Here is a 57,671-nt window from a genome sequence, read left to right as displayed (position 1 = left end):
CTATCTGGCACATCCTGATGTGCCGCCGTCGTTCAACGCGATGGATGTAAAACAAGCACAGACGCTCCCCTTCTGTGGGGAGACAGCTACCTTCCGCGTCATCGGCAACTCACACGCCGTTACTGCCGACTCGCTCGGGTTCCATGAAATTTGCTCGTGCAAACCCATCTCCGAACAGGATGCCGAGGTAATTCCGCTCGAACAGGGCTGTACGGACTCACTTGCGAGTCCACACGGTGTGTCTAGCATGGCAATGACTCTCCCACTATCGGAATTTGACCCGGAAGCGGACTACGACCTTTGCTACGAGTTCGGGCCACGTGCCTATACGGCGATCACGACCGACGACAGGACGTTCGAGACGTACCACACCTACCCAGAGCACGACTTGCTGGTGGTTACCACCACAAGCATCGCGCAGTACTGGGCCCCGACTAGCATCTAACGGACCGATTCACACCATGAGCGAGTACACAGGCGACGTGACTCTCAACGGCGGCATAGAGACACCGGTTCGGATGTCCGGACTGGAAGACATGTATGTACAGCCCGACTCGATTGACGGCGATCTCGACTTGCGGAACGTCGAGTACGTCTTCACCGGCGTGCCAATCACACCGGCTGCTGACGTGGCTGACCCGGTGACTGATATCACCGGTACGCTGGAGGATGGCTACACGGAACCGGATGGCGTCCATGGTGACCTCGCGGTTGGCACAGCCGAAGACGTGTTCATCGCCCACGGCGCTGTCGATGGGGCACTCTCAGCGCGTGGCCCCGAACAGGTCTTTGACGCCGGCACAAGCGATGCGCCGTCTCGTGACCCCGCAACCTACGACGTCACGGTAAGTGGCTGGCAACAACAGCGAGAGGTAACGGATCCCAACACTGGGGTCGTTCTCTCAGGCTGTCAGTCCACCGTTAACGTGACAGGCGCGACAGGCAGTGTCAGCTGCTATCTCATTGGGACGAACAACGAACTCATTGTTCGCGGCGATGCCGCTGTCGAGGTCCATATTGTCGGTCGGGACAATCGAGTCGACCTGGGTCCCTACATCGACGTCGACACGGCCGTCGAAACCGGGTTCGACAATACGATCGACGTGCAGCCGTTTCCGGCCGACGATCTCATTGAGACGACCGAAGACGAAGCGTACAGCGCGGTCACGTTCGGCCGCGCGAAGGTGACCTATCAGTCGGTTGCCGAAGATGAGGACTGGTGTCGAGGGTGTGGTGAAGCCGCTGATGCGATCATCGAACGCCAACAAAAGGAGGCGTTCTTCATACTGGGGACACCAATCATTACGTACGAAGAAGGAGGCGGCAGCTACGAGTGCGAACACTGCGCACACTCCGCCCCGGATACGTCGCTCACTCCGGAGGAACGGCGTGAGATTTTTTGAACGACTATGCTCCAAATAAACAATCACGCTACTGAATAGCTACCCCAATGCCCAGTTCACTCTCCCCTAGCGACGTATGAGCTCAGTCCCCGACGCCGAGACATGTTCGTATCGCTTTGACCCGTCAAACGAGACAGACGCGTATATCGAGACAACATGGGAGTGCCCACACGAGTCTCACGCAGAGAGCGACAACTGCATCTTCCATATGTCGCGTGCCGAGCGCCGGTCACTCGATGTGACCGACGACGATATCGTGCAGACACTCCGTGAGAACCTCACCTCTCAAGACCCGCGAAGTAACGAGTACGTCGGGGCCGACCTTCCCACAATGTCGCTCACATATCAGCAAATCGACGGGGCGACAAACCATCTGCTCAACTTCCAACATGCCGATATTGCGGCACTAGACATCACCCACGGCCACATTGCGCAAGGAATCAATCTCCGGGAGGCGACCATTGGCAGTCTCAAGCTCGACGATGCCATCCTATCGGGTATTCTTGAGGCGACAGCAGTCACGGTCACCGACGAATTCTCGGCGAATGAGACGACGTTCCACGAAGATGTCCGCTTTTCTCAGGCACACTTTCACGGTCGTGTCGACTGCGATGAAGCGATCTTTGATGAGGATACGAGCTTCCGAGACGCATCATTTACCGGGGAGACCTCATTTCGGAACATCACCGCACGTGGCTCCAGCCACGAGTTAGACGATCATATCTCCTTTGCTGGCGCTCACTTCGAGTCAGCCGCATTGTTCAATCGCGCAGCGGTTGAGTGTGCGACGTTTGCCGACACGCAATTCGACGATGATGCGACGTTTACCCACGCGATATTCGGTGATGACACCACATTCGCGACTACAGAGTTCCGCCGGTCAGCAACGTTCAATGAGGCCACGTTCAACGAAGACGCTACGTTTACCGACGTTACTGTCGATGGACGTGCCAACTTCCGGGGAACCGAGTTCAATGGCGGCGCCCGTACCGTTGAAGATGATATCGCATTCGACAATGCGCATTTCCGTGGGGATGCTGATTTCAAGCTAGCCCGGTTCCGGTACGCTGATTTCAGCGAAACCACCTTCGATGGGCGGCTCAACCTCGACCGTGCGGAGTTCGAAGCCCGGGTCGACTGCCATGATATGCACGTGCTCGGCGACCTCTGTCTCGACCGGGCGGTGTTCAGCGATCCTGTACATGCCCACGACGCCACCTTCGAGGGCTCTGTTAGTGCCTTCGAAACGGAGTTTTACGCCGACGCGGATTTCGTGAACGCGACCTTTGGTGGGCCTGCGACCTTCGATGAAGTGCGGTTTCACGAGGACGTGAGCTTCAAGAGAGCGACGTTCAAGTCCGAAGCCAGCTTCGTGGGTGCGCTCTTCGAGGGGGAAGCAAAATCGCTCGAAGATAACGCTACATTCGAGGAGGCGGTCTTCGAGACCAACGCTACGTTTCGGGAGGCTACGTTCACGAACCTGTCTCTATGGGATACTAGATTCGCGGTCGAGGTTGATTTCACCGGCGCGACCGTTACTGGTGAGGTGCATATCCGTCTCCACGCGCTTGACGATGATATCTATATGAATTTCGTCAGCGCGAGTATTAGTGGCGGCCAAATCGTCGAACCCGGCGATTCCAATATTCCATTCGACTTCACCGAGGCCACAGTCGGAAACGTCCAGTTGGGAAGCGAGAACGGGTCCGGTGAACTGCTTGATCAGTTTCGGTTCTGCCGTACTGACTTCGACCATTTCGACTTCTCGGATCACCACTCGTACTTAGAGCGGAACGACTGGGTTCTACACGAGTTCAGCGGGAACAACGCGACTGGCGATTTCAGCGTGGAAATGACTCCCGACGTGATTGAAGAGACCTACCGGAAAGCAATGACGAGTGCCAACGACGTCGGCGATACGCCCGCGAGTCGCGAGTTCGAATACAAGCGGTTCCACTACAACCGGCGAAAAAATCTCAGTCTCATCAGAGACGAATACTCGCTGGACGCAACGACGAAGGCAAAGAAGGGGGCTAGTGTCGTCCTGAACCGTGTGATGCAGTTTACTTGTGGCTACGGGAATCGACTCCCGCGGATTGCTGCGCTTACGTTTCTTCTTCCACTCGTATACGGCATTTTGTATGTCCTCGGAGGCCCCTTGGAGACTGGGGCAGGCGTTGTCTGGAATGCCGAGGACCAGCTGGCAGTAATAGGAAATGGCATCTACTACTCATACATTTCCTTTTCTACCATCGGCTACGGCGGAATCGGTCCTATCGGGTGGGGAGCGAAGCTCCTCGCGGCGAGTCAGGGGATGCTCAATGGACTCCTGTTCACGCTGCTCACGTTTACCCTGTTCAAGCGGGTGCTTGGTGGGAGTTAGCCACGCCAGAAAGGTAGTTGAACGCGTCCACCGAGCACTGAAGCTACCGAAAACCGACCCCGCCAAGGTACAATCCGTTAATTGATACTAAACAACATATTTGATCCAGCACTGCCATCATCAAACCACTACTGCTCACGCGTGCATACACACCACCGCTTCCGGTGAAAAACCACCAGACTACAGTAGTATTTACACTCGAAACACGGTGTGGTGAACCTGGGATGTGACCATGCTCAGCGCAGGAATGGCCCTACACTTCGAGTGCCTCCATCGGCTCAACCTCGAAGGTCAGCAGATGCGACCGGAGTTGGGCGTAGGCCCCGTCACCGTCAGTCGTGACACAGTACCGATTTGGCCTTGCCTGACGAGGATTGCCGTCGTTCTCTTGCCACGCCGCCAGCGTGAACTCAAGCGCCTCCAACTCGCTGTCAGCACCCTCAAAGACGGCCGCGACCGACGGCGTCCCGTGGTTGTCAGCGACGTAGGCAACCTCAACACCGTCGTGGTTGGCGTCAAGTTTCGTCCACCCATCGAGTTTGTCTGGCGGGTCCTCAGCGAACTGCTCGATTTCGCGTTGGGTCAGTTCGGCTTCTGCGGCGTCGCGCCATGCTTGCTTGATGTCCTCGGCTTGGGACCGCTCGATCTCCTGAAGGACGTCGCTGTCGATACAGTCGGCGGCCCACGCAAGCACGGTCTTGGCCTTCTTGTGCTTCTGCTCGGGTTCGCCGTTTAGCTGCCCGAAGTTCATCTCTTGGGGAAACATCAAGAGGACATAAGAGCGCCAGTAGCCGGGGCTAGCATCACATTCCTCGTCGGCATTGGGAGCCCACGACTCCATCGAGGTCCGGACTTCCTCGTGGTGTCCGAAGCCGGTTCGGACGCCGCCGGCACGCAGGACTCGCTCCGCAAGGTCGATGGTTCGCTCGCGCTCGTCAGCGGGCGCTTCATCGGGGCGCTCAACGTCGGCGTAGAATGGCAAGCCGACTTTGCTGATGATCGTCTCTTTGTAGTTTGAGGTAAGCAGCGGTTCATCAACGAAGATCGGGTCAAACGGTGGTTCGGCTGTCGGCAACATACTGGAAAGCCTCCAGCCATGGAGGCGACACAAAATCGCCCTGCGGCAGAGTCCGATCTAGAGGTACTGGTCGGCGGTGTCGCCGTGGTTCGCTTCCAGGGCTTCCCAGTCCGCCATCGCGTCGTACTCTGGTCGAACCTCGCCGTCCGAGAGCATATCGTCGACGAAGGCTTGGACTTGTTCGTCGACGGGCGCGCCCTGCAGGTCGCGCTCCCGAGCCATAAACTGGATACCACAGAACGAGCGTCCGTCTGCTGCAAGTTGCCAGAGCAGGAGCTTTCGGTTCTGGTAGGTTGCGAGTTCGGTCAGCAATGCATCGTCTGGTGGATTGGACATTGTGTGGAACCTCCGACTGTGAGGGTTGCACAAAACGGACATAGTGGGCAATATCTCAATCGCCTACATGATGTATTAGAACAAACAGGAGGCCTGAGTTCAGTTAGATAAACAGATGTCTCATGTGGTACAGGATAGCTGACCTGAATAATTTCAGCTGCGATGTTATGTTTAATCTGTCCCTTTTCATGAGAGCCTCCAGATGAGACTTCCAACGCAAACACCTACACAGGCGGCGTAATTCAACTCTGATAGTGCCTGTCTTGCTGTATCGGTCGTGGAGAAGTGGGACCCCCCGGTTTTCACGAGAGTTAATATGGACCAGTTAACCGGAATTTTGTTCCCCACCCCCCACATTTCACGAGAGTTCAAGAATAGCAGCGCAGCTCCTAACTCATGAAATGTGGGGTGTAGTATGAACAGAGCAGGTCATCAATTGTGTAGTAACTCAGAGAAAGCACGGAGTCCAGACAGTGAGTGGAGAGGGATTGATGGTCTCTCAGTGAATCAAATGAAGAGCAACGCGACCGTAGATTCCTATGGATATAGGCTACTAGCGATGGATGTCGTTTGTTAGCGACAATCCATGAGAAGTTGATGTCTCCTTACTCATGCAGGTTGATCTCTCCCCCTCCCCCCATATTTCATGAGAGTTGCTGTAGGGGAGGGGAGGGAAGAAATAATGTCTGACGTTTCTTGCTGGGACCTCACTAGAGAATTAAACTGAACCTAACGTATTACGGATCCTGTTCTAATCTATCTGTATTAAATCTTCTTCTCATTCAGAGTTTCATTTTGCCCTCTCTTCCCCTCCTCTCTAACGATACTCTCGTGAAATCTGGGGGGAGGGGGTTAGTGCAAAACGTCCCAACTCATGTGAAAACCGACGCATATGTCTCATGAAGCAGTGGGGGCATCTCATGAAACAAATGAGTCCCATGAAGCGGTGGTTTTATTTCACATAGATTGTATCTATCGGGTATACGATGGGACTCGAACCGTTCTCTCCTGACTCCACTATCTTCCGAGACGAATCGGTCCTACGGGACGGGTATCAACCTGACCGCCTTATTGAGCGCGACACAGAACTTGAGCAGTACCAGAGTGCGCTCAAACCTGTGATTAACGGTGCGCCGCCGAAAAACCTATTTCTATATGGCCAGACTGGAGTCGGGAAGACACTATCTTCGAGGATGGTCGTTGAACGACTGATCGAGGATCAGCAAAATATCGACGGTGTCGATGTTCAAGTAATTGAGCTAAATTGCAAATCGCTGAACAGCAGTTATCAGGTGGCTGCAAACCTCATTAATCAATTTCGTCCGCCAACCGAGCAAATCAAACCGACCGGGTATCCGAGCGGGATGATCTACAATATGTTGTTCGATGAGCTGGAAGCACTCGATGCAACACATTGCTTGATCGTACTTGACGAAATTGATGCCATTGGGAATGATGATGACATCCTGTATAAGCTTCCACGGGCGAACGATAACGAGAACGTTGAAGATACACTGGTTGGGGTAATCGGTATCTCGAATGACTTCACGTTCCGCGATAACCTCTCAGCGCGTGTGAAGGACAGTCTCGCTGACGAAGAGATCCATTTTCCACCGTATGATGCGAACGAACTCGGGAACATCTTGAAACAGCGTGCTGGTGAGGCGTTTCACGGTACTTCGGCTCAGCGACTTGATGATGGCAGTTATGAGTTACAGTCTGATATTTTGGAGGGCGATGTGGTTCCGTTGTGTGCAGCGTTTGCCGCACAAGACTCTGGAAGTGCCCGACAGGCGCTGAAGCGATTGTATAAGGCTGGAGATCTGGCACGAGATGAGGAGTCCGACGTCATCACCGGAGCGCATGTGAGACAGGCAGACGAGATTGTTGAGCGCGATAAAGTGCGCGACGAATTAACTCGCTTGCCAACACAGAGTAAACTGACTCTCTACTCCCTATTACTGTTGGAGCGGGAGGATGAAACGCCGTCCAAGCGTAACCGAATTTATGAGCGGTATGTAATGGCTGCAAAGCGTATCGATGCGGATGTGCGGACTGACAGAACGATTCATGACCGGTTGTCACAGTTGACGCTGAAAGGATTCCTGGACGTAGATGAACAGAATAAGGGCCCCAAAGGGGGCTCATACTATGAGTACGAATTTTCGATTCGCGCGGATTTGGCACAGGAAGTACTTCAAGAGGACGAGCGGTTAGCGGAGTTGTTTGCTACAGACGAGACATCGACGACGTTAGACTCGTTCTGATTCTGTCGTGATCCGGATTAACCAACAACAAGATCGGCTACAATTGGTTGTTGGCTAATACTTATCTATACTCTATAGCTTGATAGCCAGCAACTTTACTTACCGGGGGTTAGACAGACAACTCCGATTTCGGAGCCGAGACACTCTGATTAGTTTGATGATCACGATCAGTTTTTTGTAGTGAACGGCTAGTTACAACCTTATTCTGCCGCGAGATACTGCGGATTCCGTCCATTCCGTCAATTAATGCTTGGTGATCACATTAGTACACAAAATGTAGATTATGCAAATTTTTCGAATTATGTATATTTCGGTGATTATGGCAAAATAAGGATTGTAGCAACAATCTACATAATATACAAAATGTAGATTGTGTGGATGGCGTACGCAATCTGTCTGACGCAGAATTAACATGGATGAACTTCATTAGTATCGTATGAGTCGAGCAAAACCTACATTATCAACGAAACGCACACAACGTTTAATATTCGCACAATGTGAATTATCTGCAAAATGTACAAAATTCATTTGTTACGGGAGTGCTGACCTATGAGTGCCGACGAGTTTGAGGGGCTCCCTGGAGCAGCTGTCTCGTTGCTAAAGGGCGGCGTAGGAAAATCCACGATCGCACTCAACATCGCTGATAGACTCGCTGCTCGCGGCCATGAGACGGTACTCATAGATCTGGATAAGGACGGGCACATGACGACCCAGCTTGGGTACGATGATGCCTACGATCGAGATATTAACCTCGGTGACGCCCTCATCAATGGTGAGGACCCCGAGGACCTCCTTATTGAGACGGATTTCGGCGTTCACCTGCTCCCGTCGAGCAACGATCTCGAGAATGTGGAGACGAGGCTGAAGGACGAACGATTTGCAGATGTGAAGCTTCGGCGGAACGTCGTTGATCCGCTCATTCAAAACGGATACGACTACGTGATAATTGATGCGGCAGGTGGCCGAGGGAAACTTTCTGACAACGCTCTCATCGCAGTCCAACGTGTCATAGTCCCGCTGATCCCACGTGCTGGCTCGATTAACGGTCTCAATAAGATGATTGAACGTCAAATTTCTCCAATCCGGCAGAATATCGGGTTAGACATCCTCGCAGTTACCCCAAATATAATTCGAGAAACAATGGGGCAACACAACGAGCATCGGACCCTCGTTGAAAATCTCAATCGAGAGTTCGGTGCGTTCGTCCCTGAGTACGCTCGTATCGACCCAGAGATATTCGATACTCTTGATGATTCTGATCAGACCGTTGAGAGTATTCCAAAGCCTGGAATCCGGGAACGGACTGCGATTTCCCGCGCGTTCAAGCAAGGAATGCCCGTCTCAGAGTTCGACGAAGACTGTGACCAGATCCCGAATTTCGACCACTTGGCGGACCTCGTGGAGGAACACAGCCATGCCTAATGAGGACGACCGTTTCGGAGACGTCGCCGAACAGCTCAAACAAACGGAGGAAGAGACGGCGCCAGACGACGAACGTACTGACACGGAGGATGAACCGCAACCGGATGAGGAGATAGCTACTGAGGACACAGAGTCGGAGATTGAGTCCGCACCTGATCAAGATAAGGAGGATATGGACGAATCCACCGGCGGGCCGGCTTTCTCCTTTGACGAGACCGATATGCACGGCTTCTATGTCCGAGAGGAGACGTGGAATGGCGTCACCCGAATGCGATCCTCGGTGACTGCCGTATGCTCAATGTTTGATGTCCCCGAGTTCGAGGGACGAGAGTTTCAAGATGCGTGTCTCCGGGTGATTGCGGACCACGGTGACGAGGTCGCCCTCCAGATCCTCCGAGAGCGTGGTATCGAAGCTGATGAGGAACGTGTTCAGGAAGTTGTGGAGATGCTGAGCGAGCAGGCCGCGAACGACTAAACTCGGATTTGTCTGATTCGCTTCACGATCTGGGTTTCGCACATAATGTACATTATGTAGATATCTCTGATCCCAATCCGCTTGCAGTCTTGCGATTATTCGCGGAACTGGGTCCAGGCGGCGGTTGCGTGTAGTCCAAAATAACGATCCCAATGCGTGGGAGTCCACGGAGAACTGAACGAGCATACGGCCGTGACCGTCAGTGTCTATGCGTGGTCTGAGTTGCGTGTGGGCCATCGCGCCAGTCGATGGTCCACACAGCTACGACTCGTGCGAAGGCATTCGAACCGCTCCACGAGAAATCAGGGAAACACGCCCGTATGGTCTGGGGACTGCAGACCGAAGCGTGACCCAGAAACCAATGTCCTGACGGGCCTTTGTCTCGCAACCCACTGGTTCGGTCACGACCAATACAACGATGTCGAAATCGTTCTCACGTGGCTGCCGATCACGATCGGTAGCACACAAAACCATGATACGAACCCCGCTGGGACGCTAGTACTACTGATTTCGAGCTTGTGGCCCGGCTTCACTTAATGGGCTCTACCACAACTGGAACCACGAAACCGCGCTCTGCCAGTCCTCGACGCCGAGCCATCACTACTCGACGCGCTCGGCGTCGATTCTCGTCCTGATTAATCAACGCTGTACAACGCCTGCCACGAACGATTTACTGAGCAGTTCGCAGACGGAAAGACGGCACCGGGGGGAACCGCATTCGGTCGTGCTTGGCGCGACCGATTCCCTGAGCGATTCAAGATGTTCATTCAGACGTCCGCCGAGCGCATTCTCAGGGTTGCCCACGAGCTGGGCAACCCGCTCGGCTGTGGGCGCTCGAACCAGAGGACAAGAGCTATGTCTCTATCCGATCCGAGCAGCGTTACATCGAAAAAAAGGCAAAGCAGGTAACGCGGCGCTGTGTGAGTACGTGTTTCCGGCGATGGACCTCGACCGACCAGCTGAAGGAGCGCGGTACCACGTCAAGACGAGCGAGCGGGCACTCGCGTACGTGCATCGACATTCCTCCCATCGCCAGGCATGATCTCAGACTCGGACCACCGGAGTAATCACCTGAGTCGTGGCGGGCTTGTCAAACGGTCCAGCGGCAGCGCTGGCCCGCCTGGGCGGATTTCCGACAGTCGTCGACTCCAGTTGTCACGTCACAGCTGACAGACTCATCACGCGCTAATTTTGCTTCATTCTCAATCCATTACAACCGCTAAAACGGCTGAATTCCCACGCATCAGACGTCTATCTTGGTCTCCTAGCAGGCAAAAATTATGTTGCTTATCAAAGGTCAGAATTTGAGCGTAATAGTTGAGACCAGTCGTCGCAATGCATATCGTATTCTGACGTAGTTCATAAATAGTATGAAGTCGTAGTCTAGGAGAGAACGATGGCACGAATTACCGGTTCTTACCCAGATGACCTTGACCTCCTCATTGAGGGTGCTGTCGAGGCTGGTGTGTTTGGTGGCAAGAGCGATGCGTTGCGCGAGTTCGTGCGTGAATACTTCGAGGACCACGAGAACGAACGGATTGCAGCTGCGGTCGCCCTCTACGAACGCGAGCGGATCACACTCGGTGATGCTGCAAGACTCGCTGCTGTGGACCGCTGGACGATGCGTGACATCCTCCGTGAGCACGGTGTTGAACTTCGCCTCGGACTCGTTGACGAAGACGACGCAGCCTACGAGGTAGAGGCAGCACGCGAACTCGAATTCGATGATGAGGACTCGTCTGATGAGGAGCCACGTGCTAAATGACAGGTAACGATCTCCCAGCGAACCCGAGCGTCTTGAACACGACTGTCCTCTCGAATTTTGCGTACATCGATCAGCTGTGGATAGTAGCTGACCTTTCTGGAATCTGTACGGTACCAGTCGTTCGTGAGGAGCTCGAACACGGCGTTGCTAACCACCCATATCTTCAGGAAGCACTCGATGCGCTTGACGACGAAATCCCAGTTGCGGCGATTTCGGATACTGTCGCAAACAGAGAAGCCGTTGTTGGGGAGCATCTCGATCCTGGGGAAGCACAGGCGTTCGCCCTTGCCGACGCACACGACGGTCGACTGCTGACAGACGACGGAGATGCTCGGTCGTTTGCGAAAGATCAGGGCGTGACCGTTGTGGGGTCGGTTGGCGTTCTGTTGGCTGCAATCGATGCTGGGAGGATCGACGAAGCCACTGCTGACGAGTGGCTGTCGAAGTGGATCGATGAGATCGGCTACTACGTCCCGTATCGAACGATTTCGGAGTATCGATGACAGGCTTGTTCGAAGTTCAAAACGCCTGATTAGAAATTATCGAAGATCTGCTTAACTCTGCCGAGAACCTCGTTCACGTCGATAACGTGCTGATGGACCGGGAGTTCGACAGCCAGCACATTCTGGAGATGCTCAGCCAGCGTGGACTGTCGTATGTCGTGCCGAAGCGGATGCAAACCAGCGAGAAAGCGCAGGCCAAACGGTTGCTCCAGCGGGGTCAAGACCGATACGAGACTGATAGGAAACTACATCTCGGGAAGAATGAGTGGCACGAGACAACACTACTCTATCGGCGAAAGGAAGATTCTGAGCATGGCGACCACCGTCAGTACTCAGTGTTTATAACGAATACCAGCAGTGCTTTTCTCACCGAGTATAGGTATCGGTGGGAGATAGAAAGCGGCTACAGGTCGATTAAACGGCTCATGGCCGCGACGACATCGAAAGACTTCGGACTCCGGTTCTTTTATTTCGCGTTTGCGTGCCTGCTGTACTCGATTTGGCGAGCAGTGGATCTACTCGCGCAGGTCGAATTGACCGGTGAATACGAACACTCGGCAATTGTGACAGCCGACAACACGCTGACGTTGCTGAAGAAGGAGACAGGAATCGGGTAGCAGGGTGCTTGGTTCGGGTTAGCGCGGTGTTTGAGTGGCTACACTGCTGGAAGTCTCGAAAATTTGCCCATTTGATTGGCAACGTACCAAGAATAGCCATCTGGAGAGTAATTTGAGGCAGCTCTCGCGGACTGAATCGGCTAAAAACACGCATCACAGTCCCGCTAGACCCCCTGTAGTCTCAACTCCCCCATTCAGGCGCAGAAGTTGAGACTGGTCGTCTCAATACATAAGATTGGATTCGACGGTTGGACGCCAATCGTTTTCCCCGCTACCCTTCGATTGAATTGTATCGATTGCCGAGTACGTCGCTCCGGCTGTGTATACAGATACAACGTATGCCCCTCGCTCAACTCCTCGAACAATACGTTAGTCTGGGTATCTTCGTCCTCGCGGCAGGCCTGAGTGTACTCAGCTTCCTCGCATGGCGGCGGGAACGTGATCGTCGTATGTGGATCGTTACGCTCGGGTACGGGATGTTTGCCGTCTACGGGCTCATCGTGTTTCTCGAGTATCCGTTGCTTCCGTATTTCCCGTACACCACGCTCGAACTGCTTGAACACGGGAGTGCGATTCTGATCCTTGGTGGCCTCCTGGCGTTCTTCGTCGCTTTGACGCGGGACTGAGCAATGTCGGATCCGGATCTCGAACTGGCCTCTCGGCGGGAAATCTACCAGCGGATAGCCGACACGCCGGGCGTTCACTTTCGTGCGCTCCTCGACGAGCTCAAGTACGCACAGGGGACACTCCAGTACCAGCTCAGGTGGCTCGCCGACAAAGGCCTGATCGACGTCTCGGACGACGGCAAGTACACGCGGTACTATCCGGCTGCCGAGTTCGACGAAGCCGATCGGACAGTGATGAACGCGTTGCGCCGGGAATACAGTCGCCGCATCCTCGCACATCTTCTCACTGACAGCCCGCTTTCGACGACTGAACTGAGCGAACGCCTCGACAAGGCGCAATCGACGGTCTCGTGGCATCTATCAAAGCTCGCCGAGGCCGACCTCGTCACGAAAGAACGCGACGGCCGAAGTGTGGTCTACGAGGTCAGCGATCCCGATCGCGTCAAGTACCTCTACACGGTTCACCGGCGCTCGTTCACGGACAAAGTCGTCGACCGTATCCTCGGCCTCTGGGACAGCTACTAATCCGGGATCGCGTTCGATGGAATCCCTCGAAGCACCAACAGACGCAACAGGAGCACGTACACGAGAAACGCCACTGAGGGCCCCAGCAGAGGACGGATGAGTCCCGTCAGGTCAGTCCCGATCGCTGCAGCATGGATTGTCCCGAACGCGAACCCAGCATATGCAAATGAGTGGACGACGCGTGGCCCCCACGGTCGCTGGAAGCGTTTCGCGTCAGTAAAGCCTAGAACTGCGACGACAAGCATGAGCAGTGCCCCCGCACCCACGGCGACGCCGCCGAGGAAGTACGGCATCGAGTATGCCGGCGCTGGAACCTGTCCGGTGACGACGAACCACGCATCAAGCACACCGAGTCCTGCGTGTAGCAACGTGACGATCATCGCGAACACGGATAATTCAATATGGATTCGTTGAGCGGCCTCGTGGAGCATTCCAAATGACTCCGTGTTGTAGAGAATGCCCGTGAGAACAGCCAGATACAACGCCGGATATGTCACGAGTGCGGCACCTCGGTCGAGGAGCCAAACGAGTTGTGACATTACGATGCCCCCGTCGTTTCGACGACATCAGGACAGCCGTCCGCGTCCTGGAACCCGTTTTTCGTTTCCGGTCGTGTCGGACACGTATCCGCGGAGTCGTTGATACTATCGCCGTCGTAATCAGCTGGGGCCTGTCTCGTTGAAACGGTCTGGTCGACAAGGTCGCTTTGTTTTTGTTCGGTCGCTTGGGCGGCACGCACGTCTCCGATCTGCCAAAGAGCAGGGACAGCCACCACTAAGACGACGATTGCTACGATGGTGGTTCGTTGCTTATGTGTCCAAGACATGTGTCTCAAACCCTTCTGTTGGATGAAAGACGCCGTCGTGGATGATGAGTGCCTCCAGACCCTCCCATTCTGATGCTAATTCGCGTGCCTCAGCAAGTGGGAGTGCTGCGATGGTTGTCGCCAAGGCGTCGGCTTCCATACAGTCCCGGCGCACCACGACAGTGACCAATTCATGACGAGAGCCGAGGGATTCAGTGGTTGGATCGTAGACGTGGTCAGTCCCGTTTCGCGATCGTCGGTAGCCGCCGGACGTTGCGACGTACCAGTCCGTGTCGAGGATCTTCAGCGGTGTGTCGTCGCCGTACGGACTCTCGATGGCAACCGGGCCTGTCGGTGGAGACATATCCCCGCCACCACTAACGAACCCACGTCGACCAACACCGCCGAGTGCCTCGCTTGCCCGGTCAACGATGTACCCTTTGGCGAGGCCATTGAGATCGAGTTTGATGTCGGTAGTGACGTGGGGCCCGCTGGTCCGGACAGTTCCGGTATCGAATCCGTCTGGTGGTGTTTCGCTGTCACCACGCAGGAATGTTTTGAGCTCGTGTTCGAGGCGGCCTTGATAAATATCGAACACCCCGTCGGTCCGGTCGTTGTATTCGAGCCCACGCCGGACGATACGCGCGATGTGTTCGTTCGCGATTTCCCCTTCACGGTTGAGTTGACTGACGGCACTCATCTCATCGAAGGCGTTCAGCTGTGCTTCGAGTGATTCAGCCGTTTCTTGGGCCGCGGTTGCCGCAGTCTCGGCCCGAATGCCTGTCGCCTGAATCCGAAACGTCGTGTCACAACAGCTGAACGCGCGGTGGGTGTCCCCGAACCGTTCGCACACTGATGCGAGCGATCTCGTCATCTCGGTCACTCGTCCTCTTCGTGTTCGTCGTGTTCCTCTTCGTATTCCTCCTCCTCTTCGTGGTCGTCGTTTTCTTCGTACTCCTCGTGTTCCTTGTCTTCGTAGCTGGACTGGGTCTGGACTGCTGGCGTGAAGTCCTGATTCGGCGTCGGCGCATCCGCAGCGACCTGTTGCGATGCGTCCGACGCCGTCGAATCGGGTGAGTCGGTTTGGTCGCCAGCCTGCGCGAGGCCGCCACCGGGCAGAGTAAGGGCCCCGGCGACACCAGCTGTAAGGAGCGCACCGACGAGCGTGAAGGCGACGAGTTTGTTTTTCGGGACGGGAACGCGCATGGTTAGCTGTCCCTCGGTTTAGAACCGATAGCTTTGACGTGTCGGTCGTTGCGTTTTGCCATTGCAAATAGAGGGTTGAGACAGCCTTAGTAAGTCGTTCGCGTCCAACCCTCGAATCTTCGTACAGTTATCGAATCGGTTCAGAGCGCGAGGTGGGTTCTGAGTATATATGTGACATCGTTATTGAGCAACTGGCAGTCTGGCGATTCGCCGCATTGTCTTTCGACGAATCTCCCGAAACCACGCATTATAGCCCCGCTAAATTCGGTGTAGTCTCAACTTCAGTTTCGGAATTCCGTATAGCAATATATCCTTTATCAACACCGACAGAGCCAATAATTGCACTATAAAGGGTACTGAAACACCGAAATTCTGGTTTTGTAGATAGGTTTGTATTAATGCAATAAGCACCACCAGTTTTACCCGGACCGCCGCTGTACGGGAAGCATGGATCGGCTTCCGCCTGCATACGACGCTACTCCCGGGGGTGACGCCCTCGAAACAGCCATCGAGAAACGACTCGTCGATATCGACTCCGGGCGCTACCGAACAAACGTCGCGAGCGTGCTTCGGAAGTTCGCAGCTTGGTCCCGGGACCAGCACGGTATCTCCAGTCCCGAGGATATCGACGACGACCTTTGTCGGCAGTACGCTCGTGACCTAGCCCGGGCCGACGACAGAGACGATATTTCACCAGAAACCGCCCGCCGCTACTTCGCCTACGTCCGCTCGTTCCTGACATGGGCTGTCTACGAGGGTCTGGTACCGACGAACCCGGCCAAGACCAACCACGCCGAAGGCCCGCTTCCGACCGACGAGACTGAAACCGACCAACAGTACTGGACGACACGCGACCGCGAAGCCATTTGCGCGACTGCCACCGCCCGCGTCGATGAAGCCGGCGAGAGCGACGACATTGACCGCACGGCGGCCTACCGCGACCAGGCACTCGTCTTCTTACTCGCCTACTCCGGAGCCCGCAGTGCGGAACTCGTCGCCGTCTCCGATGATGAAGAACGGAACGGCCTGCGGTGGCGGCACGTCGACCTCGATGCTGGCACGATGCAAGTGTTCGGCAAGAATCGCACCCGTGAGTCTGCACCCATCCTCGACGATGCACTTCGCCCGCTCCGGCGCTGGAAGCAACTCCGAGAGCCCGACGAGAACGAGGCCGTGTTCCCCAGGCTCGACAACGCGGCGAAAGCACTGGACCCGACGCCGTCGATCACAACGCAGTCAGCCCGGAACATACTGGCAGACCTCTGTGAGTGGTCTGAGTATGACTTCGAGGAGCCGCTGAAACCCCACGGGGCTCGCCGTGGCCTCGGTCGTGAACTCTATCGCGAAAACCCACAGCTGGCGCAGGACGTACTGCGGCACAAGTCCATCGAAACAACACACGAGGGCTATGCACAGGAGGCCGCGAAGCGTACCCGTGACGAAGCGAACAACATCATCAGCGGTAAGTAGAGTACACTGCCCGGATCTCGCGTTGGATTCTATTCTATCACCTATTGTACACAGTCATTGTTGGTAGCGTCAGTAGGGCTCAACTCAAGAATTATACTGGCCAAGAGACGTTTGGCCTTTTGTGGCCCGGTTCGCTGGTTCGACTGTTGTCGCGATTATTTCGTCCACTTCGCCGCGACTGTCACCATCGCTATTTATGGCCCGAGTCGCACCCTTCGAGCGAACTGTATTTATTCCCGCGTTCACCGACGAGTTCAAAGTAGAAATCTATCCACTCGCGGGTATCGTCGGCAGCCATCAGAGCGTCGGCAACTCCTCCTACGAAGGCCTCTTTCTCAACGTCCTCAAGTTCGACAATAGCCGCGATCTGTTCAGAGTCCATCTCGATACTCTCGTTGAGGCCGTCCCAATTGATGAAGCGGTCATTTGGGATTGCTGAAGGAACCGTTTGCGCTAAGAATTCTTCCACGAAGGCCTCCGTGTCAGGTCGATGTTGCCGGATTGGCATACTCTTGCTAGAAATAAGTATTCAGATAATACTTCTGGAAATACAAAGTAACGAAAAACAGTATTCGGACACCCGCTTATCATTGGAAAAGAACACAACAGCTGCTGGTAATGCGATTTGTTTTTCATCTACACCGCTGTATTTCTTCGTCAGATTCAATCTAGTTCTGGTCCTCTATTGGTGGTCAGTTAGTCGTTACTTCTATAATTCCTGATACTATTCAACGAGGGGCTTCAGCCGCAGTTCTCCGAAGGCGTATCGGTAGTATGAACAGACCCGCTCAATGACAGCCGGCTCTATCAGAATCTCAGCACACTCACCGGGCAAAACCGCATCAACCGGGACGAGTTCGACGCTCGTACGAACGAGGTACGTTGACTGACGCCGTCAGACACGCTCACGGACCTACCTACGCCGACCAGACCCGTCGCTGGAGGTGACCACCAGTGACGGAGTGCTGTGACCAGAGTGGTGTCAAACAGGTGCTATGTTCCTTGCAAAAGGGGCATGTCGGGCGACGGTGGGCACCGACAGTCTCGCCCGACAACCGCAATTGTCAGAGGCACGGACAGGTTCCGGATCCTGCATACCGCCTCACCCACGTGAGGGTGGCGTAGGAGTCGGCCTGCAGCGGGGACCAGAACCTGTTTTGGTGGTATTCGCCGTCGATAATTAATTTTAACTATGGGTTGTTAGCCAGTGTCAATCGCAGCCCTGCACACGAAGGTTGCCACACTGGGTCAGGTGAAACCCAGTCTCGACAGTCAGCGCTGGCATAGACAGAGACAATGTCTCCAGTTCCGTCAGCAAAAAGCTGTAGCGGTTCTGGGTTCCGGTGGTCTCTTCGTGATCGTGGCGGTGGCCACGACAATTGGCATTATCGAGCCACTGTGACGTAGCTATTTGACTAGTCCAGTTTTCACCAGTTTCTCCGAGAGTGCAATCGAATCTCAGTATGCTGGATACACCCTCTGTATCTTGCGCGGTACTACTGGCAACCACCGAGTCGAACGCGGACGGTTCTGTTGGCTTGTTCCTCTGTACTGACCAGATCACATGAACTACTCACTCAGGGCCAACCGCCCTTTTTCGGTGTTGATGATGAGGCTGCAGCAGATAACTGGAACAGCTACGAGTTCTCCGTGGCCGTTGTTTCGGCTGATGGTGACGCCGAGGAGGTTGTACTGAACCACGCTTTTCCAGACGGTCTCGGAGTCCCCACTACTTGATTCAATTTATTTTGACGTAGTTATTACTACTGATACTTAGGCCGATGTTTTCATGTACGTATGTAACCAAATGTAGGTATGTCAGAGAGCGCTGCTACTCCATCGCTTTCCCAGAACTGGGAAACGCTTGCAGTTCATGACTGGGACGGCGACACTGAGCTCATCGTAGAGCTTGCAGAAGTTCTGGAGGAGTTGTCTACTGATGACGTACCAGTACTGGACGAGTACGTTGACGCTGAGTCGCTCTGCAACGGGCTTCAGGCAGTAGCGGGGCGACAGTTTACCGAGGTTCGTTTCTCTGTTGAGACGTATGAAGTCCGGATTCGTCAGAGCGGAGCAATAGAAGCTCAACGGCAACTACATCCCGAATAGACAGGAACTGCGGTCGTCCGGTTTAATTACTTGCTCTCATCCGTCTTTAGCTAAGAAAGAACCGATGTGATTACGACGGCTTATTGCGGTTACTTTTTAAGAGGAACGAGGAGGCGGTATGCAACAAGATATCTCGAACCGCCTCGCGGTCGGCTTGGTTAGCCACAACCAACCGAACCACTCACTCCCCAGCGATCTTGGTCTCGTCGTCAGACACCCATACGCTGAAACGGTAGTTACACCTGCTTAGAGCGCTCAAAAGAACGGTCAGCGCCAGACAATCATTCCGTACCCCAATCAGGTCCAACTGGTGGAACCACTGCGTGCTTATTTGCCAGGGGCATTGTCCGCGGCCCCGTTCGCGGCCGAAGTCGCGTTCTCTGCGGCCGTATTCGCCCCGGCCTCACTGCCACCAGGTGTCATGCTGCTGATCACCTCACCGAGGCCACCGGACTCACCGCCGGCCGCGGAGCTAACCTCAGCCAGAATGTTCCCGACGAAGTCCGGAACCTGCGCGGGGAGGTCTGTCGGTGGGCCTGCCTGCATCCCCATCTGAGCCGTTTCGTTTGCGAACTGGACAATCGTCAGCGGATCTGCTTCGAACATTGCAACTCGACGTATCGGGCGGGAGGTGATAAGGGGGCCAAGCCATGAGGCCGATTTGGGGCCGGTTTTCGCCGAATTAACGCGATTAAATCAGGGATAAATCGCCTTGTCGTAGCTTCTCGCCTCGAGATCGATATTTGGGGTGACCATCGGGACTGGGTCGTGCAGGACGCGCCAGCAGCGACCTCGAAAGTCGATGTGTTGGCCCGTAGAAAGTACATCTGCGACGAGTGTGCCATCGGCAGTGTGTCCAAATACGCACCCACCGCTCAACGTGGGTGCTCAGCGAATATCTACAAACGCACCCAGGTATCTGGCAGGATGTGCATGAGCGCCTCCGGCGTGTGCCGGAGGAGTCACCGGACTGCTGGCCCGGATTCGAAGCATTCTGTGAGGGCACATAGACTTCGTAAGCGTACCCGGACTCTTCCAGCACTCTGAAGACGCTAACCAACAGAGAATGAGAACCGTCCCGGCTGTTGGTTAGCTGATCTAAATCCGCTGTCTAGCCGTCCATTGGGTCTTAACTTTCTGAGATAAACGTTGACGGCGAGGGTGCAGCCATCGCAAGAGCCACCACAGAAACCGAAATACGGGACGTTCTGTGAGGAGAGCTACTATAGCTCAAAACAGTTTTAACCGGACTTCAGCGATCAATAACCTCGCCATCCCCAACAGCTAGCTCGGATTCCAACTCAGCAATCAGTTCCGTGCCCTCAGCATGGAGTTCGTTCGCTCGTTCCAGCGCGACGTCTCCGTTTTCGAGCTGTTCGATAATCTGTTCAAGTCGGTCGGTCTTGTCGGCGATTGTCTCGTCTTTCATAGTGGAAGCAGGATGTACAGGAGCAAGGCCACAACAAGCAAGCCCAGTGCTACCAAGATGAGCAGCAGCCGTCGACGCTGGCGGCGATGGGCAGCGACCTCTTGTTCACGTTCTCGCTGCTGGTCATACTGGGTCCGCGCTTGCTCTAGCCGGTTTGCAAGATCAGTCAGTTCATCTCGAACGTGGGTGTCGTATGTGCGGTCCAACTCAGCTTCGAACGCAGACAGATCCGACTCAACTGTCCGTCTGTAGGCCCGTGTGAGTCGGTCGTCCATCGTTTCCAGCGTCGTCTCGGCAGTCTCTGTGTAGGCTGTGTTGAGACGTTCTTCGAGTGTTTCCAGTTCCGCCTCCAGCGTGGTCCGCTCTGGAACGATGTTGCCCGCCTCGGTCGGTGTCATCACCCGCCTGTCGGCCACTTCATCGGCCAGTGTTCGGTCGTTCTCGTGGCCGACTCCAACCACGACTGGCGTCTCGGTTTTGTGGATGACACGGCAGAGCGGTGTTTCGTTGAACACCCGGAGATGCTTGTCAGAACCGCCGCCGCGAGTGAGAACGATAACGTCGACCCGCGGGTCGTCATCGAGTTCACTGATCGCACCCATGATCGACATCATTGCATCGTCGCCCTGAACACTCGTGTTCTGGATGACGATATCAACGTCAGGATATCGCTCGTGAATGCTGGTAATTGCATCCATTCGGGCATCGCTTGTTGCACTGGTGGCGATCCCGATTCGTTCTGGGAAGTCTGGAAGCGCCTGTTTGTGCTCCGGATCAAGCAACCCATCCGAGTCCAGCAGTTGCCGATTTTGCTCGTATATCCGCTGGTACGTGCCTTCACCGACCTCAACGATGTCTTCGACGATGACGGACACGTTGCCCCCGTCTTCGTAGTACGACAGTGAGCCTTTCACAGCCACCTGCATCCCATCCTCGATCGTAGCGTCGATAGCTGACCGCTTGTATCCGAAGAGTACGCAGTGAATCGTCGAGCCCTCATGGACCAGATCAAGATGGACATGGTCATTCGAGGACACGCCATAGTCAGAGACATCACCGACGACGTAATCGAAGGCAAGCTGGTCTGCACTCTCAACAACTGCGCCGATATCTTCATTCAGCGTATCAACGTAGGTAATTCGCTCCGTTTGGAGTGCTTCCTGAAGTGTCTCCAGCGATGTCTGCGTCAACTCCGGCCCCGAGCCCATTCGCCTCTTCTGTAGTGCAGTTGTGTACTTAAGCCATGGTGGTTCCGTCAGGTTACGTTCGTCATCTAACCGGGGTGATATAGGAAGTATAGCGTCAACGGACCAGCTCAGGCTGTCCTTGCAAGGGCATGGAACTGTCACGATGGCAGTCTGACGGCAGTGTGAGAAGCAATTTTGTGACCCCCGCTGGGTGAGGGGATTCCAAGACCAGCCTCACGGTGGCAAGTAAACCCACGCCACTGGGTTTCTTCCGGCGACAAAGCACAGCACAATCGCCGCGCCAATCTGAGTATCGTGGCCAGCAGTCCAGTGTCAGATTTTGCTGACTCCAACGCAGGGGGTTGTTTTAGGTTGACAGCGCGGCGAACTCGTTGGAGGTGTGCGGTTCTATTCTAGCCGCGCACAGCTTAAAGTGTAAATGGGAATATATTTTTTAGTATGGTGGAAGATTCCGATCAGACACAGGAAGCAGGTCAGTCGCCAGACCATCCGACGGTCGCACTAAGTCGGCGAACACTGCTTCAGTCGACCCTTGCAGGAAGTGCGATATTAGGCGGAGCCGGTCTACCTATAGCAACTGCCAACGATGAGCAGTCCGACGCGAAGGGTACTGGAAATAGCACCGATAGCTGGGAGGGCTTTCCACCAAGTGGAATCACTGAGTATGGACGAAGCGTTACCCTCGGAAACGGGCGAGTCCGAACCTTTACGAGTGAAACACCGTCAGGAGAGGCGAAGTATCACGGAATTGAGTTCGATCACGCCGCACTCGAAGGGCTTCCAGACGAGACGGATATAACTGAATCAGACAATCGGGCAGAGACTGATAAGTATCGGATTGGCGGACAGGCAGCAACGATCCACTTCAAACAGTCGCTGCAGTTCTTTGTGCCGTTCCCGGACGCGGCTAATACGCCATTTACTTTCTTGGGACTCAACTGGAATCCAGACGGCCATTTTGGTGGCAAAGGAGCGTGGGAGAAGCCCCATTTCGATATCCACTTCCACATGCTTGACCCGGCAACGGTGGACAACATTGCGGGTCCACAGGTTCCACCGTACGATGCCAAAACATCGGACGGAATCGAGACTAACTTCGACTTCGCTCAACTTCCAGAGGGGTACATGCGACCACCGCCGCCCGTCGCTGATGAGCGGTATATTACAGACATGGGTGAACACGCAGCGCCGACAGACGCTCCTGAGCTCCCAAACGGTCCCGACGAGCAGGGTGATCCCACGAACTTTGACAACACACTCATTCAGGGATTCATCGGGGACAAAGAGGGGTCACAGCTGGCGTTCGTAGAACCGATGCTCACCCGAGAGTTCTTGAGCGGTTTCCAAGGCACCAAAACATACGATATCCCGCAACCGGATGAATATCCACATGACCAGCAGCACCCACACGAGTACAGCGTCCGAGACGTTCCATCGACGGACAAAATCGCAGTTGTTATCGAGAGCTTCAAACAGGGTTCCAATCAAGCGAAGGAGTAGTCTTCTCTGCACGGTCTCACTCATAGATGAAGCCACGAGGCCAGACTTCACCGGACTTCAGGAAACCGCTCCAATTTGCACCGTTCAACTCTGCGAAGCGGCTTGCAAGAGAGTCCGCAGAATCCGGACTCACGCTGTGTCTCTGAAATAACGGCAGTTATTTCGGACGCACCGGGATTGAACCGCCAGATTAGGCCTTCAAGCCACGCCGCCAAGTCCTCAGGTGGCATCGAAGCTGTGCGCCACAGTTTCACACCAGTCACTCTCGACGGACGAACACCACGGGACAGGGGGCCTGAACGAGGACATCTTGCGTGGTGGAGCCGAAGACGGCTTTCCCCGTCGGTGAGCGGTTCGCTCCACCGACAATGATGAGATCTACGTCGGCAGCTAGGTCCATGATGCTGTTCGCGTGTGGCCCAGTTGCAGTGCGCAGTTCGTACTCGACTTCTGCGGAGTCGAGCTGTGAGACGATTGACTTGAAGAGCCCGTGTTGGGCCGCTATCTGTTCGGGCGACACCTCAGAGGCGTCGTCGAAACCCAGACTTGTTTTGCTAGTTTCGTATTCCTCATCAGTGAATATTTGGCCGACGACCACTCGGGCATCCGCCGGCTTCGCTATGTCGATCGCTGTCGATGCGAGTTGCTGCCCGTTACCCTCGTCACCGGGCCTACCAGCGACCAGTACCGTTTCCAGTGCCATGTATCAATGATACACCGATCCAGCTGTAAACGTTCCGGTACTGGCACACAGGCGCTCCCCGTGGCGGACCCACATACTGGGGAATCATCCGAACCGATTTCGGGAACCCAGAGTTATCCGAGCCGCCCCGGATTCTATTGCCCACTATCCCGTTGTTGAGCGTCGGCGACGGCGACGCCAGCGAGGTTTTGCCGCCCGGACGGGACGTTTCCAAATATCGCCTTGTTCGTGCCCGGTATCGCCGTGCCATACAGCGCACCGAGGACGAAGACACTGCACAGCAACAGTCCGTACGTGTCCGCGACCGGGACGAGCAGCGCGCCCCCGGCGAGGCCGACGAGGCCCATCGAGAGGGTGCTGTGTTCGCCGTACCGGTCCGTGACCGCACCCAGTGGCAGTAAAAACACCGCGTAGCCGAGCGTCAGTACCGTCACCACGAGTCCGACTTTCGTTCCGGTCAGCCCGAACTCGTCCCGGAGAAACGGCGTGGCTGCGAACACGGCGTAGTAACAGATGCTCGCGGCGAGTTGCCACAGGAAGACGAGGGATATCGTTCGGTGCTGATTCCTGTCCAGAGAGAGGGGTCGACACTCCAGTCTCGCTGTGTCACCAGAGGAGATGCGGCCAGACGAAGGTGAACAGCAGCCAGATGAGCCCCGTCAGCACTGCAGTCATGACGATGTTGAGGATAACGCCGGTTCGCAGCATGTGGCTCTGCTTGATGTATCCGCTCCCGTAGACGATGGCGTTCGGCGGCGTCGCCACGGGGAGCGCGAACGCGAAACTGGCCGCGATCGCCCCAGAGACCGAGAGGAAGATCGCCGTCTTGAAATCCGTCAGCCCGAGCGTGGCCGCGAAGACACTGCCCAGACCGATGAGTATCGGGACAAGAATGGTCGTCGTCGCAGTGTTTGAGGTCATCTCGGTCAGGAACACGACGACGAGCACGACCGCGGCGATGATGAGCACGACCGGCATCCCGGTGAGCCCGCCAAACACCGTGTTCGCTATCCACTCGGTCGTTCCGGTGTTCGCGAGCGCGTCGGCGAGCGAGATACCGCCGCCGAACAGCAGGAGCGTTCCCCAGTCGATGTCGACGAGTTCGTCCCACTCCATCGTGTCGGCCAGCACGAGCGCGGGGATGGCCATCACACCGACCATCACGTAGTAGAGGAGTCCCTGGTGGCCCTCAAGTCCGAAGATCGTCATCCCGCTGCCACCAAAGAGCGTGGTCAGCCACACGGCCGGCAGATACGGGGCCAGGAACGTGCCGAGGCCACCGAGCACCCAGAGCCCGGCCGTGGCCCCGAAGATAATCGCGACACGTCGCCCCCGCGGGTCGAGACTGTCCTCGTCGTCGAGGTACGCCTGTGCCTGTGCCTGTGCCTCGTCGACGTTGTTGATCTGGGGCGGGTACAGGACGTATGTAAGGAGATACCAGACGAGAGGGAGCGTGATGAAGACGACGGGCAGCCCGATGAGTAGCCAGTCGACGAATCCGATTTCGTACCCAAGGATAGCGTTGAGTTGCCCGACGAGCACGGCGTTCGGTGGAGTACCAATTATCGTCCCAACACCGCCGATACTGGCGGCATAGGCCGTCCCGAGCAACATTCCAATCTGCATGTTGGTAAACTCGTCCGCGGTGCCGATGCCACCGTCCGTGGCCGTTCCCGAAGCAGCCCCTTCTGGGGTAGACTCACCGACCGCCGCGACGCCCTCGCTGCTGAGCACCTGAGAGAGGACACCGACCGCAATCGGTGTCATCATGGCTGCCGTCGCCGTGTTCGAGACCCACATCGACAGTCCCGCAGTGGATATCATGACAGCGCCGATGAGGCGACGGGGCGAACTGCCCATCCTCGCCATCGTGTACAGCGCGATACGCCGGTCGATGTCGTACTTCTGGAGGGCGTTTGCCAGCATGAACCCCGCCATGAACAGGAAGATGAGGTGGTCCGCGAACCCGACGAGCGCGGTGTCCATGTCGTCGTAGACCCCAGTAGCAGTGAGCAGCACCGGAATCGACAGCGCGGTCACCGCGAGTGGGAGCGTGCCCGTTACCCACAGCGTCCCGGCGAAAAACATCGTCGCGAGCGTGTACTGACCGGCCAGCGAGAGCCCCGCCGGCGTCGGTGCGGCTGCGATGAGCACCGTCCCGAGACACACAATCCCAAACTTGACCAGCCGTGTCTGTACCTCGCTCAGAGTGCGGTGTATCATTGATACACAGGGTACTCCCCAGCCACTGGTCTTAAATCTTGGGTGATGTATAATGACGTTTTAGAAGTTGGTGACTATCGCGTTGATCTGGTCCGGACTGAGGTCGACCGCATACAGGTCGAACAGGACCTGACGACGAGCGTCCGATAGGCCGCGAGTTCCGTTTTCAAGCATTGAGAGGTGTGCCTGCATGAGGTCGTCGACTTCTCGCTCGACGCCCCGTTGCTCGTATCCGGCCGCGACCCGGAGGAGTCGCCACGCCATCGGTGAAATATCGTCCACGTCGGCGTATTCGACAGTCTCGGAGTTGTCAGTCACTAAATTCAACACCACCGTGTTGCCCGTATTCCCTAGAACACTCACCGGACCTCGGCCGGGATTCGAGGCAGATGTGCAATGTGTTCAACCTGCCCTCAGTATGACCACCCACAATTTAAATGATGCTGGTTAGATGGACCATGGGATAGGCAGCCGAAACACGCCCTTCGACTGAGGGAGCTCGACAGTCATGCCACTGACTAGGGTGGTTGGCTGGACGGACAAAATAAAAGTCGCTTTCGGGATGACTGCCCCCATGCCACTGCTACAGTTTGACATCGCACGGACGCTATCGGATGCTGCGAAAACCTCGCTAGCCGAACGCGTAACAGAATTCTACACGACCGAAATGGCGACGACTGCTGGCCACGTCGCGGTCACAATCCGAGAGCGCGACCCGACGGAGATGCATCTCGGACGGGCCGTCGATGGACCGCTGCTGTTCCTCGACGCTGAAATCCGTCGCGGGAGGTCCATCGACCGGAAACGCGCGTTCGCCCTCGCCACGATGGAGTACGCGGCGGAAGAACTCGATATCCCCGACGAAAACATGAAAGTCGTATTCACCGAACATCCCGGATCGGCGATGATGGGCGTCGACAGAGTCGGTGGCGAGTGGAACTCCGACGAGTGAGTGTGTCTCATCGACTTTTCGGAAGCGCCGCCAGAACATCTGTTCGTGACCGGCGTGCATCCCGCCGCGCTTGTGGCCACCGCCATGGTCGCCGTGACCGTCGTGGCTGCTGTGCTCCTCGTGGTGGGTGTGGCCCTCATCGTGACTGTGTTCACGATGGCTCACGTCACCTGAGTCGTGCGAGTCGGCCACCACTCATTCACCGCGTTGCAGTTTCCGACGGCGCGCGTCGAATTCCTCCTCGTCGATTTCACCGCTGGCGTAGCGACGCCGCAGGACGGTCAGTGCGTCGTCGGTCGTGCCACCACCGGAGTCACGCTGGGTGAGAAACAGGTACCCGAGGCCGAGCGGGATACTAATCAGGACCACCGTCCAGAGCGTCATCCACAGGAACCCACCGCCTACGCCCGTGGTGAACTTCCTCGCGTTCATGTTCGCCTCGACGAACCTCATCGTTGAACTCGGGTTGATGATTCTCAGAAACCCATACTGACTGTTCCATGGCATCTTCGGACTGCCACCCAACAAACCTCACTGAGGGTCACACCGACGCACCGGCGAGCATTATTCGAAGCTTCGATGCGATCAACCCATTAAACAGTATTTTATATCCACTCAATTGTTACCATCCCTGTACATATGTATAGGTTTGCGAGGAACCTATGCAGCCTGCGAGGGCTTGCACGTGTGGTGGTTGTGGTGATGCTAGTCACAGCGAGCGGATGTAGTGCAATCGGGAGTTTGTCCAGTGAGAATGAGGAGCTCCCATCAGAGGATGAGGCAACAGACCGCTACGCGTCGGTAAATGCCGTCAACGCAACAGTAACCACAGTCCAAACCCGGAACAACAAAACAGCCACAATCGTCACTCAAAAGCGGGAACGAGTTGGTTCGTTTGCGTATTTTGAACGAGTGATGTCGGTTAATAGAGCAGAGGAAATGAGACAACCACGGGTTGGTGAAGGTGGATTTATTATTGCGAACGGATCAACGCTTGTTTCCTATGATCCAGAGTCGAATGAGCTTCATCGAATGTCATTCCAGACCGATAATAGCTCTACAGAGGCGACGTATCCAGAACTCCTCGCCGCTGCGAAGAATAACCGCCCTGTCCCTCAGCCAACGGCGACACCGGGCATTTCACCCCTGCCAGTAGTGCCACAAAAAAACGAGTCTGGAGAAAACAGTTCGTCTGCGTATCGTGGCGGGAATGTGACAGTCCTATACAATGGGACAGAATCGATTGACGGGCGAGAAGCCTATCGGCTAGAGCTAGCTCCGGCCAGTGAAGATATGTCGCTGCGGTCACAGACGCTGTGGCTAGATACTGAGTCCTTATTTCCAATCAAACGACAGACAGAGTTCGTTGCCTATGGTGATGACTATGAGTATATAGTCACATATCGGAATGTAACGTTCAATCCGACATTCGAACCTGGAACGTTCCAACTTGAACCACAAGAGATTCCGGACGACGCACAACAAATTCAATTTAATAACTACGAGTCGCGAGCAGCGCTGGCCGACGCTGCCTCACTCCCAGTACCAGACCCGAACATGCCAGCAGAATTCGAGTTAGAAGTTGCTTCACACCGCACATCTGATCCCGAAGTGGCGACACTCAGGTATGAGGCCACTGGCAATGACACCCAGTACAGGATTTGGATTCTCAACGGGACACAGAATACGACTCCGGGAGTGCCCGTGCAAGTGGGTGAGTTCGAGGCAAGGCAAACGCGTACAAACAGGACGGTACGCATTAGTTGGTCGGTGGATGGGACCACCTATTACGTGAGTAGGTCCCCAGCCGACACAGCCAATAATAGCACGCTACGGCGTGTTGCACGCTCGGTTGCTAGAACTACGTGACAGATATCTGAGTAGATATGTCGCTATCTCAGTCTTTGCAGCCACTCATAGGTCACGGTCAGCCGTTTAATTAGAGCGCCACACAGTCGTAGCTGAACGAGGTGGGTCCTGTGTTAAAAATGTTCCAGACAGGTTATCTAGATGCAGGCGTGGCACTTTCGACTGTGGTCAGATGACCAGACATCTTCTCGATTCACAAAACCGACTTCAAGATGTGTCTTGTTGAATTGAAAAAGTCCGATGGCAGCGACAGAGCGGTTGGCCAATTGCTCAGATACATTGGTTGGACCCGTGAGCACCTTGACAGCCTAGAGAATGCCAGTGAGGCTGCTAACAAAGGGCAATTGACCGTCAGTGAACCAACTAAGAAACTGGAATAGGCATTATCACCTCGCTCTAGACCACACACACATCGCCAGTACAATGTTGATGTGAAGCTCAGAACACCAGACTTAGCTATCGACCAATGATCACACGCCGATGGCTGGCCCGTAGGTTAATCACGATCCACATGTCAAATTTAGGAATGCGATGACCGAGGCGACGCGCATCGGGTTGCTCTCCGATATTCATGCCAACGCTGTTGCATTGAGGGCGGTCCTTGACGATATGGAACCTGTCGATGCACTCCTCTGTGCCGGTGACATCGTCGGCTACGGGCCATCGCCCAAGGCATGTCTAAACATGGTCAGGGACCGAAGTATCCCGACCGTCGTGGGAAACCACGATCGCAATGTCGTCAGGGGGATGACCTGGGAATCTGGCGACGAATATGCTCGTCGAGTCCTTTCGACGGACGACCTCGAGTGGTTAGGGGATCTTCCCCGCGAACTCCGACTGTTCGACGAGCGACTCAAAATCGTGCATGACCATCCTGACGAGCAAGACCGATACACAGAACCGGCTGACTTTTCGCCAACACTCCTTGAGGACGAGGATGTCCTCGTTTTGGGCCACACGCACATCCAACACGCTGAGACATTCGATGACGGACTCGTGATCAACCCCGGCAGTGTCGGCCAACCTCGTGACGGCGATCCAGATGCTGCATATGGCGTCGTCGGTTTGTCCGACCTGTCTGTCGATCTCTGTCGGGTTCCATACGACATCGAACGCGTCCAACAGCGTATCGAAGGGACTTCGATTTCTGGCCGGAATGGAGAGCGACTGGTGTTCGATTAGAGGGGGAAGGAACCGAACGCCCCGCCACCGATGACTTACTGGCAAGCACTGATACGCTCCAGCAGACCGGTGTGTCAGTATTCGTCTCAATATCACCCAGATACCCAACGATGGACGGGAACGACTTTAGCCCGGGACGGCGAGTCCGTCGAACATCTCATCTAACGACCAGCACATCGGCAGAACATACACCACGGCCCACGCTCAACCGACTAGTTTGTGAACTATATGCAGTTAGCTAGAGGGTGTCATAGAACAGTTACCACACCAAAGAGCAGGGTGAATGCTGAGGTGGTATGGACTCAGCGACCCTGCAGAATGAGCCTTCGGTAGAGTCGTTCTTCAATGTCGCGGAGACCGAGACGTTAGCGTTGTTTGAGCATCTCTCCTTCGAGTTTCTTGGCGAGTTCGACGTGTTCGCCCCGGCGGAGACGGGGCGAACACGAGAGCATAAACCACCAGAGATGCTGCGTGGGTTCCTCCACTGCTATTACCGTGATATCTACGGAATTCGTCCTGCTGAGCGGGAGCTTCAGAACACGGTTGTCTGGCTGAGCTGTGGCTTCGATCGACCGCCGTCAAGAGACGCGGTCGATCGGTTCCTTACTGACCTCGAACACGTCGTCGACGAAGTCTTTGACCACCTCGTCGAGCAGGCCGCCCGGCGCGGCCTGCTCGACTTGACCTACTGCATCGATTCAACCGACGTGAGGGCGATGCCCGCTGACCAAGATGCGTCGAAATGCTACGATCCAACCGATGAAGAGTACTACTACGGCTACGGCTGTACGATTGTTTCGACCGGACAAAAAATACCGATTGCAGCGGAGTTCACCGAGAGCAAACAAGCGCCAGAAGAGACGGCGATGCGCGTCACCTGTGACGCGCTCGCCGTCGCCAAGCCGATTTGGATGGTCGGTGACAGCGCCTACGACACCCTCGACTGGCACGACCACCTGCTGGCCGCAGGGGTCGTGCCAGTCGCCCCGTACAATGCTAGAAACGCTGACGACCCGAAAGATATCGAATACAGGGTCGAGGACCGCATTGAGAAACACAGCGAGGATGTACAGCTGAAACAATCGATACTAAACCAGACGTACAATCGCCGCACTGGAGTGGAACGAACCAACGAATCAGTGAAGGACTGCGGCCTCGGGCGAACGCACGCCCGAGGCCGCGCCCACGCACGAGCGCAGGTCTTCCTCGCACTGTGTCTTCGCCTGGTCGTCGCAATCACCAATTACGAACGCGGAGACAATCCGGGAAGCACGATCATCACGGTGTGAGAAGAGTTCTATGACACCCTCTTTGAAAAAGGAATTTACGGCTGTATAATCGCTTGGCAGAGAGGGTGAGAAGTATTACATGACACGCTGCTGCTTAGAGCAACCTGGACATCCGGTACGTCATTCCTGATGAGTTGACTAGGGAGAATCCTGCCCGATTGTAGAACTGCTGTTGGTATCGTTTTCTTTTCTCAACGGAGAGCCAAACGTATGTTACACCAGCCTGTTCTGCATGGCCAAGCCCAGCGGCTATCAGGTCACTTCCGATGCCTGCTTGCTGATAATCCGGATGGACAAATATCAGGAGTTCGTGCCGGCCCGTTCCGTCGGGTACGAACCCAATATGGCCGACAATTTTGTTATTAACAGCGGCTACAACATGTATTCCGTCAAGGGCGTCAGAGAGCCATTCGCGAATAGCTTCAACGCTACGTGGCGGAACGCCCTGTGCACGTTGTGTTGGGTCGAAGTCGTCGTACATTGTGACCAGTGAATTGCGGTCACTTTCAGAATATTGACGAATCTGAACTTCTCGATCATTGGCATCAGTGACAGTCACGGGTGGGACAATGGGTCTAATCCGACGTGGTCGAAGACTGGCGGTGAGTGTCCGGATACTGTTCAGCAGTCGCGTGACCATGGTCGCCTCTTCTGGATCCTCAGTACTCATTGGATTTCGAAAACCTCCTATTTTTTCTCCAAAATAGGTGTATCTTCATGATTTCTTACGGCTAGTAGTAAACATCTGGCTCAAATTATATAAGTTCTTTGTGCGAATATTCAAATAACCTTCAGAAGAGGCCTTATCGCTAATAATTCATAGATAAACGCTGTACGCTCCTCATACTCTGGGTTGTCTACAGGCCCTACGCACGTCCGAACTTGACTGACACTCTGATCGTCATATCCTCCCGCTAGTGTACCAACCACTGACACTAACTCGCGTCGTGTCGTGGGGCTTTTCGCCGGCCATTCCACTGTTGATTATTGGTGCTTCGGTCGTCCCTGGTGCAACAGTTAGCATCCAGTTCTTCGAACTGATTTCGACTGCACTGTTGGTCGTCCTGTTTATTTATATGCTGTTTGGTCTGTGGGCCTACAAAAAACATCCATTGCTGTGGCCGGTGTTTCTGGTATTGACACCACTGGCCGTTGTCCTCCATGCAATCGGGGCTGCATGGGGTGTTCTTAGTCCAATCGAGGAGTTTGAGGTCACAACGAAAGTCGCACCCGAGACCATCGAAGAGGTCAACCCAGAATTGAGCGAGGGCGCGATTGCCGCTCATGATGGAGAGGACCGTCTCGTTCGGGACTCAACTGACGAATTCGATACGGAACTGTTCAAAGATTAGCTGTTGGTTACAACTTACAATAGATCTTTTCTCTGTCAAAATCGGTAACAATTGTCGTTGACAACAGGTGTTTTGACCCTGTAGAATGACTGATATGCATGGAAAAGCTATAATTTATTACCTTTGCTTGTACTGATGCGGAACGACTGGCGGAGTTCTGGTCGGAAGCTCTTGATGGTGAACAACAGGACCTTCCGGGATCGCTTGGTCCAGAAATTGTTGAGCGTCCTGGCGGTAGCCCAAATCTGCTGTTCAAAGAACAACCGAAAGGAACGGAGCGCGACCTCCCCATCCATCTTGACTTGGCAACCCAGAATCGTGAGGAGACAGTTGAACAACTCCGTCAGCTTGGGGGATCCGTCCGTGAAACCAAGACCGAAGCGTACGAAACGCACACGGCAACTTGGACGGTAATGGAAGACCCAGAAGGAAACGGCTTCTGCGTGAGCGAATATTAACAATAGCTGGGATGACAGCGGCTTGGTCAGTTATGTATACGTGAGATATTTGCGGTCAGAACCAAATCAAGTACTCACCAGATGGAATAAATTGCGCAGCTATGCTGCATAGATCCTCTATATGTTGCGCTATCTTTTGTAGCCATCTTTATGCGAACATTTTCTACTCGGATCGACACCGCAGTAAATCAGCTGTGAATGGTTTTATAACAGGCTAGTTTGCTGTCTGCTGAGGTTGGATATCCTCCGACGAGTATCTAAACATATCACTTACCCGTGTGCGTACCCAAGTTTCACGTGCTCTGCTTATTATGGTCCCCGGAGAACCACTGCAGGACCCGTCGGACAAACATGAGGAATATCCGCCGATCCAGTGTGATGCATGTCGGTCCGCACTGGAGTCACCCGATGGTATGCCGTCGTTCCTGCTCATTGACCAACTAACGGTTCCACTCGTTGGCTGTACTGATCACTTAAAACAGTTCAAGTCTGTTTGTGGATACACGACTACAGCCACCGCTGAAATCCTAAATCACAGGCCCGCTGGCGGCGTGAGCTGCCCCAGTTGTCACCTCGCACCGTACAACCCACAGCAACCGGTGATTCAGGTTCAGGATGGGGCCGTCGCCGTGCTCGCATGTCCAGAGCACCAATCTGAGATTATCACTCGGTTTCACGCAGGACTGGACACGCAGCAACGGCTGACAGCACAATTTGACGCCTCTTCATAGTGTGACGCAGGCACGGTCAGTGTAGCGTGACCGATAGGCTAGTAGAAGGATAACTGCGAAGAGAGTGATTAGCAGACCGCGCGACTTGGACATGACGTGGCTTCGGTGGTGGTGATTTTGTGGAGTGGTGCCAGCCGGATTCCTGAAACACTGTTCCTTGGGCGATTGTTTCCGCCCATTGGTGTGTCCTCTTCGGCACTGCCATGCTAGCAGCAGCAATTATGTTACTCTGTGCAGCACTGGGCCTTCTGGCACAGGGCGTACAGACGCTCGCGAAGCATCTATACACGTGGCGAGCGTGGCTGGGACGTTGCGCCACACGGTGGTGGTCGCTGGTCAGAGGTCTTACCCGATATCTTGAGGCGGCAACTGTACCGTCGAAGAGCGCAACCGAGTGCGGCGTGCAGCGCGGGCGATCTGGAATAAAGTAGGACTGAGTTGGTTGATGCACTCGGCAAACAAGATACGCGTTCGTGTAACCCAGTGGTGAAAAATTAACACACTGTCGTTAGAAGCGACTGCATGGACACCCGACGGAACCTCTACGTCGCGGCATTCGTTGGTGCATCATTATCGTATATTTTCAACGTGCTTGCGTTCACTGGTACCTTCGATGTGTTCCGTTGGTTCGTGTTCGCTGTCGTTTTTCTCGGCTTTACGTTTGGGTTTGAGAAGTTCATCGGGTGGCAGACTAGATAACAAGAGCCTCGATTGGGACGAGTTGGCACTCAGTGCTGCAGACAACTTCTGTGTGTATCACACCACTCCTGAAGGTATCGAATCGTTCCCGAGGATGCTGTGCATACAGAGCGCGAGCCCTGTAGTATGTCGCCTCCCGCCTCCTGCAGCACAATCGCGTAGCATAGGAAAGGTCGTTTTACTGGTATCACGTTGAAACATCCTTTGTATCGTGAGCAGGAACGCGTATCGTATGGTCCCCTATGTTAGCGAGACGCTGTTTAATGAGCCACAAGGCCGTCCACTTGCACTCGTTCAGTTTGGCGTGTCGCTCACCTTCTTATGTATGTTCGCGTGTACCGCAAGCACCGGCGGCGCAGGCGATGCTAGATGGATATTGGTTCTCGTCGTCGGAACCGCGCTGTCCGGAACCGCAGAGTCTCTCCCCAAGAATCGGCGACAGGCGGCGGGTGTACTCCGTTTCGCGGCAATTCTCGCCTTCGGAATTTTAGTCGCTGCTCCGTTCATCGGTTTTAGATTCATTATTGGAGGATAACCGTCCGTATTGTTGCTCTCTGTGCTGAGCTTCCCCGGCGAGCGTATTGTTATTGGAGAGATAATTCGAAGTGTTACTCTCCACCTGCTTTCCTGCAATCTATTTCAGGCAAATATCCTCCTGTTACGCACTCTCTGGATCGGTCGCGCTGTTACTGGTAGGGGTAGTATAGGTGGGAGCGCGCTATACAGCAGAGTCGCATGACTACGAAGTAGCTATTGATCGGTACAGGAGCGCACCGTCTCCAATCAAGTCGTTCACCTAGAACAACTGCTCGGTAGGCGTGTGTATCCTTTAGTCAGTCACGCATCCGTGATCATGAACGTCGTCGAGATTGTGCTCCCTCCCAATCCGAAGAACGCGAAGCGATACTCGCCCGGTTCGAGGGCCGAGCAGACGTGATAGGCTGGGTTGTAGCCGTTTTGCCGTTCCAATCCGTCGTTGGTGGCCGTGAAGGTCCACCGAAAGCCACCGCCGGGGTACACGCGGACGCCTAAGTCTGTCCAACCGGCTTGGCTCTCTGTAAAGTAGATCGGTTCCCACCCGTCGTGCTGCCGGAGAATATTGTATTTGTATTTTTCTCCGATCCCCCGCGGATTGTCTCCGATATTTGTGAGTGTGAATGTAATGCGCTCACCGATAGTGACGACACCCTTCGATGCCGTCAGTTCGAATCCATTGGCCCGGTCTGAGTAAGAGTCACCAGCGGCGCGGGATACCGGGCGTGGGTCATCGTCGCAATCGATTGGGTCGGGTGGTGTCGTCATCGGTAATTCCCGTATTTGCGACTCAGGAGTCATCTCTGTCCCTGTCTTGCTGGGTGTTGGGGTGAGGTCTGTTGTTGTGTCGGAAGAACACCCTGCCACCAGCGAGAGGCTACCGGTGACAAGCGCGAGGGCTTGACGGCGGCGCATACGTCAGTTGTCTGGCCAAATTGGTAAATGCTTTCTCTGGATCTCGTATACCCCAAAAGCCACAGTGTAGGCCAGACTTGGTCGTGGCCGAACCCGCGGTCAGGTCGAAACTAGGACCGCAAACGGACACGCTACCGATCATCAGCTCGTACGTCGGCTTCCCCATTCAACAAGCGAAACGCCCCGCGCATTAACAGGATGAGCCCAACAAGCCCAGCTATGTAGCCGAGTACATTCACGAAGCCACAGAGCTTGCATCTTGAGGCGGTGAGTATACTGTATATCGTCCCGTTCTTTTTGACACGGGCAGCGGCCACTGTGTCACCCGTTGGATAGTCGAAATCTGGCGGTGACTGATACACCCTGATAAATCCATCAGCACGCAATCCTTGGTCGAACACGTCCTGACCCCCCTCTGAAAGGTTAGTGTACCTGAGCACCTCGGCATCGGGAGGAACTTCTGATTCATCCTCCTCCGTGACGAGAACTGGGTGCGCCGTATCCGGGGCAACGAAAAGGAGTAGACCAGCTATGATGAACGCTGCTACAGCAATTATAATGAGCGCGCGGCCACTGAATCGAAATCCTGCTGGTGTGCCCATTTTAGAGACTGTCTGAAATAGATCAGAGAGCTATTTTCAGTATCTTAATTCGTCAAGCGAGGTAGTGATTTCATGTCCCGTGCAAGTGCGTATATTCTTTGTGGCATCGGTGGCTCTCGCAGGGATGATGGCGCTCCTGCTGTCGATTAGCGCGGATGTCTTCGGCTTCCAGATCGCTATTTTGCAGCCGTCGAGAGCGGGTAGCGTAGCCTTCGCTCTGGCAGTAGCTGGATTCGCAAATGTTTCTCTTGGCGGAGACTCAAATTCGGGCTGAGACACTATGCACATTCAGCACTCCAAGCTGACGAGCAGAGTCGGTCGTCGAGATGCATACGATCTGACTATGTCGCCAGCACTCGTCTGTGATGGATTCACAGATGGATTTTTTATGCGTCTACTAACATGACAGGCCCATGGAAAAGTATGATTCTATCGAAGAATATATTTAGACGCTATCGGGGAGACTCGATGAGTTTGAACAGTCGACGACGACGGTGGACGACCAACAGGCGACGGTATTTCACGACCGCTCGCTATCGATCTCAAAGTTTGGATTAGTCGACACCGTATTCGTGGTCGGCACGGCGGAAACAGCCTCTCAGGCACAGGCGTTCAGTGAGGCTAGCTTCAACTACGGCCTCTCCCTGAAATCGAAACTCCTGCGGGGATTAGGCGGCAACCTCGTCGTCTATCCGGTCATTGTTAGCGAGACAGGTCTCATCGATTGGGTCCAACAGTATGACCCGAAACACTGGTCATCCTTCGAATTTCCAGTCATCATTGACCCGACTGAGGGCACCGTCGATTACTACGAATCGACGCCGTTGTGGGGTATAATCTATTACAAGGGCTTCAGGCAGACGGCTGAGACGATTCTTAAACCATAGACTCCTCATCGACAGACGGCTGGTGAAATTGTGGACCAGAGTGCTTTCTGGTTAGCTCTCTGGATTGAGTGCTCAGTGTCATCCATAATCAGTAACTCTCCAGTACTGACCCCTTCAGTAGAGTGTGCGCGGTCAATGGTGTGGATACTGCGTACTGTGGCCGGTCGGAAGTTCGACTGAGCGGGTCACTGGTTGGCCGAACTGCTCGGGTACTGAAAAGACGGTCTCTAAGGGAATGAGTAGGGAAGCGAATTTCAGGTGTCCGCTTCACCCCCGCTGAAGCCATCGAATCCCAGTAATGCCCATCGCAATCCCAGTGAGGAGGAAGGGGCCTATCTTAATGTAGTCGAAGATGTGACCTGCCGATCCGCTCGTCATCACCTCGTATATCGTTCCCTCGCTCTGGACGTAATAGAAGCCAGTATCATCGGAGTAGTACCATTCCGGTGGCCGGTTTTCTTTGCCGTGAACAGTATAACTGCCCTCGTTAGCCAAGGCCTCTCGGAATGCTGATTTCGCTTCTGGCGACAGATCACCGACCGGAGTGACGGTTTTACTCTCTGGCACTTCGTCGGCTTCAACGGTTCGCGCAATACGATGTGTCGATTGTGCCTCGCCAGGGTGAGGGACCAGAATAAATCCGAGTATAACGATAATGAGACTGGCGATAACGAGAGCACCACCGGCAGGTTGCCGATTGTTTGTGGAGGGCATCGATGGCACCTGTCAACGACGAGTGACAATATCCTTCCGGTATCCTCAGGCGTGGAGCGTAGCGCCATGCGTACCAGAAGGCGACCCGTGCTGCCCGTACAAAAGCGGTCTGAGCGAAACTGGTTTACTTCACAGCGAGACTGAACTTGACCCACTGAGGGTCTGTGGGACAGTTAATTGAATCTCGGTGGTTCCACCAGTCGGTGTGGTAATTCATATCGTCGCCAAGTCACCCTCTGCAAGCGAGTTACCGAAGTTGCCTATGTTAGTTCCACCGACGCTAACATCGAACGGGGCGGCTCCGATGTCGAGCGTTATCTTGAGCCGGTCGGCGCGGTCGTTCAAGACTGGCCGCGACCCGTCGCCGTCCTAGATTATCGTCGTTCCGAACGTTCCGTCGGTGACACCACCCGATTGGCTCTGATGGACCAGACTGTACGAGCCTTATGAATCGACCCATTGGATAGTCGTCTCAGACAGATCGATATTACCGGCGCCCGGCGCTCGACTCACGCTGATGTTCACGACGCCAACACGGTCTTCGCCGCTCACAGTACCGATCTGTCCGGTTGCGGAGGTTACCTGTAGCCGGTTGGTGACTTGGTCAGAGCTCTGTTGCCCTGTCTGTTCGGCGCTTGATTGAAGAAATCCGGCCGTATTGATCAGAACGCCGGCCGCGATTGCCGCAACGAGTACCATCGCAATGAAAACGATGAGCGTGCCGATACCAACCTGTCCACGAGAACCATCTGGGCCCGCGTCGTAAGCGCCTTCTATATAATATCAAACAAATAGAACCGTATATAATGTTTCCTGCAGCATTTTCACACGTGATACTTCCGACATGCTTCGACGGGCTCGAAGTACATTCCTGGCCAGATGGTGAGCTGGTGCGCTCGGCAAGCGGCCAACTCCGGTCAACGCTCAAGACAATGCAACAGGCTGTGTCACCGGAGTTGTTCTCATGGCCGGCCCCAACCATGACCGGTGTCTCATTTTTGTGGATGATACAGCAGAGTGGCATTTCGTTGGGTATCCGGAAACGCTTGTCAGAACTGCCCCCGCGAATGAGAACAAAAATTCGATCAGCGGGTCATCACCAAGTTCACTGATCGCTCCCATGATCGAAATTCACTCCATCGTCCTCTAAGCACTCGTGTTCTGGATAACCATATCTAAGAGTAATACCGGAAACTCAGACAGATAAGTGCATCATCCGCAGCTGTCATTAAATGGCTCTGCCAGCAGGATTTCAGACGGTCTGAGTATCACAACTGGAAATGTGCGAGGTGGATTAATATACACTGAGGTGGCAACGTGTGATCATGGCACAATCGATTTCAGAGTATGTCGAGTATGAGGAGCAAGACGGTGTCGGTGTCTGGTATATTGAGGATATGCCTGCAGCCGTCGAGAGCGGCGACATGGAACAAGCTGAACAACATTATGTTGAAACAGCAAGCGATCCGGAGATGCATAGCGTCGTCGTTGAAATCGGGAATGTAGAAAACGCTAACCGCGAGGTTCTCAACCACGTCAATCAGAACTGGACTGAAGTCTCCGAAGAGTCTGGCGTCAAAACGACTGCATATGTCGCTGATGGGCTGTCACGTCTAGCAATTAGCCAGAACAATGAAGCTGAGAGCGTCACAACCAAAGGATTTGAAGACTTTGACGACGCACTTGAGTGGGCTCAGGAGCAACAGCAGAAGCTCATGGACTAAGACGGTTTAGTTTTGCAGTCACCCTCCATCTGAGATCAGGTTTCACGGTGGTAAGTAGGTATCTTGTCTCGACTGACGGCAGGCACACAAGAGAGGCGTGACTTCGACAGCTGAGAAACGGGTACTCGGGAGCATCAAAGAGTCGAGCGTGTGACGATTGACGAGAAGGTCCGCCAGTGTACGAGCGATATCAGGCGGCTGAAAGCGACGGTGAGCGACGTAAGGTTGCTCTTGAGCTGGGGACTCAACGGATGCCGCCACGTCGACATCTATGTGGCGCTGGAAAACGAGTGAGGAGTCTCACGTTCTACGCTTGCTTGTACAGTGTTGTTCGGGACCAGACGCTGCTTGGTCGCCTCTTCTGGATGGGACCGTTCTCTTGTCGTAAGCTGAATCAGTCTCCGAGCGCGTCGATCCCGGGGTAGTAAACCACTCCAACCGTCTCAGTCGCGCCGATGGAGTGCGTACGCGATGCACACCAGCCCCGCGAACTGGAGTATATTGCTCACTGTCAGGAAATAATCCTGCTGCGGGAGCGAGAGGATACGGAACTGCAGTAGTATTGACCCGACGAACGTGACGGTGTACGTGATGGCGGTCAACAACAGCAGCCCAACTGCGAGATACCGCATTGATGGGTCGCCGTGGCGGTAGAAACTCTGGAGCGATCGGAAGCCGATGTAGAGCCCGACTGCGGCCGAGCCGCTGGCGAAGCCGCTGGCGATAAGCTCGATGACGCGAAAACCGTAGAGGTTCGTCTCGAATACCATCAGAAATCACTCCACAGTCGATGTAATCTGTCAGCTGGGTCCTCATCGGTCTCGGTCTCGATCTCGAAATCGAAGCGACCGTCACGCAGGGAGAAGTGAAGGTCGGTCAACACCGCTGAGTAGACCGAGTCGTGGTGGCCGTCAGGTCGCACCCGCGTCTGTTCGTCGAGGAAGCCGACCGCCTTGAGCCGTTCCACACGCCGATACAGCGTTGACGGGGATGCCTCCGTCCGGTCGGCGAGCTCCTGTACCGTCATCGGCTCGGTACTGGTTGCGGTGAGGATAGCTCTCGCGTACTCGTCGTCAAGGAGGGCAACGACTGTCTCGAGGTCCTGTCCGTCCGTCACTGTATCCCTCGTTGTCATGTCTCGAATATAATCGTCGACGATCCGCTGCCGGTTTCGACCGGGACGTCCCCAGGAATTTGGGTGTTGCACGGGTGTCCGGACGGCTGTCGTGAACTCACCATTCATCACTGGTCGAGCAGGCTGGGCGGGAAGTATACGAGTTCGGTCCAGACGTAGTTCCTGCTGGCGGGCTCTCCGCGGACGAGTATCTGCCACCTCTCTTGACTGCTAACGTCCACTGACAGGGAGTTGCCCGGCCCGATTCGGCCGTAGCTGTCACTAAACTGGGCGTCTGCCGGCTCGGGCTCGCGCGGTCCGTCTGTCCCGTCATTCGCCCCTGCCGAGACGTCTTGCAGGTAGACAGTGAACAGGTCTGCGTCGACTGAATCACCGGCTTCGTGTGTGAGGAGCGCCGTCGAATCGCCCGGCTCCCACGCGAGCCCCCAGGTGATTATCGGTTGGTCGTAGAGGCCGATGCTGTCCATATCCCGGAAGGTATCTGGCGGCATCTTCGCGACGACGGTTGCGATGTCGCCATCAACAGTCACTTCGGCGCGGTCGGCCTCTAGCGCCTCAGGGTACTCGCTGATTCGGTCCCTGATGGACTGTTCCGACACGCCGGCACCGTCCTCGAACAGAAAGCTTCGAGTAGTATAGATTATCGACCCGCCGAATCCGACGCTTCTGGCCTCCAGAACGGCCGTGGAGCCGTCGACGGTGAAGGTTCCTGGCCTGATTCGAGTCCACGGGGGTGCCCCCACACTGTCTGTCATCCGTTCGAACTGGGATTCGGCCTCGTGCAGCCGTGTCTGACGGCCAGATTCGGCGTCGATCCTCGGCCCGACGAACTGCAACGGCTCGTCGATATAGCCCGAAAAGAGTACGTAGTTGTCCCCGTGGGCGATGACCCGCTGGAGGTCATCGCGCTCGTAGATCCTGTATCCCTCGTAGTTGTCGTACTGCTGGTATCCGGTTTCCTCCAGCGCTGCCTTGACGGTGTCCGTGTTTACCGACCCCTTCGCTACGACGCTTCCCCGGGATTCAACCGCCCACTCGAACGCGGAGAGGGCCACACCGATGTCGTCCATCCCCGGTTTGACCCCCTGTCCCCCGTAGGGGGTCCCAAGTAGGTCCGCTCCGCGGTTATCTGGTTCGAGGTACTCCAAGCTCGTTCGGACCCTGTCGAACTGGTCGCCTCGGTCCTGCGTCGGTATCCAGTCCCGGTAGTGTGGTGACCCTGTTTCGGGTTGGTCGACTGATCCGAAGCGGACCCCCTGACCGAATGACGGTAGCGTCGTACAGCCAGCTATTGAAGCACTGCTTACGGCCAGCCCTGCCAGCAACTGCCGTCGGGTACCACACGGTTGGTCGCCAGTATCCTCTGTCATACGTCAGCCGACGATATCCGATAAAAAAGAACGACACCATAGCTGGCAGACCTGACAATCCGTCGGAATTTTTATATACCCACTGGTGCCGAGTAACCGGCTTTTCGGTCTGAACCGGTGACGCGACGGGAGCGTTGATGAAACGGGAAAATGAGAGTTTCACAGACGTTCTCCTCCGAATGACGGGAGACGAGCAGGACGTCATGAAGGGGTTCGGTGCTTGGAAAGACCGCGGACTCCGCGAGGAAGCCGAAGGGATGCGAGAGGAACTTGACGAGGACTTCAGGGAACGTCAGGATAAACTGTTTGGACACTACCGCGCTCATCGACTACCTGCACGGGGACGAGGCGATAGCCGAGTATCTCGAACATAACGAGCCACTCCCGCTCTTCGTACCTACGGTGGCACTCCAGAGGTATTCGCCAGCGCGGGCCGATTGCGGGGCCGTGACGGCGTTGAAGAGGCCCGCGATGACCTCGATTGGGTCAAACCACTGGAACTCTCCGCCGACGGGGCAGCTGAAGCTGCATTGGTAAGGGCCGAGCTCCAAGAGAGCGAGAATAAGATCGGTTCGATGGACACGTCGGAGCGCTCAAAGATCGTTCGTTTGAGCGACTGCCTCAGCAGCCTGTGTCCGAATCCCCTCGACGAAGAACTCTAACCAAGGCTCCCAAGCGCCCATTTCGCCGACCGTGCGCATCCGGTCGGCATACTCGATCTTCATCCAGGAGGCTGTTGCCCGCCATTTTGCTTGCAGTCGTTGGGCTCTGTTAAAGTTCTCACCAGAGAACAGGTCTTGGTCCGGTTGTAGTCAATACAGGCTTCGTTTGTATCGACTGTTTCACCCTTTCATTTCAAAAATCAATAGTGTTATCAAATATCGGTCACGTAAGTGTAACCAAGAGGACCGTATACGGCATATTCTACTCTACGATGGATAAACAGTCGCTCACACGTCGCGCTGCTCTCGGTTTTATAGCTGGAGGTGGCATGCTGCTGGTGTCTGAGTCGCTTGCGTTTACACAAACCAGTGCTCGCCGCAAAAGCGACCTTGACACGGCAGCAGATGCCAACGCACTTCTCGGATTGGTCGATACATCTAGGACTGCTCAGGTCTCTGGAGAGAATGACACGGCAACCGTGTACAAAATAACCGATAACATCGGTTCGCTGTCTGAGTCAGATATCGATGTGAGTGTTGTGAAGTTGGTTACACAGGACGGGACAGAGGTTACTTCTCCACCAGTTGATGCTACCGTCCGAAACACAGGCTTCGGCCAGTTTGACGTGGACATCAGTTGTACCAACAAAACCGATGATCTCGGGGATTCATATGAAGTTGTCCTCGATTTTTCGGCGACAACGGACGACATATCGGTTACTGCGACCCGGAGAACCAGTCCCAGGTCCTACGTCGATATCAGCTGCACATTCGACTACGGCGATTCGAACAACTATCGTGATGGTAATGATGGTGACGCCCCTCAACCAACAGATCCGAGTGGGAATATCGAGAATCCCGCTGCAGTCAACGACGACGATAGTACAACTGCGGCAGCTCTCTCTTCGGGGGGGCAGGAGGACCTCAAAGTTGGATACTCACTGCCGGCGGTAGACGAGACAGCCGCTGAGTACGAGATGATCTTCGACATAGAGCGCATTCAGATCGGCAGTGGCTCCTTTGGATTCTATCTCGTCAATGGTGCTGGCCAGCAGCTCACGACTCGACAAGTCCTTGCCACGGGGACCAACAGCTACCCCTTCACAGATTCAGAAGAGCAACAAATCGCTGCAAATAACGACAATCTCTATTTGATCCTCGACTCAGATACCAACGGGAAAGGCAATAGAGAACTCGAGATTGACTACTTCGAGAGGGTGTCATAGAACTCTTCTCACACCGTGATGATCGTGCTTCCCGGATTGTCTCCGCGTTCGTAATTGGTGATTGCGACGACCAGGCGAAGACACAGTGCGAGGAAGACCTGCGCTCGTGCGTGGGCGCGGCCTCGGGCGTGCGTTCGCCCGAGGCCGCAGTCCTTCACTGATTCGTTGGTTCGTTCCACTCCAGTGCGGCGATTGTACGTCTGGTTTAGTATCGATTGTTTCAGCTGTACATCCTCGCTGTGTTTCTCAATGCGGTCCTCGACCCTGTATTCGATATCTTTCGGGTCGTCAGCGTTTCTAGCATTGTACGGGGCGACTGGCACGACCCCTGCGGCCAGCAGGTGGTCGTGCCAGTCGAGGGTGTCGTAGGCGCTGTCACCGACCATCCAAATCGGCTTGGCGACGGCGAGCGCGTCACAGGTGACGCGCATCGCCGTCTCTTCTGGCGCTTGTTTGCTCTCGGTGAACTCCGCTGCAATCGGTATTTTTTGTCCGGTCGAAACAATCGTACAGCCGTAGCCGTAGTAGTACTCTTCATCGGTTGGATCGTAGCATTTCGACGCATCTTGGTCAGCGGGCATCGCCCTCACGTCGGTTGAATCGATGCAGTAGGTCAAGTCGAGCAGGCCGCGCCGGGCGGCCTGCTCGACGAGGTGGTCAAAGACTTCGTCGACGACGTGTTCGAGGTCAGTAAGGAACCGATCGACCGCGTCTCTTGACGGCGGTCGATCGAAGCCACAGCTCAGCCAGACAACCGTGTTCTGAAGCTCCCGCTCAGCAGGACGAATTCCGTAGATATCACGGTAATAGCAGTGGAGGAACCCACGCAGCATCTCTGGTGGTTTATGCTCTCGTGTTCGCCCCGTCTCCGCCGGGGCGAACACGTCGAACTCGCCAAGAAACTCGAAGGAGAGATGCTCAAACAACGCTAACGTCTCGGTCTCCGCGACATTGAAGAACGACTCTACCGAAGGCTCATTCTGCAGGGTCGCTGAGTCCATACCACCTCAGCATTCACCCTGCTCTTTGGTGTGGTAACTGTTCTATGACACCCTCTACTTCGAATTAAACTCGGTGTGACTCGTTTAGCGCGCAGTTCTACTGAGCGTTGTATTCGCCTAGTTGAGATTGATAGTATACGATTTCGGTAGTAGCGACTTGTACAACAGGCCGTGAATCGATCAGTACAGGAGTTTTATGCCTCATTATAAGAGCCAACGTATAGATTAAAAAGCCAATAGGCGATTACACTCACAACTATAACACCGAAGCTCCCAGCCAGCCAGTTACCATTAACAACAAACTCACGGATACCTCCTGTAGCGCCTCTAAAGGCAAATAGGACAAGTAAAACAAGTGCTAAGCGGCGAAAATAAAAACAGAGGCCCTTTCCAAAGTCATGACTATCTGTGTTCATGTTCTGAAATTATCATCTCTATCTGAATAGTTCTTTCCCTGTTCAGTTCGCAGTAGCTACCTAACGGCTGTTTCAGCGGTATCAGTGTCAAACTAATAGTATTCCAACAAAGCTTCCCATCCCAATATTTTCTACCCTGAGTGGTCCCAGTTCTGGATGTTTCTATGACACGCTCTAACAGGAAACAGCTTGGTCCAGTGGTCGGGTTTCGAACCTTCCGTAGTGGATTGTGCTTGCGTGTGGCTTCCCTACCGATATAGAGGACAGGGTTTGAGAGGGGGCTCGACGTAAGAGGTGTATGGAGAAAAATCAACTCGTTGAACTCGCGCTCTACTATATTGCAATGTTGCTGCTGGTATTTTTCATTCTTGAACTATCCCAGGCCGTTGTGGGTGACATTGCAATCTGGCTCGAATTCGGTATTATCCTTGTTGTTGTCTTCGCGTATCGATATATCGCGGTCTGGCTCGGTATCGACCCCAGTGGCCGAGAGTAAGGGGATGGGCTAGCGAGCCAGGCCAGTTGCCTTGTGGGTACGCTCACGGGCTCTCTCAGACAGTTATGCCTCGGCTGACTTCAGCAACAACCGCAGCGGACGAAGACACAGCGGTTGAGAGCGTCCCAGCGTATCGGGGAGACTTTTTTGTAGCATTTGCCCGAAGAGAATCTATATGTCACGCCGATGTGTCTCATTCGACGAGGACGGCCACATCTACGAGTTCTCTCCGGAGATGGATCCGGTCTATACAGCTGCCGACGGGGAATCGCTCACAATCGAGACTATCGATAGTCTCAATAAAACGATTCAGACTGGTGACGACCTCCTTGATTCGATTCCGGACGAAGTGAACGCAGCGACCGGCCCAATCGAAGTAGAGGGTGCTGAGCCGGGTGACATCTTGGCGGTCGAGATTGAAGCGGTGCGGGTCACCGAGGGCCAGGGCCGAGTGGTCACGACGCCGGACTTCGGATTGCTACAAGACGACGAAGAGATTGAACACCCTGCGACCCGAATCACCGAAGTCGATGGTGACACGATCGAATTCGACGGCCACGAAATTCCGATCGAGCCGATGATCGGGACAATTGGTGTGGCTACCGCAGAAGAGACCATCACGACACTGACCCCTCACGACCATGGTGGGAACCTCGATACCACCGACATGACCGGCGGAACCACTGCTTACTTCCCCGTATTTCAGGACGGGGCAATGTTGGCGATGGGCGACTCCAAGGCCGCTATGGCCGACGGAGAGATGTGCGGGACAGGTGCCGAAATCGGGACCGAAATCGATGTCACGGTTTCAGTGATTTCGGACCCCGGTGTTGGACTCGACCGTCCCATTGTAGATACGGGTGAGAATATCAAGTCAATCGCCAGCGCCGACACGATGGAAGAGGCAGTCAAATTGGCTAACCGTGATATCCTTGACCTCTTGCAAGCCGATCACGACATGTCGAAGACAGAGGCATACCTGTTTTCCAGTCTTGTTGGCGGACTCGAAATAAGCCAAGTCGTCGATCCACTCGTAACCGTGCGAAACTCCATCCCTGCAGAGCACTTGTCGCACCCATTCTGATTCGGGTATGGTGTCGCAGTTGTTGGTCGGTTTTGTTGAATTGGATGTGTTTCTCGCGAGGATTCAACGGCTGGAATAACGTGAGCAAACGCCAGTAGGTGATAGTCTCTCAGGTGGGGTTCAACTACCCCCGCTATAGATTATTCTATACGCCACATTTCACTATAATAACCCATTGTATATACTCTCTTACTACCGGAGAGATGTGCTCATAGTGTAATTGGGTGAATGATATGATGGCCGAAAAGAATTATTACTATAGGGATACTAAATATGCCATATGAGCCGGCGAGACCCACTTGCGAAAGAGCAAAAAGAGTTCAAATGTACCAACTGTGGCTATCGGACAACGGCACCGAGCAGGGAACTCACGTGTCGCCGCTGTGAGGGACGGATGAAAGATGTCGTGATTCCGTAGGCAGTCACTGGCAGCCTCCTGATTAGCTTGAAACCGATATACTAAACGGTGAAATGAATCTCTGAGCTACAGCTGGAGCCACATTCGAGAGGTTGTGCTCGAAGCCATCTCGGAAACCTTTGAGACACTGTCTCCGTATCCTCTACTCGTCAGAGAGACACAAAGTACGAACGCAGTGGAGTAGGAACGGCTATTACTCTGCCGCTCTTGCATAAGAGATTGTTGATACTGGAGAGCGGTAGCTGCGGAGTCGAAGAGGACAAGGGCACCGCGCCAGTGGTGCCCGACACGAATGATTCCGCTCGATGTGTTTGGGTTGGAATCGGTCGCAGCAGACCTGTTGGAGCAGGTTCGCTGGCGTGACGGTGTTACCTGTCCTCGCTGCCGTTCTGACCGGACGGTCAGAAACGGCAGCTACAGAGAGTTTCAACGGTATCTCTGTAAGAATTGCGACCGCACGTTCAACGATACTCCAGAACAATCCCTGAAGTGAATGCTGGCCGCGTCCATGGATCACTTGGCCGGGTACATCCTGACCCAGCGGTGCTAGATCTGTTCACTGAGTATGGAATCCAGTTCGTTCTTGGATTGGACAGCCACACGCCTGTGGAACTCTCGGAGCGAGTCCCCCAACTACGAGCGGTGACTGGAACTTCAGACCGGTATCCTGTTTCTGAGGTACTACGTGACAATCAACAGTAAGTTCTGGAAACTGCGCTTCAGTGGGTTCGGTTGCTGGATGTTATTTTCCGTTTTGATCGCCTTCAGTAGCCTTCCCATGGTACGGTCAGGACGCTCTCACTGGAACGGCCCTCACCAGACTGGGGCTAAAAAATGGGTCCCATGCCTGTGAGACCAGTCGTTGGATATAGTTTCTTCACCTGTGAAAGCGAGTGAACTAACTGCAAGGTAGACCTTCGAACGTACCGATTTGCCCTATCCGGGACATCAGTGAGGAGCTCGAGCGGACAGATATATTAGTCAGGTCGGGCCAGCCTTTTGACGCTCCTTTTGTACCAGATACACCAGCAACCCAAGTATTCCAAGAAGTCCGTATGCCATTCCGCGAAGTTTCGGGTTCCAACTCCCGTTGTCTGACACCCGTCAGACCCCACTATTTCTACTATTAGAATTACACATTAGGATAGAAGAAGTAAGAATGGCCACCCTCCCCCCACTATTTCCACTAAAGCTAGTAGGACAGGTAAGTTAGGCTCCGCACCTCATTTCTTTCACTAGAACTAGTCCCTACAACAACACCGCTCTAGCTCTACTACGGTCTAGCTATAATGCTATTATTATAAACTTTTCCCTAGATCAAAGTTCATTTTCTGTAGTCGTCGCTACTTCGTTGTTCTTTACTGGAAATAGTGGGGGGAGGGTGTACCAATAATCTACACCATTCCATCCTACTTCAGTCTCCTGATTACACTTGTTTCACCGATATACTGGAAACGGTGGGGTCTCTAACTCTTATAAAAAGGTATTTACTGGAAATACTGGAACCCAGTGGTCTGACCCATCTGTCACAACTCATGATACAGTGACTCCGATTTACTGGAAACGGTGGGGTGTGTCTAGTCCCCCCACGACACGCTATATACTGGAAATAGTGGGGTACTATCGCTCCACATAGCGCCAAGCGGCAGTTATCTCGTATATACCTAATTCCATTCTACTGGTCTTCAACCGCACCGCGATAGAGCGCAGGTGATATAGTGGAAACAGTGGGGTCCTCCCCATATATCGGAAGGGTCACCCAGTCCTGGTTATACTGGAAATAGCGGAAACGGTGGTCGAAACAACTATTGTGGTAGCCTCACTCATTCACGCATAATATGGGTCCTCGTTTTCAACCGGACGACACGCTGTACAAACGCCGGAATACACTCAAAGTCGAGTATGTGCCGGATGATATTGTTGGCCGGGACAACGAGATTGAGGAATATGAAGCTGCTTTACAGCCGATAATCAATGGTGAGTACCCCGATAACATCTTCATCTATGGAAAGACTGGTGTCGGGAAGACTGCTGTGACGAACTTTCTACTTAATGAACTCCGAGAATCAGCGGACCATTTTGAAGTCGATCTCACCGTCATCTCGCTGAATTGCGATGGGCTGAGTACGAGCTATCAGGCTGCAATCAGCCTCGTGAATAACCTTCGCGGTCACGAGAACCATATCGCTGAGACCGGCCATCCTCAATCCAAAGTTTATCGTCTCCTCTGGAATGAACTGAATAAGCTTTCTGGCAGCGTTATCATCGTTCTCGACGAGATCGACCACATCACGGATGATACCTTCCTCTACCAGATCACCCGTGCCGATAACAACGGCTATATCGACAATATCCAGCTTGGTGTCATTGGGATCAGTAACGATTCGACCTTCCGCGAACAGCTCGATGCGAAGGTGCAGTCATCTCTCTGTGAGACGGAGATTTCGTTCCCGCCATACGGCACGGAAGAACTCCAGAAGGTCCTCGAACAACGGGCCGAGATAGCCTTCCACGAGAGTGCGCTTGAGGATGGCGTCATCCCGCTGTGTGCCGCACTCGGTCGCCAGGATGGTGGTGACGCCCGACGGGCGATCACGCTTCTGCGGAAGGCTGGCGACCTCGCTCGCACTGAAAACGCAAACTCGGTTACGACTGATCATGTCGAACGCGCTCAGGAGAAGCTTGAGGCCCAACAGAGCATGGACATTATGCGCGACCTCACTGAACACGAGCAACTCACACTCTATGCGCTGACCACGCTTGCTGCAGAGGGGGAAACACCCGCCCGCTCTCGGATTGTCTATCAGCGATATAAAGAGCTCTGTGAGTTTCAGGGCCGAGAACCGCGAACTGCGCGCCGAATGCGCAGTTTTCTCTCAGATTTCGAAATTCTCAATCTCACACTGTCTGAGATGGAACATCGTGGTCAGGACGGTGGCACGTACCGTCAGCATGAACTCAATCGCGATATTGCGACTGTCGTTGATGCTCTCCAGACGATTATTGGCGAGTTTGGCGCACATCAAAGTATCATTGAGTACCTGCCCGACTCCGGCGAGGAGTTCGCCACGATGTGACGAGGAAAACACACACCACTGTTTCCGGAGAAAACCGCACTACCTCGGACCAACCAGTGCAACGTACCGGCTCTTGACCTTCTCACCCGCTCCATCTATTGTATCTTTCGGCTTAACCACCCTGAATATTGCTCCAGCATTATCCATCGCTGACACGCCGAAGCAGCGCCTCAAACTTCTCGCGCTGGAGTGGGTGTGCATATACTCCATTCTCCCCCCTGGAAGGTCTGATTTCCCGACTTGCAACACCTCACTGTTGATTTCGACGGAGCGTTAACGCTGTCAACATGCCACATCAAATCTGTCCTGAGAAGATGTCTACGATCAAAGCGAAGAAACGTGACAATGCGTCGTTCAGCGACGCCGTAGCACGACTCATCGACGGGGCGTTCTCTCAGAGACCTTCGCGGTGCGTTCGATGAAGATCAGGTAGCCGATATGCGAGACACCATCGGGCAGGCTGGTCAGGACGACCGTAATGAAGCCCGTGATGTCGCAGGGCGATTTGAATGATTTCGATACGAGCCTTATCTTGGATATCATCGACGCTGTCGTAGCGGCCGTTGAGAAGGAACGTGAGTTCGAAGTAGCGAATGTTCCACTGGTGATTTCGGCGATAACAGTCTTGGAACTGTACATCGGCGTCGTACGGGGTCAAACTGGACGGGGAAGTAGAAGGTCGCGCACACACGCGCGGAGCGCCCATAGAAGCCGTGCTTGACTCATCCGCGCTGGCTAACACGAACCTAAGCATTTCCCGCCGTGCTGGTCGGCTATTCGGTGAATGCATAGCTAACCGCAGACGACGGCGAAGGGAGCGGTATTGGCAAAGGACGCAGCAATCGCTGCAACCGTTTTGGGGCGTAACGAGTCCGTTTTCGTCGGTGATAGAGGAGACTTCCTACGCGCAACTGATTTATTTCTCACCTCTGAATCGCGGATTGTGCCGACCTGAGCGATGAAATCCTCCACCGATATCCAGATAATATCCCTCAAAACTTGACTATACTTTTGTAACTGTCGCTCAACTTCGCCGGTCCAATACACTACTGAAACCACCCGTGTGTATGCCACGCGTGTGCCGTGTGGTTCCTGAACATGGCGGGTCCAAGACCGTCCATTTATATACTCCCCTCCCATCGGATGTAATGCGAAGGTCGCGCCGGGCAGCATTCCCGGAACGACACCCCAACGCCACCCCCGTGGTGGGTTGGGTCACTCGCTTAGAATGCGAGGCCAGCGAGGCTTCGTGTTCGTGTATGAGGATTCCACCCCTGCGGTCCGCCGTTAAGATGGAATCTGATGTGAGCCCACGGACCCATGCAGTAGTCAACATTGGCGTAGGAACCAATGTGTTAGCTTCCGACGGAGTGCAACCACTTCCGCCGCTGATGTATATCAGCACATTCCGGTTGATCCTGCCGGAGGCCATTGCTATCGGAGTCCGATTTAGCCATGCTAGTTGCACGAGTTTAGACTCGTAGCATATAGCTCAGTAACACGTGGCCAAACTACCCTACAGACCGCAATAACCTCGGGAAACTGAGGCCAATAGCGGATATAACTCTCATGCTGGAGTGCAGAGAGTTAGAAACGTTCCGGCGCTGTAGGATGTGGCTGCGGCCGATTAGGTAGATGGTGGGGTAACGGCCCACCATGCCGATAATCGGTACAGGTTGTGAGAGCAAGAGCCTGGAGACGGTATCTGAGACAAGATACCGGGCCCTACGGGGCGCAGCAGGCGCGAAACCTTTACACTGCACGACAGTGCGATAGGGGGACTCCGAGTGTGAGGGCATATAGCCCTCGCTTTTCTGTACCGTAAGGTGGTACAGGAACAAGGACTGGGCAAGACCGGTGCCAGCCGCCGCGGTAATACCGGCAGTCCGAGTGATGGCCGATATTATTGGGCCTAAAGCGTCCGTAGCTTGCTGTGTAAGTCCATTGGGAAATCGACCAGCTCAACTGGTCGGCGTCCGGTGGAAACTACACAGCTTGGGGCCGAGAGACTCAACGGGTACGTCCGGGGTAGGAGTGAAATCCTGTAATCCTGGACGGACCACCAATGGGGAAACCACGTTGAGAGACCGGACCCGACAGTGAGGGACGAAAGCCAGGGTCTCGAACCGGATTAGATACCCGGGTAGTCCTGGCTGTAAACAATGCTCGCTAGGTATGTCACGCGCCATGAGCACGTGATGTGCCGTAGTGAAGACGATAAGCGAGCCGCCTGGGAAGTACGTCCGCAAGGATGAAACTTAAAGGAATTGGCGGGGGAGCACCACAACCGGAGGAGCCTGCGGTTTAATTGGACTCAACGCCGGACATCTCACCGGTCCCGACAGTAGTAATGACAGTCAGGTTGACGACTTTACTCGACGCTACTGAGAGGAGGTGCATGGCCGCCGTCAGCTCGTACCGTGAGGCGTCCTGTTAAGTCAGGCAACGAGCGAGACCCACACTTCTAGTTGCCAGCAACACCCCTGCGGTGGTTGGGTACACTAGGAGGACTGCCATTGCTAAAATGGAGGAAGGAATGGGCAACGGTAGGTCAGTATGCCCCGAATGGACCGGGCAACACGCGGGCTACAATGGCTATGACAGTGGGATGCAACGCCGAAAGGCGACGCTAATCTCCAAACGTAGTCGTAGTTCGGATTGCGGGCTGAAACCCGCCCGCATGAAGCTGGATTCGGTAGTAATCGCGTGTCAGAAGCGCGCGGTGAATACGTCCCTGCTCCTTGCACACACCGCCCGTCAAAGCACCCGAGTGGGGTCCGGATGAGGCCGTCATGCGACGGTCGAATCTGGGCTCCGCAAGGGGGCTTAAGTCGTAACAAGGTAGCCGTAGAGGAATCTGCGGCTGGATCACCTCCTACTGACCGGGATCAGGGCCTTGCCCTGACCCACCTACACTTGGTTGTTGGTCACAACAACCAGACGGAACTGACTGGTGACCACAAGTCACCGCGAGTCGGTAAGCGCCGACTACTGCATGGGCCCGCTGGGCTCACAAGACCTATCCGAGGCGGATATCCCCACACGGGGATGTCGGGTGCAACTCCCGACGGGTCCGTACTCCGTATCGCTTCGAAATCCGTCCCCTTAAGTGTGGGACGGCGTTCGAATGTGATACGACGACAGATGCACCAGGCCGGGTAAAACCGAGCCTGGGAAGGGTCGATTCGCCCACCATCTCCACCTTGGGGGCGAGTATGAAACCGTGTGTACGTGCGATCCAGGCGTCCACTGGACTCGTTCAGTTGAACGAGTCACAACGACGTTGGCTACTATGCCAGCTGGTGGATTGCTCGGCTCAGGCGCTGATGAAGGACGTGCCAAGCTGCGATAAGCCATGGGGAGCCGCACGGAGGCGAAGAACCATGGATTTCCGAATGAGAATCTCTCTAACAATTGCTTCGCGCAATGAGGAACCCCGAGAACTGAAACATCTCAGTATCGGGAGGAACAGAAAACGCAATGTGATGTCGTTAGTAACCGCGAGTGAACGCGATACAGCCCAAACCGAAGCCCTCACGGGCAATGTGGTGTCAGGGCTACCTCTCATCAGCCGACCGTCTCGACGAAGTCTCTTGGAACAGAGCGTGATACAGGGTGACAACCCCGTACTCGAGACCAGTACGCTGTGCGGTAGTGCCAGAGTAGCGGGGGTTGGATATCCCTCGCGAATAACGCAGGCATCGACTGCGAAGGCTAAACACAACCTGAGACCGATAGTGAACAAGTAGTGTGAACGAACGCTGCAAAGTACCCTCAGAAGGGAGGCGAAATAGAGCATGAAATCAGTTGGCGATCGAGCGACAGGGCATACAAGGTCCCTTGACGAATGACCGACGCGCGAGCGTCCAGTAAGACTCACGGGAAGCCGATGTTCTGTCGTACGTTTTGAAAAACGAGCCAGGGAGTGTGTCTGCATGGCAAGTCTAACCGGAGTATCCGGGGAGGCACAGGGAAACCGACATGGCCGCAGGGCTTTGCCCGAGGGCCGCCGTCTTCAAGGGCGGGGAGCCATGTGGACACGACCCGAATCCGGACGATCTACGCATGGACAAGATGAAGCGTGCCGAAAGGCACGTGGAAGTCTGTTAGAGTTGGTGTCCTACAATACCCTCTCGTGATCTATGTGTAGGGGTGAAAGGCCCATCGAGTCCGGCAACAGCTGGTTCCAATCGAAACATGTCGAAGCATGACCTCCGCCGAGGTAGTCTGTGAGGTAGAGCGACCGATTGGTGTGTCCGCCTCCGAGAGGAGTCGGCACACCTGTCAAACTCCAAACTTACAGACGCCGTTTGACGCGGGGATTCCGGTGCGCGGGGTAAGCCTGTGTACCAGGAGGGGAACAACCCAGAGATAGGTTAAGGTCCCCAAGTGTGGATTAAGTGTAATCCTCTGAAGGTGGTCTCGAGCCCTAGACAGCCGGGAGGTGAGCTTAGAAGCAGCTACCCTCTAAGAAAAGCGTAACAGCTTACCGGCCGAGGTTTGAGGCGCCCAAAATGATCGGGACTCAAATCCACCACCGAGACCTGTCCGTACCACTCATACTGGTAATCGAGTAGATTGGCGCTCTAATTGGATGGAAGTAGGGGTGAAAACTCCTATGGACCGATTAGTGACGAAAATCCTGGCCATAGTAGCAGCGATAGTCGGGTGAGAACCCCGACGGCCTAATGGATAAGGGTTCCTCAGCACTGCTGATCAGCTGAGGGTTAGCCGGTCCTAAGTCATACCGCAACTCGACTATGACGAAATGGGAAACGGGTTAATATTCCCGTGCCACTATGCAGTGAAAGTTGACGCCCTGGGGTCGATCACGCTGGGCATTCGCCCAGTCGAACCGTCCAACTCCGTGGAAGCCGTAATGGCAGGAAGCGGACGAACGGCGGTATAGGGAAACGTGATTCAACCTGGGGCCCATGAAAAGACGAGCATAGTGTCCGTACCGAGAACCGACACAGGTGTCCATGGCGGCGAAAGCCAAGGCCTGTCGGGAGCAACCAACGTTAGGGAATTCGGCAAGTTAGTCCCGTACCTTCGGAAGAAGGGATGCCTGCTCCGGAACGGAGCAGGTCGCAGTGACTCGGAAGCTCGGACTGTCTAGTAACAACATAGGTGACCGCAAATCCGCAAGGACTCGTACGGTCACTGAATCCTGCCCAGTGCAGGTATCTGAACACCTCGTACAAGAGGACGAAGGACCTGTCAACGGCGGGGGTAACTATGACCCTCTTAAGGTAGCGTAGTACCTTGCCGCATCAGTAGCGGCTTGCATGAATGGATTAACCAGAGCTTCACTGTCCCAACGTTGGGCCCGGTGAACTGTACATTCCAGTGCGGAGTCTGGAGACACCCAGGGGGAAGCGAAGACCCTATGGAGCTTTACTGCAGGCTGTCGCTGAGACGTGGTCGCCGATGTGCAGCATAGGTAGGAGACACTACACAGGTACCCGCGCTAGCGGGCCACCGAGTCAACAGTGAAATACTACCCGTCGGTGACTGCGACTCTCACTCCGGGAGGAGGACACCGATAGCCGGGCAGTTTGACTGGGGCGGTACGCGCTCGAAAAGATATCGAGCGCGCCCTATGGCTATCTCAGCCGGGACAGAGACCCGGCGAAGAGTGCAAGAGCAAAAGATAGCTTGACAGTGTTCTTCCCAACGAGGAACGCTGACGCGAAAGCGTGGTCTAGCGAACCAATTAGCCTGCTTGATGCGGGCAATTGATGACAGAAAAGCTACCCTAGGGATAACAGAGTCGTCACTCGCAAGAGCACATATCGACCGAGTGGCTTGCTACCTCGATGTCGGTTCCCTCCATCCTGCCCGTGCAGAAGCGGGCAAGGGTGAGGTTGTTCGCCTATTAAAGGATGTCGTGAGCTGGGTTTAGACCGTCGTGAGACAGGTCGGCTGCTATCTACTGGGTGTGTAATGGTGTCTGACAAGAACGACCGTATAGTACGAGAGGAACTACGGTTGGTGGCCACTGGTGTACCGGTTGTTCGAGAGAGCACGTGCCGGGTAGCCACGCCACACGGGGTAAGAGCTGAACGCATCTAAGCTCGAAACCCACTTGGAAAAGAGACACCGCCGAGGTCCCGCGTACAAGACGCGGTCGATAGACTCGGGGTGTGCGCGTCGAGGTAACGAGACGTTAAGCCCACGAGCACTAACAGACCAAAGCCATCATTCATACGCACTGTGACTCATTCACCGACGATTTAACTCGTCGCTGAACGAGTCCAGGCGCAAACTGGATCGCACGTAATCACACGGTGGAAGAGTTAATCGAGACTGGTACTATCGCGGTTCGATTCCGTGACTCGACGTTAGGCGGCCACAGCGGTGGGGTTGCCTCCCGTACCCATCCCGAACACGGAAGATAAGCCCACCAGCGTTCCGGGGAGTACTGGAGTGCGCGAGCCTCTGGGAAACGCGGTTCGCCGCCACCATTCATACCTTTCATAGCCCACTCAGGAGAGATATCTCTCCCGAGTGGGCTTTCCGTATTTAAACAGAGCCGAACCACTCAGTAAATGACCGGTTCTCGCACTCTGTGGAATACGGCTTCAATCGGTGAGATCAGACGTGCGACTAGCGATCGTGATCGAGTCGTTGAGTCACAGCCTAGGCGTTTGCAGGCAACGGTCTGGATCTTGTTGCATGACTCGTCGAATCTCGGATCAACGAACAGGATGGCTCCCGTGTTGTCAAAATATCGAATGATAGCATCCAGAACAGTCTATCTAGTTCGATTACTGTCAGCAGCAGTTATACTAGTGGATGAGAATGTGCGAGATACACCCTGTT

The 57,671-nt window shown here is 54.6% G+C and carries 50 protein-coding genes, 3 rRNA genes and 7 pseudogenes (1 of these 60 running past the window's edge); 35 read left to right on the top strand and 25 right to left on the bottom strand.

Features of this window, described 5'->3' with window-relative positions; translation table 11 throughout:
- From RR_RS20055 to RR_RS20045, 3 genes are all read left to right on the top strand, one after another.
- Positions 1-445: the 3' portion of a DUF2617 family protein gene (locus RR_RS20055; protein ID WP_011225043.1), read on the top strand. It extends 35 nt beyond the left edge of the window; only the last 445 of its 480 coding nucleotides appear in the window; its start codon lies beyond the left edge, outside the window; it ends in the stop codon at positions 443-445.
- Between the two features lie 16 nt (positions 446-461).
- Positions 462-1,403: a hypothetical protein gene (locus RR_RS20050; RefSeq protein ID WP_011225044.1), complete on the top strand. Its 942-nt coding sequence runs from the start codon at positions 462-464 to the stop codon at positions 1,401-1,403.
- Positions 1,404-1,479: 76 nt separating this feature from the next.
- The gene (locus tag RR_RS20045) at positions 1,480-3,786 is read left to right on the top strand and encodes a pentapeptide repeat-containing protein (protein ID WP_011225045.1); all 2,307 of its coding nucleotides are present in this window, start codon (positions 1,480-1,482) and stop codon (positions 3,784-3,786) included.
- Positions 3,787-4,039: 253 nt separating this feature from the next.
- On the opposite strand, the gene RR_RS20040 is transcribed toward RR_RS20045, so the two are convergent.
- A complete protein-coding gene (locus RR_RS20040; RefSeq protein WP_011225046.1) occupies positions 4,040-4,864 on the bottom strand; it encodes a hypothetical protein in 825 nt (274 codons plus the stop codon).
- A 57-nt stretch (positions 4,865-4,921) separates the two neighbouring features.
- The gene (locus RR_RS20035) at positions 4,922-5,200 is read right to left on the bottom strand and encodes a hypothetical protein (protein ID WP_004966100.1); all 279 of its coding nucleotides are present in this window, start codon (positions 5,198-5,200) and stop codon (positions 4,922-4,924) included.
- A gap of 986 nt (positions 5,201-6,186) precedes the next feature.
- On the opposite strand from RR_RS20035, the gene RR_RS20030 reads away from it, so the two are divergent.
- The 9 genes and pseudogenes from RR_RS20030 to RR_RS19995 all read left to right on the top strand — a co-directional run bounded on the left by RR_RS20030 (position 6,187) and on the right by RR_RS19995 (position 13,400).
- Positions 6,187-7,467: a Cdc6/Cdc18 family protein gene (locus RR_RS20030; protein ID WP_011225048.1), complete on the top strand. Its 1,281-nt coding sequence runs from the start codon at positions 6,187-6,189 to the stop codon at positions 7,465-7,467.
- Between the two features lie 549 nt (positions 7,468-8,016).
- Positions 8,017-8,889: a ParA family protein gene (locus RR_RS20025; RefSeq protein WP_011225049.1), complete on the top strand. Its 873-nt coding sequence runs from the start codon at positions 8,017-8,019 to the stop codon at positions 8,887-8,889.
- Positions 8,882-9,364 (top strand): hypothetical protein, encoded by a 483-nt coding sequence (locus RR_RS20020; RefSeq protein WP_004966858.1) that lies wholly within the window; start codon positions 8,882-8,884, stop codon positions 9,362-9,364. The genes RR_RS20025 and RR_RS20020 overlap by 8 nt, the downstream gene beginning before the upstream one ends.
- Before the next feature lie 675 nt (positions 9,365-10,039).
- Positions 10,040-10,313, top strand: a pseudogene (locus RR_RS22855) (ISNCY family transposase); the annotation flags it as partial.
- A 447-nt stretch (positions 10,314-10,760) separates the two neighbouring features.
- Positions 10,761-11,129 carry a UPF0175 family protein gene (locus RR_RS20015; protein WP_004966860.1) on the top strand — a complete coding sequence of 123 codons (369 nt, stop codon included), beginning with the start codon at positions 10,761-10,763 and terminating at the stop codon, positions 11,127-11,129.
- Positions 11,126-11,632, top strand: a complete 507-nt coding sequence (locus RR_RS20010; RefSeq protein ID WP_004966861.1) for a hypothetical protein — start codon at positions 11,126-11,128, stop codon at positions 11,630-11,632. The genes RR_RS20015 and RR_RS20010 overlap by 4 nt, the downstream gene beginning before the upstream one ends.
- A gap of 32 nt (positions 11,633-11,664) precedes the next feature.
- Positions 11,665-12,249, top strand: a pseudogene (locus tag RR_RS20005) (transposase); the annotation flags it as partial.
- A gap of 338 nt (positions 12,250-12,587) precedes the next feature.
- Positions 12,588-12,875, top strand: coding sequence for a hypothetical protein (locus tag RR_RS20000; protein WP_004966863.1), 288 nt, complete (start codon positions 12,588-12,590; stop codon positions 12,873-12,875).
- 3 nt (positions 12,876-12,878) lie between these two features.
- On the top strand, positions 12,879-13,400 hold the full coding sequence (locus RR_RS19995) for a winged helix-turn-helix transcriptional regulator (protein WP_004966864.1): 522 nt from the start codon (positions 12,879-12,881) through the stop codon (positions 13,398-13,400).
- Here the strand turns inward: RR_RS19995 and RR_RS19990 are convergent.
- The 4 genes from RR_RS19990 to RR_RS19975 are packed head-to-tail and all read right to left on the bottom strand — an operon-like array spanning position 13,397 to position 15,411.
- On the bottom strand, positions 13,397-13,939 hold the full coding sequence (locus tag RR_RS19990; protein WP_004966865.1) for a hypothetical protein: 543 nt from the start codon (positions 13,937-13,939) through the stop codon (positions 13,397-13,399). The two genes, RR_RS19995 and RR_RS19990, sit on opposite strands and share 4 nt — an antisense overlap.
- Positions 13,939-14,226 (bottom strand): thrombospondin type 3 repeat-containing protein, encoded by a 288-nt coding sequence (locus RR_RS19985; RefSeq protein WP_011225052.1) that lies wholly within the window; start codon positions 14,224-14,226, stop codon positions 13,939-13,941. Before RR_RS19985 ends, RR_RS19990 begins: the two co-directional genes overlap by 1 nt.
- Positions 14,210-15,079 carry an FAD:protein FMN transferase gene (locus RR_RS19980; protein WP_004966867.1) on the bottom strand — a complete coding sequence of 290 codons (870 nt, stop codon included), beginning with the start codon at positions 15,077-15,079 and terminating at the stop codon, positions 14,210-14,212. Before RR_RS19980 ends, RR_RS19985 begins: the two co-directional genes overlap by 17 nt.
- A 5-nt stretch (positions 15,080-15,084) precedes the next feature.
- Positions 15,085-15,411: a hypothetical protein gene (locus RR_RS19975; protein WP_004966868.1), complete on the bottom strand. Its 327-nt coding sequence runs from the start codon at positions 15,409-15,411 to the stop codon at positions 15,085-15,087.
- 447 nt (positions 15,412-15,858) lie between these two features.
- Between RR_RS19975 and RR_RS19970 the strand changes: the two genes are divergently transcribed.
- A complete protein-coding gene (locus tag RR_RS19970) occupies positions 15,859-16,881 on the top strand; it encodes a tyrosine-type recombinase/integrase (RefSeq protein ID WP_011225053.1) in 1,023 nt (340 codons plus the stop codon).
- 190 nt (positions 16,882-17,071) lie between these two features.
- Here the strand turns inward: RR_RS19970 and RR_RS19965 are convergent, their stop codons facing one another.
- A complete protein-coding gene (locus RR_RS19965; RefSeq protein ID WP_011225054.1) occupies positions 17,072-17,389 on the bottom strand; it encodes a hypothetical protein in 318 nt (105 codons plus the stop codon).
- Between the two features lie 1,307 nt (positions 17,390-18,696).
- Here RR_RS19965 and RR_RS19960 point away from each other — a divergent pair.
- Complete coding sequence (locus RR_RS19960) at positions 18,697-18,990, top strand: HalOD1 output domain-containing protein (RefSeq protein ID WP_011225055.1); 294 nt, start codon at positions 18,697-18,699, stop codon at positions 18,988-18,990.
- A gap of 327 nt (positions 18,991-19,317) precedes the next feature.
- On the opposite strand, the gene RR_RS19955 is transcribed toward RR_RS19960, so the two are convergent.
- From RR_RS19955 to xseA, 3 genes are all read right to left on the bottom strand, one after another.
- Positions 19,318-19,596, bottom strand: a complete 279-nt coding sequence (locus tag RR_RS19955) for a hypothetical protein (RefSeq protein ID WP_011225056.1) — start codon at positions 19,594-19,596, stop codon at positions 19,318-19,320.
- 646 nt (positions 19,597-20,242) lie between these two features.
- On the bottom strand, positions 20,243-20,419 hold the full coding sequence (gene xseB, locus RR_RS19950) for an exodeoxyribonuclease VII small subunit (protein ID WP_011225057.1): 177 nt from the start codon (positions 20,417-20,419) through the stop codon (positions 20,243-20,245).
- A complete protein-coding gene (gene xseA, locus RR_RS19945; RefSeq protein WP_011225058.1) occupies positions 20,416-21,627 on the bottom strand; it encodes an exodeoxyribonuclease VII large subunit in 1,212 nt (403 codons plus the stop codon). Before xseA ends, xseB begins: the two co-directional genes overlap by 4 nt.
- Positions 21,628-22,065: 438 nt before the next feature.
- On the opposite strand from xseA, the gene RR_RS19940 reads away from it, so the two are divergent.
- A complete protein-coding gene (locus RR_RS19940) occupies positions 22,066-23,127 on the top strand; it encodes a hypothetical protein (protein ID WP_011225059.1) in 1,062 nt (353 codons plus the stop codon).
- A gap of 259 nt (positions 23,128-23,386) precedes the next feature.
- On the opposite strand, the gene RR_RS19935 is transcribed toward RR_RS19940, so the two are convergent.
- The 4 genes and pseudogenes from RR_RS19935 to RR_RS19920 form a co-directional block, all read right to left on the bottom strand.
- The gene (locus RR_RS19935; protein ID WP_011225060.1) at positions 23,387-23,830 is read right to left on the bottom strand and encodes a universal stress protein; all 444 of its coding nucleotides are present in this window, start codon (positions 23,828-23,830) and stop codon (positions 23,387-23,389) included.
- Between the two features lie 179 nt (positions 23,831-24,009).
- Positions 24,010-24,405, bottom strand: a pseudogene (locus tag RR_RS21630) (MFS transporter); the annotation flags it as partial.
- 31 nt (positions 24,406-24,436) lie between these two features.
- Complete coding sequence (locus RR_RS19925; protein ID WP_004966506.1) at positions 24,437-26,053, bottom strand: SLC13 family permease; 1,617 nt, start codon at positions 26,051-26,053, stop codon at positions 24,437-24,439.
- Between the two features lie 60 nt (positions 26,054-26,113).
- Entirely contained in the window at positions 26,114-26,317 is a 204-nt protein-coding gene (locus RR_RS19920) for a hypothetical protein (protein ID WP_011225062.1), read from the bottom strand.
- 310 nt (positions 26,318-26,627) lie between these two features.
- On the opposite strand from RR_RS19920, the gene RR_RS19915 reads away from it, so the two are divergent.
- Positions 26,628-27,005: a hypothetical protein gene (locus tag RR_RS19915; protein ID WP_004966508.1), complete on the top strand. Its 378-nt coding sequence runs from the start codon at positions 26,628-26,630 to the stop codon at positions 27,003-27,005.
- Positions 27,006-27,179 carry a hypothetical protein gene (locus RR_RS22625; RefSeq protein ID WP_160164335.1) on the top strand — a complete coding sequence of 58 codons (174 nt, stop codon included), beginning with the start codon at positions 27,006-27,008 and terminating at the stop codon, positions 27,177-27,179. It abuts the gene before it with no gap.
- A 21-nt stretch (positions 27,180-27,200) separates the two neighbouring features.
- Here RR_RS22625 and RR_RS19910 read toward each other — a convergent pair whose 3' ends face one another.
- Positions 27,201-27,437, bottom strand: a complete 237-nt coding sequence (locus tag RR_RS19910) for an SHOCT domain-containing protein (protein WP_394295550.1) — start codon at positions 27,435-27,437, stop codon at positions 27,201-27,203.
- 1,968 nt (positions 27,438-29,405) lie between these two features.
- Here RR_RS19910 and RR_RS19905 point away from each other — a divergent pair.
- Positions 29,406-30,056 carry a metallophosphoesterase family protein gene (locus tag RR_RS19905; protein WP_011225066.1) on the top strand — a complete coding sequence of 217 codons (651 nt, stop codon included), beginning with the start codon at positions 29,406-29,408 and terminating at the stop codon, positions 30,054-30,056.
- A 296-nt stretch (positions 30,057-30,352) separates the two neighbouring features.
- Entirely contained in the window at positions 30,353-31,345 is a 993-nt protein-coding gene (locus tag RR_RS19900; RefSeq protein WP_011222280.1) for an IS5-like element ISHma6 family transposase, read from the top strand.
- A gap of 94 nt (positions 31,346-31,439) precedes the next feature.
- On the opposite strand, the gene RR_RS21620 is transcribed toward RR_RS19900, so the two are convergent.
- Positions 31,440-32,015 carry a GNAT family N-acetyltransferase gene (locus tag RR_RS21620; RefSeq protein ID WP_011225067.1) on the bottom strand — a complete coding sequence of 192 codons (576 nt, stop codon included), beginning with the start codon at positions 32,013-32,015 and terminating at the stop codon, positions 31,440-31,442.
- Between the two features lie 247 nt (positions 32,016-32,262).
- Between RR_RS21620 and RR_RS19890 the strand changes: the two genes are divergently transcribed.
- Complete coding sequence (locus RR_RS19890) at positions 32,263-32,697, top strand: hypothetical protein (RefSeq protein WP_232508582.1); 435 nt, start codon at positions 32,263-32,265, stop codon at positions 32,695-32,697.
- Positions 32,698-32,813: 116 nt separating this feature from the next.
- Complete coding sequence (locus RR_RS22620; protein ID WP_244621441.1) at positions 32,814-33,155, top strand: VOC family protein; 342 nt, start codon at positions 32,814-32,816, stop codon at positions 33,153-33,155.
- A 2,267-nt stretch (positions 33,156-35,422) separates the two neighbouring features.
- On the opposite strand, the gene RR_RS19875 is transcribed toward RR_RS22620, so the two are convergent.
- The gene (locus RR_RS19875; protein WP_011225071.1) at positions 35,423-36,034 is read right to left on the bottom strand and encodes a hypothetical protein; all 612 of its coding nucleotides are present in this window, start codon (positions 36,032-36,034) and stop codon (positions 35,423-35,425) included.
- A gap of 131 nt (positions 36,035-36,165) precedes the next feature.
- A complete protein-coding gene (locus RR_RS19870; protein WP_004966527.1) occupies positions 36,166-36,636 on the bottom strand; it encodes a hypothetical protein in 471 nt (156 codons plus the stop codon).
- 494 nt (positions 36,637-37,130) lie between these two features.
- On the opposite strand from RR_RS19870, the gene RR_RS19865 reads away from it, so the two are divergent.
- Positions 37,131-37,523, top strand: coding sequence for a hypothetical protein (locus RR_RS19865; RefSeq protein ID WP_049939204.1), 393 nt, complete (start codon positions 37,131-37,133; stop codon positions 37,521-37,523).
- Positions 37,524-37,790: 267 nt separating this feature from the next.
- On the opposite strand, the gene RR_RS19860 is transcribed toward RR_RS19865, so the two are convergent.
- From RR_RS19860 to RR_RS23145, 3 genes and pseudogenes are all read right to left on the bottom strand, one after another.
- Entirely contained in the window at positions 37,791-38,237 is a 447-nt protein-coding gene (locus RR_RS19860) for a hypothetical protein (protein WP_011225073.1), read from the bottom strand.
- Between the two features lie 213 nt (positions 38,238-38,450).
- Positions 38,451-38,582 carry a hypothetical protein gene (locus RR_RS23150; protein ID WP_267877930.1) on the bottom strand — a complete coding sequence of 44 codons (132 nt, stop codon included), beginning with the start codon at positions 38,580-38,582 and terminating at the stop codon, positions 38,451-38,453.
- Between the two features lie 108 nt (positions 38,583-38,690).
- Positions 38,691-39,014, bottom strand: a pseudogene (locus tag RR_RS23145) (archaellin/type IV pilin N-terminal domain-containing protein); the annotation flags it as partial.
- 65 nt (positions 39,015-39,079) lie between these two features.
- On the opposite strand from RR_RS23145, the pseudogene RR_RS23140 reads away from it, so the two are divergent.
- The 3 genes and pseudogenes from RR_RS23140 to RR_RS22615 form a co-directional block, all read left to right on the top strand.
- Positions 39,080-39,202: pseudogene (locus tag RR_RS23140) on the top strand (radical SAM domain-containing protein); the annotation flags it as partial.
- Positions 39,203-39,562: 360 nt separating this feature from the next.
- Positions 39,563-39,961: a hypothetical protein gene (locus RR_RS19850; RefSeq protein WP_004966533.1), complete on the top strand. Its 399-nt coding sequence runs from the start codon at positions 39,563-39,565 to the stop codon at positions 39,959-39,961.
- A 150-nt stretch (positions 39,962-40,111) separates the two neighbouring features.
- Positions 40,112-40,255, top strand: a pseudogene (locus RR_RS22615) (hypothetical protein).
- A gap of 149 nt (positions 40,256-40,404) precedes the next feature.
- Here RR_RS22615 and RR_RS19845 read toward each other — a convergent pair.
- The 3 genes from RR_RS19845 to RR_RS19835 all read right to left on the bottom strand — a co-directional run bounded on the left by RR_RS19845 (position 40,405) and on the right by RR_RS19835 (position 42,466).
- Positions 40,405-40,731 (bottom strand): DUF7521 family protein, encoded by a 327-nt coding sequence (locus RR_RS19845; RefSeq protein ID WP_004966534.1) that lies wholly within the window; start codon positions 40,729-40,731, stop codon positions 40,405-40,407.
- A complete protein-coding gene (locus RR_RS19840; protein WP_232508581.1) occupies positions 40,731-41,096 on the bottom strand; it encodes a winged helix-turn-helix domain-containing protein in 366 nt (121 codons plus the stop codon). Before RR_RS19840 ends, RR_RS19845 begins: the two co-directional genes overlap by 1 nt.
- Before the next feature lie 107 nt (positions 41,097-41,203).
- Complete coding sequence (locus RR_RS19835) at positions 41,204-42,466, bottom strand: hypothetical protein (protein WP_011225077.1); 1,263 nt, start codon at positions 42,464-42,466, stop codon at positions 41,204-41,206.
- Between the two features lie 137 nt (positions 42,467-42,603).
- Between RR_RS19835 and RR_RS21605 the strand changes: the two genes are divergently transcribed.
- Positions 42,604-42,840 carry an antitoxin VapB family protein gene (locus RR_RS21605; RefSeq protein WP_011225078.1) on the top strand — a complete coding sequence of 79 codons (237 nt, stop codon included), beginning with the start codon at positions 42,604-42,606 and terminating at the stop codon, positions 42,838-42,840.
- Positions 42,841-43,334: 494 nt separating this feature from the next.
- Positions 43,335-44,354, top strand: a complete 1,020-nt coding sequence (locus RR_RS19825) for a hypothetical protein (RefSeq protein ID WP_137440596.1) — start codon at positions 43,335-43,337, stop codon at positions 44,352-44,354.
- Between the two features lie 8 nt (positions 44,355-44,362).
- Here RR_RS19825 and RR_RS19820 read toward each other — a convergent pair whose 3' ends face one another.
- On the bottom strand, positions 44,363-45,355 hold the full coding sequence (locus RR_RS19820) for an IS5-like element ISHma6 family transposase (RefSeq protein ID WP_011222280.1): 993 nt from the start codon (positions 45,353-45,355) through the stop codon (positions 44,363-44,365).
- Positions 45,356-46,069: 714 nt separating this feature from the next.
- On the opposite strand from RR_RS19820, the gene RR_RS19815 reads away from it, so the two are divergent.
- From RR_RS19815 to rrf, 8 genes and pseudogenes are all read left to right on the top strand, one after another.
- A complete protein-coding gene (locus tag RR_RS19815; protein ID WP_004966672.1) occupies positions 46,070-46,267 on the top strand; it encodes a hypothetical protein in 198 nt (65 codons plus the stop codon).
- Positions 46,268-46,442: 175 nt separating this feature from the next.
- Positions 46,443-47,351, top strand: a complete 909-nt coding sequence (locus RR_RS19810; protein ID WP_011225081.1) for an acetamidase/formamidase family protein — start codon at positions 46,443-46,445, stop codon at positions 47,349-47,351.
- Positions 47,352-47,631: 280 nt separating this feature from the next.
- Positions 47,632-47,769 carry a DUF7129 domain-containing putative zinc-binding protein gene (locus tag RR_RS22610; RefSeq protein WP_164734791.1) on the top strand — a complete coding sequence of 46 codons (138 nt, stop codon included), beginning with the start codon at positions 47,632-47,634 and terminating at the stop codon, positions 47,767-47,769.
- A 292-nt stretch (positions 47,770-48,061) separates the two neighbouring features.
- A pseudogene (locus RR_RS21595) lies at positions 48,062-48,238 on the top strand (transposase); the annotation flags it as partial.
- A 1,369-nt stretch (positions 48,239-49,607) separates the two neighbouring features.
- Positions 49,608-50,846, top strand: coding sequence for an orc1/cdc6 family replication initiation protein (locus RR_RS19805; RefSeq protein WP_004966666.1), 1,239 nt, complete (start codon positions 49,608-49,610; stop codon positions 50,844-50,846).
- Positions 50,847-52,251: 1,405 nt separating this feature from the next.
- Positions 52,252-53,723, top strand: a 16S ribosomal RNA gene (locus RR_RS19795).
- A 400-nt stretch (positions 53,724-54,123) separates the two neighbouring features.
- A 23S ribosomal RNA gene (locus RR_RS19790) occupies positions 54,124-57,054 on the top strand.
- Between the two features lie 136 nt (positions 57,055-57,190).
- A 5S ribosomal RNA gene (rrf, locus tag RR_RS19785) occupies positions 57,191-57,313 on the top strand.
- The 16S, 23S and 5S rRNA genes sit together here, the layout of an rRNA operon.
- Positions 57,314-57,671 lie beyond the last annotated feature (358 nt).

The sequence above is a fragment of the Haloarcula marismortui ATCC 43049 genome (genome assembly GCF_000011085.1).
GTDB classification, from domain to species: domain Archaea; phylum Halobacteriota; class Halobacteria; order Halobacteriales; family Haloarculaceae; genus Haloarcula; species Haloarcula marismortui.
Note: the sequence above shows the minus strand (reverse complement) of the source record. Positions and strands in the feature narration are given on the sequence as shown.

What these genes read in the sequence shown, in the direction of transcription:
- RR_RS20050 (WP_011225044.1), top strand. Translation starts at nt 462, where the DNA reads ATGAGCGAGTACACAGGCGACGTGACTCTCAACGGCGGCATAGAGACA.
- RR_RS20045 (WP_011225045.1), top strand. Translation starts at nt 1,480, where the DNA reads ATGAGCTCAGTCCCCGACGCCGAGACATGTTCGTATCGCTTTGACCCG.
- RR_RS20040 (WP_011225046.1), bottom strand. Translation starts at nt 4,864, where the DNA reads ATGTTGCCGACAGCCGAACCACCGTTTGACCCGATCTTCGTTGATGAA.
- RR_RS20035 (WP_004966100.1), bottom strand. Translation starts at nt 5,200, where the DNA reads ATGTCCAATCCACCAGACGATGCATTGCTGACCGAACTCGCAACCTAC.
- RR_RS20030 (WP_011225048.1), top strand. Translation starts at nt 6,187, where the DNA reads ATGGGACTCGAACCGTTCTCTCCTGACTCCACTATCTTCCGAGACGAA.
- RR_RS20025 (WP_011225049.1), top strand. Translation starts at nt 8,017, where the DNA reads ATGAGTGCCGACGAGTTTGAGGGGCTCCCTGGAGCAGCTGTCTCGTTG.
- RR_RS20020 (WP_004966858.1), top strand. Translation starts at nt 8,882, where the DNA reads ATGCCTAATGAGGACGACCGTTTCGGAGACGTCGCCGAACAGCTCAAA.
- RR_RS20015 (WP_004966860.1), top strand. Translation starts at nt 10,761, where the DNA reads ATGGCACGAATTACCGGTTCTTACCCAGATGACCTTGACCTCCTCATT.
- RR_RS20010 (WP_004966861.1), top strand. Translation starts at nt 11,126, where the DNA reads ATGACAGGTAACGATCTCCCAGCGAACCCGAGCGTCTTGAACACGACT.
- RR_RS20000 (WP_004966863.1), top strand. Translation starts at nt 12,588, where the DNA reads ATGCCCCTCGCTCAACTCCTCGAACAATACGTTAGTCTGGGTATCTTC.
- RR_RS19995 (WP_004966864.1), top strand. Translation starts at nt 12,879, where the DNA reads ATGTCGGATCCGGATCTCGAACTGGCCTCTCGGCGGGAAATCTACCAG.
- RR_RS19990 (WP_004966865.1), bottom strand. Translation starts at nt 13,939, where the DNA reads ATGTCACAACTCGTTTGGCTCCTCGACCGAGGTGCCGCACTCGTGACA.
- RR_RS19985 (WP_011225052.1), bottom strand. Translation starts at nt 14,226, where the DNA reads ATGTCTTGGACACATAAGCAACGAACCACCATCGTAGCAATCGTCGTC.
- RR_RS19980 (WP_004966867.1), bottom strand. Translation starts at nt 15,079, where the DNA reads ATGACGAGATCGCTCGCATCAGTGTGCGAACGGTTCGGGGACACCCAC.
- RR_RS19975 (WP_004966868.1), bottom strand. Translation starts at nt 15,411, where the DNA reads ATGCGCGTTCCCGTCCCGAAAAACAAACTCGTCGCCTTCACGCTCGTC.
- RR_RS19970 (WP_011225053.1), top strand. Translation starts at nt 15,859, where the DNA reads ATGGATCGGCTTCCGCCTGCATACGACGCTACTCCCGGGGGTGACGCC.
- RR_RS19965 (WP_011225054.1), bottom strand. Translation starts at nt 17,389, where the DNA reads ATGCCAATCCGGCAACATCGACCTGACACGGAGGCCTTCGTGGAAGAA.
- RR_RS19960 (WP_011225055.1), top strand. Translation starts at nt 18,697, where the DNA reads ATGTCAGAGAGCGCTGCTACTCCATCGCTTTCCCAGAACTGGGAAACG.
- RR_RS19955 (WP_011225056.1), bottom strand. Translation starts at nt 19,596, where the DNA reads ATGTTCGAAGCAGATCCGCTGACGATTGTCCAGTTCGCAAACGAAACG.
- xseB (WP_011225057.1), bottom strand. Translation starts at nt 20,419, where the DNA reads ATGAAAGACGAGACAATCGCCGACAAGACCGACCGACTTGAACAGATT.
- xseA (WP_011225058.1), bottom strand. Translation starts at nt 21,627, where the DNA reads ATGGGCTCGGGGCCGGAGTTGACGCAGACATCGCTGGAGACACTTCAG.
- RR_RS19940 (WP_011225059.1), top strand. Translation starts at nt 22,066, where the DNA reads ATGGTGGAAGATTCCGATCAGACACAGGAAGCAGGTCAGTCGCCAGAC.
- RR_RS19935 (WP_011225060.1), bottom strand. Translation starts at nt 23,830, where the DNA reads ATGGCACTGGAAACGGTACTGGTCGCTGGTAGGCCCGGTGACGAGGGT.
- RR_RS19925 (WP_004966506.1), bottom strand. Translation starts at nt 26,053, where the DNA reads ATGATACACCGCACTCTGAGCGAGGTACAGACACGGCTGGTCAAGTTT.
- RR_RS19920 (WP_011225062.1), bottom strand. Translation starts at nt 26,317, where the DNA reads ATGGCGTGGCGACTCCTCCGGGTCGCGGCCGGATACGAGCAACGGGGC.
- RR_RS19915 (WP_004966508.1), top strand. Translation starts at nt 26,628, where the DNA reads ATGCCACTGCTACAGTTTGACATCGCACGGACGCTATCGGATGCTGCG.
- RR_RS19910 (WP_394295550.1), bottom strand. Translation starts at nt 27,437, where the DNA reads ATGAACGCGAGGAAGTTCACCACGGGCGTAGGCGGTGGGTTCCTGTGG.
- RR_RS19905 (WP_011225066.1), top strand. Translation starts at nt 29,406, where the DNA reads ATGACCGAGGCGACGCGCATCGGGTTGCTCTCCGATATTCATGCCAAC.
- RR_RS19900 (WP_011222280.1), top strand. Translation starts at nt 30,353, where the DNA reads ATGGACTCAGCGACCCTGCAGAATGAGCCTTCGGTAGAGTCGTTCTTC.
- RR_RS21620 (WP_011225067.1), bottom strand. Translation starts at nt 32,015, where the DNA reads ATGAGTACTGAGGATCCAGAAGAGGCGACCATGGTCACGCGACTGCTG.
- RR_RS19875 (WP_011225071.1), bottom strand. Translation starts at nt 36,034, where the DNA reads ATGCGCCGCCGTCAAGCCCTCGCGCTTGTCACCGGTAGCCTCTCGCTG.
- RR_RS19870 (WP_004966527.1), bottom strand. Translation starts at nt 36,636, where the DNA reads ATGGGCACACCAGCAGGATTTCGATTCAGTGGCCGCGCGCTCATTATA.
- RR_RS19860 (WP_011225073.1), bottom strand. Translation starts at nt 38,237, where the DNA reads ATGCCCTCCACAAACAATCGGCAACCTGCCGGTGGTGCTCTCGTTATC.
- RR_RS19850 (WP_004966533.1), top strand. Translation starts at nt 39,563, where the DNA reads ATGGCACAATCGATTTCAGAGTATGTCGAGTATGAGGAGCAAGACGGT.
- RR_RS19845 (WP_004966534.1), bottom strand. Translation starts at nt 40,731, where the DNA reads ATGGTATTCGAGACGAACCTCTACGGTTTTCGCGTCATCGAGCTTATC.
- RR_RS19840 (WP_232508581.1), bottom strand. Translation starts at nt 41,096, where the DNA reads ATGACAACGAGGGATACAGTGACGGACGGACAGGACCTCGAGACAGTC.
- RR_RS19835 (WP_011225077.1), bottom strand. Translation starts at nt 42,466, where the DNA reads ATGACAGAGGATACTGGCGACCAACCGTGTGGTACCCGACGGCAGTTG.
- RR_RS21605 (WP_011225078.1), top strand. Translation starts at nt 42,604, where the DNA reads ATGAAACGGGAAAATGAGAGTTTCACAGACGTTCTCCTCCGAATGACG.
- RR_RS19820 (WP_011222280.1), bottom strand. Translation starts at nt 45,355, where the DNA reads ATGGACTCAGCGACCCTGCAGAATGAGCCTTCGGTAGAGTCGTTCTTC.
- RR_RS19815 (WP_004966672.1), top strand. Translation starts at nt 46,070, where the DNA reads ATGGAGAAAAATCAACTCGTTGAACTCGCGCTCTACTATATTGCAATG.
- RR_RS19810 (WP_011225081.1), top strand. Translation starts at nt 46,443, where the DNA reads ATGTCACGCCGATGTGTCTCATTCGACGAGGACGGCCACATCTACGAG.
- RR_RS22610 (WP_164734791.1), top strand. Translation starts at nt 47,632, where the DNA reads ATGAGCCGGCGAGACCCACTTGCGAAAGAGCAAAAAGAGTTCAAATGT.
- RR_RS19805 (WP_004966666.1), top strand. Translation starts at nt 49,608, where the DNA reads ATGGGTCCTCGTTTTCAACCGGACGACACGCTGTACAAACGCCGGAAT.